The sequence below is a fragment of the Phyllobacterium calauticae genome (assembly GCF_019991125.1).
Taxonomy (GTDB): domain Bacteria; phylum Pseudomonadota; class Alphaproteobacteria; order Rhizobiales; family Rhizobiaceae; genus Phyllobacterium; species Phyllobacterium calauticae.
Map to the genome: position 1 here is coordinate 1064352 of NZ_JAGENB010000002.1, position 54082 is coordinate 1118433.

Annotated in this window: 61 protein-coding genes and 2 tRNA genes (1 of these 63 running past the window's edge); 29 read left to right on the plus strand and 34 right to left on the minus strand. The window is 58.0% G+C overall.

The window, feature by feature from the left end; genetic code table 11:
• Positions 1-454, plus strand: partial view of a LysR family transcriptional regulator gene (locus tag J1W56_RS11140; RefSeq protein ID WP_223613305.1) — the 3' portion only. The gene continues 398 nt to the left of window position 1, outside the view; only the last 454 of its 852 coding nucleotides appear in the window; its start codon lies beyond the left edge, outside the window; it ends in the stop codon at positions 452-454.
• A gap of 35 nt (positions 455-489) precedes the next feature.
• Here J1W56_RS11140 and J1W56_RS11145 read toward each other — a convergent pair whose 3' ends face one another.
• The 4 genes from J1W56_RS11145 to J1W56_RS11160 form a co-directional block, all read right to left on the minus strand.
• A complete protein-coding gene (locus J1W56_RS11145) occupies positions 490-981 on the minus strand; it encodes a histidine kinase (protein ID WP_223613306.1) in 492 nt (163 codons plus the stop codon).
• A 238-nt stretch (positions 982-1219) separates the two neighbouring features.
• Positions 1220-1681, minus strand: coding sequence for a GNAT family N-acetyltransferase (locus tag J1W56_RS11150; protein ID WP_223613307.1), 462 nt, complete (start codon positions 1679-1681; stop codon positions 1220-1222).
• A gap of 180 nt (positions 1682-1861) precedes the next feature.
• Entirely contained in the window at positions 1862-2332 is a 471-nt protein-coding gene (locus J1W56_RS11155) for a hypothetical protein (RefSeq protein WP_223613308.1), read from the minus strand.
• A 147-nt stretch (positions 2333-2479) separates the two neighbouring features.
• A tRNA-Lys gene (locus tag J1W56_RS11160) sits at positions 2480-2555 on the minus strand.
• A 291-nt stretch (positions 2556-2846) separates the two neighbouring features.
• On the opposite strand from J1W56_RS11160, the gene J1W56_RS11165 reads away from it, so the two are divergent.
• The 3 genes from J1W56_RS11165 to glmS all read left to right on the plus strand — a co-directional run bounded on the left by J1W56_RS11165 (position 2847) and on the right by glmS (position 6981).
• Entirely contained in the window at positions 2847-3593 is a 747-nt protein-coding gene (locus tag J1W56_RS11165) for a cytochrome c biogenesis CcdA family protein (protein ID WP_105732738.1), read from the plus strand.
• 93 nt (positions 3594-3686) lie between these two features.
• Positions 3687-5051, plus strand: coding sequence for a bifunctional UDP-N-acetylglucosamine diphosphorylase/glucosamine-1-phosphate N-acetyltransferase GlmU (glmU, locus tag J1W56_RS11170; RefSeq protein WP_223613309.1), 1365 nt, complete (start codon positions 3687-3689; stop codon positions 5049-5051).
• A gap of 106 nt (positions 5052-5157) precedes the next feature.
• Entirely contained in the window at positions 5158-6981 is a 1824-nt protein-coding gene (gene glmS / locus J1W56_RS11175) for a glutamine--fructose-6-phosphate transaminase (isomerizing) (protein WP_223613310.1), read from the plus strand.
• Position 6982: 1 nt separating this feature from the next.
• On the opposite strand, the gene recG is transcribed toward glmS, so the two are convergent.
• Positions 6983-9091, minus strand: coding sequence for an ATP-dependent DNA helicase RecG (recG, locus tag J1W56_RS11180; RefSeq protein ID WP_223613311.1), 2109 nt, complete (start codon positions 9089-9091; stop codon positions 6983-6985).
• Positions 9092-9221: 130 nt separating this feature from the next.
• Between recG and J1W56_RS11185 the strand changes: the two genes are divergently transcribed.
• Complete coding sequence (locus tag J1W56_RS11185) at positions 9222-9509, plus strand: FAD assembly factor SdhE (RefSeq protein WP_105732742.1); 288 nt, start codon at positions 9222-9224, stop codon at positions 9507-9509.
• Positions 9510-9515: 6 nt separating this feature from the next.
• On the plus strand, positions 9516-13013 hold the full coding sequence (gene mfd, locus J1W56_RS11190) for a transcription-repair coupling factor (RefSeq protein WP_223613312.1): 3498 nt from the start codon (positions 9516-9518) through the stop codon (positions 13011-13013).
• A 26-nt stretch (positions 13014-13039) separates the two neighbouring features.
• Here the strand turns inward: mfd and J1W56_RS11195 are convergent, their stop codons facing one another.
• Together J1W56_RS11195 and J1W56_RS11200 are read right to left on the minus strand one after the other, a co-directional pair.
• Positions 13040-13705, minus strand: a complete 666-nt coding sequence (locus J1W56_RS11195) for a DsbA family oxidoreductase (RefSeq protein ID WP_223613313.1) — start codon at positions 13703-13705, stop codon at positions 13040-13042.
• Between the two features lie 10 nt (positions 13706-13715).
• Positions 13716-15494, minus strand: a complete 1779-nt coding sequence (locus J1W56_RS11200; protein WP_223613497.1) for an extracellular solute-binding protein — start codon at positions 15492-15494, stop codon at positions 13716-13718.
• 686 nt (positions 15495-16180) lie between these two features.
• Here J1W56_RS11200 and J1W56_RS11205 point away from each other — a divergent pair.
• The gene (locus tag J1W56_RS11205) at positions 16181-16801 is read left to right on the plus strand and encodes an invasion associated locus B family protein (protein WP_223613314.1); all 621 of its coding nucleotides are present in this window, start codon (positions 16181-16183) and stop codon (positions 16799-16801) included.
• 58 nt (positions 16802-16859) lie between these two features.
• On the opposite strand, the gene hspQ is transcribed toward J1W56_RS11205, so the two are convergent.
• Positions 16860-17198, minus strand: coding sequence for a heat shock protein HspQ (gene hspQ, locus J1W56_RS11210; RefSeq protein ID WP_165401825.1), 339 nt, complete (start codon positions 17196-17198; stop codon positions 16860-16862).
• 102 nt (positions 17199-17300) lie between these two features.
• Here hspQ and J1W56_RS11215 point away from each other — a divergent pair, with 102 nt between their 5' ends.
• The 3 genes from J1W56_RS11215 to J1W56_RS11225 all read left to right on the plus strand — a co-directional run bounded on the left by J1W56_RS11215 (position 17301) and on the right by J1W56_RS11225 (position 20634).
• Positions 17301-18245: an AEC family transporter gene (locus tag J1W56_RS11215; protein ID WP_223613315.1), complete on the plus strand. Its 945-nt coding sequence runs from the start codon at positions 17301-17303 to the stop codon at positions 18243-18245.
• A gap of 59 nt (positions 18246-18304) precedes the next feature.
• The gene (locus J1W56_RS11220; protein WP_319025538.1) at positions 18305-18946 is read left to right on the plus strand and encodes a class I SAM-dependent methyltransferase; all 642 of its coding nucleotides are present in this window, start codon (positions 18305-18307) and stop codon (positions 18944-18946) included.
• A gap of 341 nt (positions 18947-19287) precedes the next feature.
• A complete protein-coding gene (locus J1W56_RS11225) occupies positions 19288-20634 on the plus strand; it encodes an Nramp family divalent metal transporter (RefSeq protein WP_223613316.1) in 1347 nt (448 codons plus the stop codon).
• Here the strand turns inward: J1W56_RS11225 and J1W56_RS11230 are convergent.
• Positions 20631-21830 (minus strand): UbiH/UbiF family hydroxylase, encoded by a 1200-nt coding sequence (locus J1W56_RS11230; RefSeq protein WP_223613317.1) that lies wholly within the window; start codon positions 21828-21830, stop codon positions 20631-20633. The genes J1W56_RS11225 and J1W56_RS11230 overlap by 4 nt on opposite strands.
• A gap of 162 nt (positions 21831-21992) precedes the next feature.
• Here J1W56_RS11230 and pcsA point away from each other — a divergent pair, with 162 nt between their 5' ends.
• The 6 genes from pcsA (at position 21993) to J1W56_RS11260 (ending at position 28583) form a co-directional block, all read left to right on the plus strand.
• Complete coding sequence (gene pcsA, locus J1W56_RS11235) at positions 21993-22745, plus strand: phosphatidylcholine synthase (protein ID WP_223613318.1); 753 nt, start codon at positions 21993-21995, stop codon at positions 22743-22745.
• A complete protein-coding gene (locus tag J1W56_RS11240) occupies positions 22745-23722 on the plus strand; it encodes a quinone oxidoreductase family protein (RefSeq protein WP_223613499.1) in 978 nt (325 codons plus the stop codon). Before pcsA ends, J1W56_RS11240 begins: the two co-directional genes overlap by 1 nt.
• Positions 23723-23862: 140 nt before the next feature.
• The gene (locus J1W56_RS11245; RefSeq protein WP_223613319.1) at positions 23863-25446 is read left to right on the plus strand and encodes an ABC transporter ATP-binding protein; all 1584 of its coding nucleotides are present in this window, start codon (positions 23863-23865) and stop codon (positions 25444-25446) included.
• Positions 25446-26537 (plus strand): ABC transporter permease, encoded by a 1092-nt coding sequence (locus J1W56_RS11250; RefSeq protein WP_223613320.1) that lies wholly within the window; start codon positions 25446-25448, stop codon positions 26535-26537. Before J1W56_RS11245 ends, J1W56_RS11250 begins: the two co-directional genes overlap by 1 nt.
• Before the next feature lies 1 nt (position 26538).
• A complete protein-coding gene (locus J1W56_RS11255; RefSeq protein WP_223613321.1) occupies positions 26539-27459 on the plus strand; it encodes an ABC transporter permease in 921 nt (306 codons plus the stop codon).
• Between the two features lie 56 nt (positions 27460-27515).
• A complete protein-coding gene (locus J1W56_RS11260) occupies positions 27516-28583 on the plus strand; it encodes a BMP family ABC transporter substrate-binding protein (protein WP_223613322.1) in 1068 nt (355 codons plus the stop codon).
• 66 nt (positions 28584-28649) lie between these two features.
• On the opposite strand, the gene bfr is transcribed toward J1W56_RS11260, so the two are convergent.
• From bfr to J1W56_RS11320, 12 genes are all read right to left on the minus strand, one after another.
• Entirely contained in the window at positions 28650-29135 is a 486-nt protein-coding gene (bfr, locus tag J1W56_RS11265; protein WP_105732751.1) for a bacterioferritin, read from the minus strand.
• Positions 29101-29412: a (2Fe-2S)-binding protein gene (locus J1W56_RS11270; RefSeq protein ID WP_223613323.1), complete on the minus strand. Its 312-nt coding sequence runs from the start codon at positions 29410-29412 to the stop codon at positions 29101-29103. Before J1W56_RS11270 ends, bfr begins: the two co-directional genes overlap by 35 nt.
• 423 nt (positions 29413-29835) lie before the next feature.
• On the minus strand, positions 29836-30150 hold the full coding sequence (locus J1W56_RS11275; protein WP_223613324.1) for an antibiotic biosynthesis monooxygenase family protein: 315 nt from the start codon (positions 30148-30150) through the stop codon (positions 29836-29838).
• A gap of 70 nt (positions 30151-30220) precedes the next feature.
• Positions 30221-30682, minus strand: a complete 462-nt coding sequence (gene rirA / locus J1W56_RS11280) for an iron-responsive transcriptional regulator RirA (RefSeq protein ID WP_223613325.1) — start codon at positions 30680-30682, stop codon at positions 30221-30223.
• A 139-nt stretch (positions 30683-30821) separates the two neighbouring features.
• Complete coding sequence (locus J1W56_RS11285; protein ID WP_105732755.1) at positions 30822-31067, minus strand: hypothetical protein; 246 nt, start codon at positions 31065-31067, stop codon at positions 30822-30824.
• Positions 31068-31380: 313 nt separating this feature from the next.
• Positions 31381-31689 carry a hypothetical protein gene (locus J1W56_RS11290; RefSeq protein WP_223613326.1) on the minus strand — a complete coding sequence of 103 codons (309 nt, stop codon included), beginning with the start codon at positions 31687-31689 and terminating at the stop codon, positions 31381-31383.
• Positions 31690-31785: 96 nt separating this feature from the next.
• Positions 31786-32085, minus strand: coding sequence for a hypothetical protein (locus J1W56_RS11295; RefSeq protein ID WP_223613327.1), 300 nt, complete (start codon positions 32083-32085; stop codon positions 31786-31788).
• A 45-nt stretch (positions 32086-32130) separates the two neighbouring features.
• On the minus strand, positions 32131-32493 hold the full coding sequence (locus tag J1W56_RS11300; RefSeq protein WP_223613328.1) for a putative quinol monooxygenase: 363 nt from the start codon (positions 32491-32493) through the stop codon (positions 32131-32133).
• A gap of 133 nt (positions 32494-32626) precedes the next feature.
• The gene (locus J1W56_RS11305) at positions 32627-32809 is read right to left on the minus strand and encodes a hypothetical protein (RefSeq protein ID WP_223613329.1); all 183 of its coding nucleotides are present in this window, start codon (positions 32807-32809) and stop codon (positions 32627-32629) included.
• A 203-nt stretch (positions 32810-33012) separates the two neighbouring features.
• On the minus strand, positions 33013-33171 hold the full coding sequence (locus J1W56_RS11310) for a hypothetical protein (protein WP_223613330.1): 159 nt from the start codon (positions 33169-33171) through the stop codon (positions 33013-33015).
• 191 nt (positions 33172-33362) lie between these two features.
• Positions 33363-34445 (minus strand): alkene reductase, encoded by a 1083-nt coding sequence (locus tag J1W56_RS11315; protein WP_223613331.1) that lies wholly within the window; start codon positions 34443-34445, stop codon positions 33363-33365.
• A 21-nt stretch (positions 34446-34466) separates the two neighbouring features.
• A complete protein-coding gene (locus J1W56_RS11320) occupies positions 34467-34655 on the minus strand; it encodes a hypothetical protein (RefSeq protein ID WP_223613332.1) in 189 nt (62 codons plus the stop codon).
• Positions 34656-35100: 445 nt separating this feature from the next.
• Between J1W56_RS11320 and J1W56_RS11325 the strand changes: the two genes are divergently transcribed.
• Positions 35101-35640, plus strand: coding sequence for a flavin reductase family protein (locus tag J1W56_RS11325; protein WP_223613334.1), 540 nt, complete (start codon positions 35101-35103; stop codon positions 35638-35640).
• A 4-nt stretch (positions 35641-35644) separates the two neighbouring features.
• On the opposite strand, the gene J1W56_RS11330 is transcribed toward J1W56_RS11325, so the two are convergent.
• From J1W56_RS11330 to J1W56_RS11380, 11 genes are all read right to left on the minus strand, one after another.
• Positions 35645-35890 carry a hypothetical protein gene (locus J1W56_RS11330; RefSeq protein WP_223613335.1) on the minus strand — a complete coding sequence of 82 codons (246 nt, stop codon included), beginning with the start codon at positions 35888-35890 and terminating at the stop codon, positions 35645-35647.
• Between the two features lie 96 nt (positions 35891-35986).
• On the minus strand, positions 35987-36403 hold the full coding sequence (locus tag J1W56_RS11335) for an EamA family transporter (RefSeq protein ID WP_223613336.1): 417 nt from the start codon (positions 36401-36403) through the stop codon (positions 35987-35989).
• Positions 36400-37578, minus strand: a complete 1179-nt coding sequence (locus tag J1W56_RS11340) for a GNAT family N-acetyltransferase (protein ID WP_223613337.1) — start codon at positions 37576-37578, stop codon at positions 36400-36402. Before J1W56_RS11340 ends, J1W56_RS11335 begins: the two co-directional genes overlap by 4 nt.
• Positions 37559-38377 carry an alpha/beta hydrolase gene (locus J1W56_RS11345; RefSeq protein WP_223613338.1) on the minus strand — a complete coding sequence of 273 codons (819 nt, stop codon included), beginning with the start codon at positions 38375-38377 and terminating at the stop codon, positions 37559-37561. Before J1W56_RS11345 ends, J1W56_RS11340 begins: the two co-directional genes overlap by 20 nt.
• Positions 38364-39239, minus strand: coding sequence for a fatty acid desaturase family protein (locus tag J1W56_RS11350; RefSeq protein WP_223613339.1), 876 nt, complete (start codon positions 39237-39239; stop codon positions 38364-38366). The genes J1W56_RS11345 and J1W56_RS11350 overlap by 14 nt, the downstream gene beginning before the upstream one ends.
• Positions 39236-39589 (minus strand): DMT family transporter, encoded by a 354-nt coding sequence (locus tag J1W56_RS11355; RefSeq protein WP_223613340.1) that lies wholly within the window; start codon positions 39587-39589, stop codon positions 39236-39238. The genes J1W56_RS11350 and J1W56_RS11355 overlap by 4 nt, the downstream gene beginning before the upstream one ends.
• Positions 39586-40539 carry an arginase family protein gene (locus tag J1W56_RS11360; RefSeq protein ID WP_223613341.1) on the minus strand — a complete coding sequence of 318 codons (954 nt, stop codon included), beginning with the start codon at positions 40537-40539 and terminating at the stop codon, positions 39586-39588. The genes J1W56_RS11355 and J1W56_RS11360 overlap by 4 nt, the downstream gene beginning before the upstream one ends.
• Before the next feature lie 4 nt (positions 40540-40543).
• Positions 40544-41965, minus strand: a complete 1422-nt coding sequence (locus J1W56_RS11365; RefSeq protein ID WP_223613343.1) for an aspartate aminotransferase family protein — start codon at positions 41963-41965, stop codon at positions 40544-40546.
• A gap of 23 nt (positions 41966-41988) precedes the next feature.
• Complete coding sequence (locus tag J1W56_RS11370) at positions 41989-42672, minus strand: MtnX-like HAD-IB family phosphatase (protein WP_223613344.1); 684 nt, start codon at positions 42670-42672, stop codon at positions 41989-41991.
• Between the two features lie 123 nt (positions 42673-42795).
• A complete protein-coding gene (locus J1W56_RS11375; protein WP_223613345.1) occupies positions 42796-44172 on the minus strand; it encodes a sensor histidine kinase in 1377 nt (458 codons plus the stop codon).
• Positions 44169-44825: a response regulator transcription factor gene (locus tag J1W56_RS11380; protein ID WP_223613346.1), complete on the minus strand. Its 657-nt coding sequence runs from the start codon at positions 44823-44825 to the stop codon at positions 44169-44171. Before J1W56_RS11380 ends, J1W56_RS11375 begins: the two co-directional genes overlap by 4 nt.
• Positions 44826-45119: 294 nt before the next feature.
• Between J1W56_RS11380 and J1W56_RS11385 the strand changes: the two genes are divergently transcribed.
• Positions 45120-45494: a COG4315 family predicted lipoprotein gene (locus J1W56_RS11385; RefSeq protein ID WP_223613347.1), complete on the plus strand. Its 375-nt coding sequence runs from the start codon at positions 45120-45122 to the stop codon at positions 45492-45494.
• Between the two features lie 81 nt (positions 45495-45575).
• Here J1W56_RS11385 and J1W56_RS11390 read toward each other — a convergent pair whose 3' ends face one another.
• The gene (locus J1W56_RS11390; RefSeq protein ID WP_223613348.1) at positions 45576-46589 is read right to left on the minus strand and encodes a Tim44 domain-containing protein; all 1014 of its coding nucleotides are present in this window, start codon (positions 46587-46589) and stop codon (positions 45576-45578) included.
• A gap of 221 nt (positions 46590-46810) precedes the next feature.
• Here J1W56_RS11390 and J1W56_RS11395 point away from each other — a divergent pair, with 221 nt between their 5' ends.
• The 7 genes from J1W56_RS11395 to J1W56_RS11425 all read left to right on the plus strand — a co-directional run bounded on the left by J1W56_RS11395 (position 46811) and on the right by J1W56_RS11425 (position 52057).
• Positions 46811-47374, plus strand: coding sequence for a tetratricopeptide repeat protein (locus J1W56_RS11395; protein WP_223613349.1), 564 nt, complete (start codon positions 46811-46813; stop codon positions 47372-47374).
• Positions 47375-47437: 63 nt separating this feature from the next.
• Positions 47438-48049: an RNA polymerase sigma factor gene (locus J1W56_RS11400; protein ID WP_223613350.1), complete on the plus strand. Its 612-nt coding sequence runs from the start codon at positions 47438-47440 to the stop codon at positions 48047-48049.
• Positions 48046-48849: an anti-sigma factor family protein gene (locus tag J1W56_RS11405; RefSeq protein ID WP_223613351.1), complete on the plus strand. Its 804-nt coding sequence runs from the start codon at positions 48046-48048 to the stop codon at positions 48847-48849. Before J1W56_RS11400 ends, J1W56_RS11405 begins: the two co-directional genes overlap by 4 nt.
• Before the next feature lie 138 nt (positions 48850-48987).
• The gene (locus J1W56_RS11410) at positions 48988-50241 is read left to right on the plus strand and encodes an SAM-dependent methyltransferase (RefSeq protein ID WP_223613353.1); all 1254 of its coding nucleotides are present in this window, start codon (positions 48988-48990) and stop codon (positions 50239-50241) included.
• Between the two features lie 142 nt (positions 50242-50383).
• On the plus strand, positions 50384-51361 hold the full coding sequence (locus J1W56_RS11415; protein ID WP_223613355.1) for a GAF domain-containing protein: 978 nt from the start codon (positions 50384-50386) through the stop codon (positions 51359-51361).
• Positions 51362-51514: 153 nt separating this feature from the next.
• Complete coding sequence (locus J1W56_RS11420) at positions 51515-51742, plus strand: hypothetical protein (protein WP_223613356.1); 228 nt, start codon at positions 51515-51517, stop codon at positions 51740-51742.
• A 225-nt stretch (positions 51743-51967) separates the two neighbouring features.
• Positions 51968-52057, plus strand: a tRNA-Ser gene (locus J1W56_RS11425).
• Between the two features lie 256 nt (positions 52058-52313).
• Here the strand turns inward: J1W56_RS11425 and J1W56_RS11430 are convergent.
• Positions 52314-52787, minus strand: a complete 474-nt coding sequence (locus tag J1W56_RS11430; protein ID WP_223613358.1) for an Arc family DNA-binding protein — start codon at positions 52785-52787, stop codon at positions 52314-52316.
• A gap of 120 nt (positions 52788-52907) precedes the next feature.
• Here J1W56_RS11430 and J1W56_RS11435 point away from each other — a divergent pair, with 120 nt between their 5' ends.
• Genes J1W56_RS11435 through J1W56_RS11450 form a run of 4 tightly spaced genes read left to right on the plus strand, consistent with a single transcriptional unit; the run spans position 52908 to position 54026 of the window.
• Positions 52908-53093 (plus strand): DNA-binding protein, encoded by a 186-nt coding sequence (locus J1W56_RS11435; protein ID WP_223613360.1) that lies wholly within the window; start codon positions 52908-52910, stop codon positions 53091-53093.
• Entirely contained in the window at positions 53090-53482 is a 393-nt protein-coding gene (locus J1W56_RS11440) for a hypothetical protein (RefSeq protein WP_223613362.1), read from the plus strand. Before J1W56_RS11435 ends, J1W56_RS11440 begins: the two co-directional genes overlap by 4 nt.
• Complete coding sequence (locus J1W56_RS11445) at positions 53479-53787, plus strand: twin-arginine translocation signal domain-containing protein (RefSeq protein WP_223613364.1); 309 nt, start codon at positions 53479-53481, stop codon at positions 53785-53787. The genes J1W56_RS11440 and J1W56_RS11445 overlap by 4 nt, the downstream gene beginning before the upstream one ends.
• Complete coding sequence (locus tag J1W56_RS11450; protein ID WP_223613365.1) at positions 53784-54026, plus strand: hypothetical protein; 243 nt, start codon at positions 53784-53786, stop codon at positions 54024-54026. The genes J1W56_RS11445 and J1W56_RS11450 overlap by 4 nt, the downstream gene beginning before the upstream one ends.
• The last annotated feature ends 56 nt before the right edge of the window (positions 54027-54082 follow it).

Here is a 54082-nt window from a genome sequence, read left to right on the forward strand (position 1 = left end):
GCTCAGCCAAAGTCTGCAGTCGGGCAAGCTGGATATTGTTGTTGCCGATCCATCGCGCTTTTCGTTTGCGCCGTTTTTTCACTGGTCGCGGCAACTGGTCTGGAGCGGCAGCCGTTTGATCGATGTCGGTGAGGGCGATCCCATCCCCCTCATCGTCTTCGAAGGCTCCTGCACATGGCAGGACAAGACAACAGTGGCGTTCGCCAGCGCCGGGGTCGCATGGTCCGTGGCGTGCCGGGTCTCGAGCTACGGTGCTCTCATCGGCGCCTTGCGTGCCGGGCTTGGCTACAGTCTCATGCTGCCGGAAAGCCTGCCGTCCGACTGCGAAACCATTGACAGCGGCCGCAACCTGCCGGAGGCGCCAAGTGCCGATTTCGGACTGTTTGTCGGCAAGGACCCATCCAACATCGTGCGGGAACTCGGATTGTTCCTGCGGGAAAAGCTTGTGTCCTGACTTCCGCAGTCAGGACACTCCCGTCTTGGGATATGTTATTTCGCGGCTGGCTTGAGCGAACCGATGATTGCCAGGAGTTCGGGGGCGTGTTTTTCCTGTGTGCCCTTGGAACCCCAATAGGTGATGACAAGGAGCTTGTCCGGTGTGGGCGCGGCAAATGACAGTCCGATGTTCACGGCGCCTTCCTTGTCCGTGCCGCTCCAGTCCAGATTGGTCATGTCCATTCCGTTGATCTGGTCCGTTGAGGTCTTCTTGGTGGAGTCATCGATCTTCACGCCGTTTTCCGTCAGAAAATCGATGGCGTCACTGATCACCTTGTCGGATGTTTTGGCATCGGCCACATCGACGGAGAGATAGATCGCCGAATCATCGGATGTGGCGTCGATCCCACCTTCGGTTTCCTTGGGTCCCCAGCTATTCGGTATGGTGATCGACGCAACCGGCGCCTCGCTCGGAAAGGTGAGGGTCGCGGCGGGCGCTGCAGCAGGCGCCAGTGCGATCATCGTCGCCAGCAAAATTTTCTTCATATGAATTCCCCTTGGGTTGTAACGCAGAGCATCACGAATTGCGGACTATTCCCAATTCGCGTTTTTTCTTTCAGGTTTTCTGGGTATATCAGAAGTATATCTGACAACTATTGCACATTTATGAACAATAACAATAGTAATTCCTGGTAATTTTCACCAAGAAGAGAAATTTTTATTTCTGCTCGTGTTAAATATCACCCCTGAGATTGAATATTGATCTTCAGAAGGAGTGACGCGTTCAAAACATCTTTCGATAAACTACAAAGCCGGAATGATCCGCCACTTTGTTGTAGAGTTCCATGGCGGTGTGATTGGTCTCGTGGGTGAGCCAATAAACGCGAGGGGACCCTGCAAGCTGCGCCCGTTCGTAAACGCCGTTGATCAGGGCTCTGCCGACGCCCTTTCCCCGTGCCGCCTCGTTGGTGAACAGGTCTTGCAGATAGCAGTTTGGTGCAATCGAAATGGTGCTGCGGTGGAAGATGTAGTGTGTCAGCCCCAGGAGCTGCCCGCCGCTCTCCGCAACAAGGGCATTGACCGGCTCATAGGCATCGAAGAATCGTTCCCAGGTTGTGCGGGTGATGTCCGCCGCCAGCGCTGTCGGGCCCGACCGTCCGTAAAACGCATTGTAACCATCCCAAAGCGGCAGCCACTGGTCATAATCCTGACGGGTGACGGGGCGAACGAGAAGATCGTTGGTCATGTGTTCATCCTGCATTCTCGGGGAAAGCGTGGGGGCGGGCGGCCGGAAAGAAGCTAAAACACGAAACGGCCCGGGGACAATGGGCATTTCAGATATTTTTGGTGTTGCCGGCGCGCGGGGCAGGCGCGCGTGCCGGCGATGGTTTTATTGATCTTGCGCCACAACAGCCGGCTCTCGCCCTCATATATTCTGACGCCGCTTGATCGTCATCAGGCGTTCGTAGAGTTTCAGACGTTTTGGCCGCCTCCTGCGGATCGACAGGAGGGAGCCGGACAGGAGAGCCGGCTGCAGGCAGACGGAATTGAGATGGATGAGCTTTTCACCACGAATCGTCCAGGTGTGGAGAAAGGGCACCGTCGCATCGCCTTCATGCATCTTGAGATGAACGAGTGCGTGTACTTCGTCATCCTGGCAATTCAGGGTTTCATAGACGACGGATGTCGGTTCGAGATAGAGCGAATACTGGCGCACGCACGTGCTCAGATAGTGTTCCGGGCCGGTGTAAACGCCGCCCCATGGCACGCTGTCGCCGATGCGGGCCACGAAATCACTGTCAAGCAAGGGGGCCATTGATTGCGGCCCGTCGCTGCGTGTTTTTTCGTAGACGAGCCGGATCAGGGCTCTGTTCTTGTCCTTGATGTTTCCGTTCATTTTTTGTTTTGGTCCCCACGGCGCCGCTTATTGACGGTTCCGGCCCAATCTTACTGCGGTCTGATCGACGGGTATAGGCCCACGCCTGTCCCTGTCGGGCGCTTGTGCGGCCGATTGGCGATTGGCAGACGTGAATGGTTGAGCTGATGGTGAGCGCGCGGGGGTTCGAACCCCGGACCTACTGATTAAAAGTCAGTTGCTCTACCGGCTGAGCTACGCGCTCCCAGGCAGGAAAGGCGCTTGCGCTACCCCTTGGGAATTGCGGCGGAACATAGGGATGACATCGGCATTGGTCAACAGCTATTGTGCACAGTTTTTGCAAGATTAAGCCCTGTTTTTGCCCTGTCCACGGTTTTTCCGGGCATTGGAGGCATTTTACGCGGGATTGGCGCTGCCGCTGGCGACAATCACAGCGCATCCGTGTGCCGAACTGGCGAAAAGGTGATTGGAATTTGTGGGGGATTCGGCCTATGGCAGCTTCCATCAGAATTGAAATGCCAAACGAGGAGCGCATATGGCGCTTGATGTATCCTATCTGACCGCTGCCGGTGCCGGTGCGCTGTCGTTCTTGTCTCCCTGTGTGTTGCCGCTGGTGCCGCCTTATCTCTGCTACATGGCCGGCGTGACCGTGGAGGATTTCCGTTCCGATCAGCCCGCTGCCCGCGTTTCACCGGTGCGGCAGGCGCTGTTGCTTTCATCCTTCTGCTTCGTTCTCGGGTTTTCGACTGTTTTCGTGCTGCTGGGGGCGGGCGCCTCGACGATCGGCGGGCTGCTGCGCATGTGGCAGCAGGAGATCGCGATTGCCGCCGGTGTCGTCATCATCCTGATGGGGCTGAATTTCCTCGGCGTGTTCCGCCTTGCCTTCCTGTCGCGTGAAGCGCGGTTCCAGACCAAGGGCAAGCCGGCAAACCCGCTGGCTGCCTATGTCATGGGACTGGCCTTCGCCTTCGGCTGGACGCCCTGCATCGGGCCGGTTCTCGGGCCGATCCTTGCCCTTGCGGGCGGCCGCGATACGGTTTCCGACGGGGCACTGCTGCTTGCCATCTATTCGCTGGGTCTCGGCATTCCCTTTATCATCGCCGCCCTGTTTTCCGGTTACTTCATGCGGTTCCTCACGCGCTTCCGCATGCATCTCGGCAAGGTGGAAAAGGTGATGGGCGGGCTGCTGGTCATCACCGGCGTGTTGTTCCTGACCGGCGGATTGCAGACATTCTCTTTCTGGCTGCTTGAAACATTTCCCATCCTCGGCCAACTCGGCTAAAGAAGCGGAAACTGTTCATGCATTGGCAACCGGGATTATGCCACGATCGGGCGTAAAACTGTGTCGAGCCAAAACGGATCCGGAATTCTGACAATGACATCACGTACCTGCCTCTCGGTCATTCTTGCCGCCGGTGAGGGCACGCGCATGAAATCAGCGCTGCCGAAAGTGCTTCATCCGATTGCCGGGCTGCCCATCGTAGCGCATGTGGCAAAGGCGGTTCACAGCGCCGGGGGCAGCGATATCGCCCTGGTTGTCGGCCGTGGTGCCGATGCGGTGCGTGACGCGGTGCAATCGGTGGTTTCCCATGTCACGGTGCACGAACAGACTGAGCGGCTCGGCACCGCCCACGCGGTTCTCGCTGCCCGCGATGCAATCGCGCGGGGCTATGACGATATCCTTGTGGTGTTCGGCGATACGCCGCTCGTTGAAACTGCGGCCTTGGATCGGGCACGCGCCAAATTGGCTGGGGGCGCCGATGTGGTCGTCATGGGCTTCCGGCCGGACAACCCGGCGGGTTATGGCCGGCTGGTCGAGAAGGGTGGCAAGCTGATCGCCATCCGCGAAGACAAGGATGCCAGCGAAGACGAGAAAAAAATCGGTTTCTGCAATGGCGGCCTGATGGCCTTGCGCGGTGACAGTGCCCTGCAGCTCCTGGACAAGGTCACCAATGCCAACGCCAAGGGCGAATATTATCTGACTGATGTGGTTGAAATCGGCAATGCACTGGGAAAATCCGTCGTTGCCATCGATATTGCCGTCGACAATGTCATCGGCATCAACACCCGCGTCGAGCTGGCGGAAGCCGAAGCCATCTGGCAGAACCGCAAGCGGCGGGCAATGATGCTCGCTGGCGTGAGCATGCAGGCGCCGGAGACCGTGTTTTTTGCGCATGACACGTTGATTGAAGCGGATGCGGTGCTGGAACCGCATATTGTATTCGGTCTGGGGGTGTCGGTTGCGACAGGCGCCGTCATTCACGCCTTTTCCCATCTGGAACGGGCGAAGGTGGGGCCGGGCGCCAATGTCGGCCCGTTCGCCCGGCTGCGCCCGGGCGCCGATCTTGCTGCCAATGCCAAGGTCGGAAATTTCGTCGAGGTCAAGAACACCAGGATCGGCGTCGGTGCAAAGGTCAGCCATTTGACCTATCTCGGCGATGCCACGGTCGGTGCCGATGCCAATATTGGTGCCGGAACGATCACCTGCAATTATGACGGCTACAACAAGGCTTTGACGGAGATCGGGGTCGGTGCTTTTATCGGCTCCAACACGTCGCTGGTCGCGCCGGTGTCGGTGGGCGACAATGCCTATGTCGCATCGGGCAGCGTGATTACCCAGAACGTCCCGGCGGATGCGCTGGCGTTTGGCCGGGCGCATCAGGTCAACAAGGAAGGCCGGGCGGTTCAACTGCGCGCAGGCTATGCCGCGCAGAAAAAGGCCAAGAAGGCCGCGGAATAACGCATTGGCAGTTCATGCCAGACATTGAAACGGAATTTGACTTCCTGCCTGTACGGATTCGCTTTAGGCAGGTTGAAATCGAGACCCTGAGCCATCGGAGCTTTTTATGTGCGGTATTGTCGGAATTATCGGACGCGAACAGGTTGCGCCTTTGCTGGTGGACGCGTTGAAACGCTTGGAATATCGCGGTTATGATTCCGCCGGTGTTGCAACGCTGGACGAGGGTGTCCTCGACCGGCGGCGCGCCGAAGGCAAGCTCGTCAATCTCGATACGCTGCTGAAAGACCAGCCGCTTTCCGGCACCATCGGCATCGGCCACACCCGCTGGGCCACGCATGGCGCCCCGACGGTGCGCAATGCGCACCCGCATACCACGCCGCGTCTTGCGGTCATTCACAACGGCATCATCGAGAATTTTGCCGAACTGCGCAGCATGCTGGAAAAAGACGGCTACGTCTTCGAGACCGAAACCGATACGGAAACCGTGGCGCACCTGGTGACACGTGCGCTGGATCGCGGTCTTGCGCCCGTTGAAGCCGTTCGCCAGACCTTGCCGCAACTGCGCGGTGCCTTTGCCATTGCCATCATGTTCAAGGGCGAAGACGACCTGCTGATCGCGGCGCGCAACGGTCCGCCGCTTGCGGTCGGTTACGGCGATGGCGAGATGTATCTGGGCTCGGACGCCATTGCGCTTGCCCCGTTCACCGACCGCCTGTCCTATCTGGAAGATGGCGATTGGGCCGTGCTGACGCGCAAGGGTGTGGTGATCTATGACGAGGCCGGTGCAACCGTGCAGCGTCGCATCGAAAAATCAGCAGGTACGGCGTTCCTCGTCAGCAAAGGCAATCACCGGCATTTCATGGAAAAGGAAATCCATGAACAGCCCGAAGTGATTTCTCATACGCTGGCCAATTATCTCGATTTTTCCAAGGGCATTATCCGCAGCGATGCGGCGCCCGTCGATTTTGCCAGGGTCGACCGGATTGCAGCCTCCGCCTGCGGAACGGCCTACTATGCCGGACTGATCGGCAAATACTGGTTCGAGCAGATCGCGCGGCTTCCCGTCGATATCGATGTGGCTTCGGAATTCCGCTATCGTGAAATGCCCTTGTCCAAGGACAGTCTTGCGCTGTTTGTCTCCCAGTCCGGCGAAACCGCCGATACGCTGGCGTCGCTGCGCTACTGCAAGCAGCAGGGATTGACCATCAGTTCTGTGGTCAATGTGCGGGAATCGACCATGGCGCGCGAGTCGGACACTATCTTCCCGACCTTGGCCGGTCCGGAAGTCGGCGTTGCCTCCACCAAGGCGTTCACCTGCCAGTTGTCGGTGCTCGCGTCGCTTGCGGTTATTGCCGGCAAGATGCGCGGGACCATTTCGGAAGAAGACGAGCGCCGTCTGGTGCATGAACTTTCAGAAATTCCGCGCTATGCGACACAGGCCCTGAAGCTCGAGCAGCAGATGGAGGCGATCAGCCGCGATCTCTCGCAGGTGAAGCATGCGCTTTATCTCGGCCGTGGCACGAGTTTCCCGCTGGCGCTGGAAGGCGCGCTGAAGCTGAAGGAAATTTCCTACATTCATGCGGAGGGGTATGCGGCGGGCGAGTTGAAACATGGTCCGATCGCGCTGATCGATGAATCCATGCCGGTCATCGTCATTGCCCCCTATGATCACTGGTTTGAAAAGACCGTATCGAACATGCAGGAAGTGGCGGCGCGCGGCGGCAAGATCATTCTGATCACCGATGAGCGCGGCGCGGCGGCAAGCACGCTGAAAACCATGCACACGGTCATTCTGCCGGATATGCCCGAAATCATCACGCCGATCATTTACGCGCTGCCGATCCAGATGCTGGCCTACTACACGGCGGTGTTCATGGGAACGGACGTGGATCAGCCGCGCAATCTGGCAAAATCGGTCACGGTCGAATGATTCATCCGGCGCGAAGCAGCCGGACGGCTTCATCGCGCTCGAAGAGATAGAGCAGGACGCGCAAGGCTTCGCCTCGCGCGCTCTGCAGCTCCGGATCGCGCCCGAGAATATAGCGCGCATCCTTTCTGGCGATTTCGAGAAGCTCCTGATGTGCCTCGATGCTGGCGAGGCGAAAGCCCGGCGTGCCGGATTGGCGGGTGCCCAGCAATTCGCCTTCACCGCGCAGCTTCAGGTCTTCCTCGGCAATGCGGAAGCCGTCTTCCGTCTCGCGCATGATTTCCAGGCGCGCCCGGGCCACTTCGCCGAGCGGGCCCTTGTAGAGCAGCAGGCAGGTCGATGGCTTGTCGCCGCGCCCGACACGCCCGCGCAGCTGATGCAGCTGGGCAAGACCGAACCGCTCGGCATGTTCGATCACGATGATCGTTGCATCGGGCACATCCACACCGACTTCAATGACCGTGGTTGCAATCAGCAGGCGTGTCTCGCCATTCTTGAAGGCCAGCATGGCGGCGTCTTTTTCCGGCCCGGTCATGCGGCCATGGACAAGGCCGATCTGATTGCCCAGCAAGGGCTGCAGCGACTGGAAACGCTCTTCGGCCGAAACCAGGTCGACCAGCTCCGATTCCTCGACCAGCGGGCAAATCCAGTAGATTTTCTGGCCGTCGGCGATGGCGCGGCGCATGCGGTCGACCAGTTCGCTCAAGCGTTCCATCGGCAGGATGGCGGTGGTGATCGGCCGGCGCCCGGCGGGTTTCTCCGTCAGTTTTGAGACATCCATATCGCCGAAAGCGGTCAGAACCAGCGTGCGCGGAATGGGCGTCGCTGTCATGACCAGCATGTCCGGTGCGGATCCCTTGGACTGAAGCAGCAGCCGTTGATGCACACCGAACCGATGTTGTTCATCAATGATTACAAAGACAAGGTCGTGGTAGTTCACCTTTTCCTGAAAGAGCGCATGCGTCCCGATGACGATGTGGATAGCGCCAGAACGCAGGCCGTCAAGAATGTCTTCGCGCTCGCGGCCTTTTTCCCGGCCAGTCAGCAAGGCTGTCCGCAGGCCCGCCTTGGCCGCAAGCGGCGCAATGGTGGCATAGTGCTGCCGGGCCAGAACTTCCGTGGGCACCATCAGCGCGGATTGTCCGCCGGATTCGGCGGCATGCGCCATGGCCAGCAGGCCGACGATGGTTTTGCCGGATCCCACGTCACCCTGCAGCAGTCTGAGCATCCGTTCCGGCTGGCGCAGGTCAGCGATGATTTCCTTGATCGCCTGCTGCTGGCTGCCCGTCAGATCATAGGGCAAGGCCGCGACGACCCTGGCTTTCAGGCTGCCGTCGCCCTCCAGCTTGCGGCCGGACAGCCGGCGGGTTTTCAGGCGCACGAGCGCGAGAGCCAGCTGACCGGCGAGAAACTCGTCATAGGCAAGCCGCTGGCGCGCGGGATGATCCAGTGCGATATCGGAAGGGTCCTGCGGGCGATGGATCGTTTCAAGCGCCTGCCGATGCGCAGGAAAATCATGTTTTGCCAGCACGGGCGCTTCGATCCACTCGGGCATTTCCGGTGTGCGTGCCAGCGCTTCGTGTATGCCGCGTGCCAGGACCTTGGGCGACAGGCCGGCCGTCAGAGGATAAACCGGTTCGACCAGCGGCAGCGACGCTGCATCGGCAATGCTGGCGATATGGTCAGGGTGAACCATGGTCGGACGGCCGTTGAACCATTCCATGCGGCCGGAGACGATGACGGTTTCACCCACGGGCAGAGCGTTTTCGAGCCATGCCTTTTTGGCGTGAAAGAAGACAAGCCCTATTTCTCCCGTGTCATCATGGGCAAAGACCCGGTGCGGCACGTTGCTTCGCCCGCTTGGTGCCGGCTGATGGCGGTCGACACGCAGTTCCAGCGTGACGATGGCGCCTTCCGGTGCATGGGCGATACCGGGACGATTGCGCCGGTCGATGACACTATTGGGCGGCAGGTAGACCAGATTGCCGACGCGCGGTTCGGTTCCGGGTGGCTGCGTTCCCAGCAGCGTGGCAAGCAGGCCCGTCACCTTCGGCCCGATGCCGGGCAGCGAGCGAACGGAAGCAAAAAGGGGATCGAGCAGTGAAGGACGCATTCCCTAGGTTTAACGTCTTCAAAGCGTGTTGCAAGGCTGACAGCGGCGTCAATGCGCGCTATACCCAGCCGCAATCCTTTGGCTTCCCGCCCATCGAAGCCTTTTCACGATATTTCAAGGGAGACTGTCCATGACCGGAAGCAGTCGTTCAACAGTTGATCTGCCGCCAAGACAGCGCAAAATCCTCTTCCGTTCCTGGCATCGCGGCATGCGCGAGATGGATCTGATTCTCGGGCAGTTTGCCGATGCGCACATCGAAAGCCTGACGGAGGCGGAACTCGATCAGTATGAAGCGCTGATGGAAGCGCTCGACCGCGACCTGCTGAAATGGGTCACCGGGGAAGCTGAAGTGCCCGAAGAATTCAATACGCCGATCTTTCACAGGATTCTGGCTTCCCGCAACGCTATGAAATTCTGATTCGACATGAATGCCTTTTCCAAACTCGGACTGAAACCGGATATCAACGGACACGTCGTCATTGATGGTGTGGTCGACGGATATGAAGCATTTGCGCTTGCCAAGGTGGTCGCCGAGGCGGGAGCGGGCGGTCCTGTGCTGTTCATCGCCAGCGATGGTCAGCGCGTCGCCGACATCGAACAGGTGCTGGGCTTCGTTCAGCCCGATCTGCCGGTGCTGCAGCTGCCCGCCTGGGACTGTCTGCCCTATGACCGCGTGTCGCCCGGTTCGGACACGGCGGCGCGGCGCCTGGCGGCGCTGGCCGGCCTTGCGGCGCTGCGCGACCAGAAACACCCCGGCGTCATCCTTGCGACCGCCAATGCGGTGCTGCAAAAGCTGCCGCCGCGCAAAGTCCTGGCCGAACAGCTCTTTCTCGCGAAGCCCGGCAACAGAATTGACATGAACGCGCTTGTTCAGCGCCTTGAAAACAATGGATTTGAGCGCGTTTCAACTGTGCGGGATGTGGGCGAGTATGCCGTGCGCGGCGGCATTCTCGACCTGTTCGTACCCGGCGCTGAAGAGCCGCTGCGGCTGGATTTCTTCGGGGACACGCTGGAATCCATCCGCACATTCGATGCCGCATCGCAGCGCACATCCAGCCAGAAAACCGAATTCTCCATGCAGCCGATGAGCGAAATCACGCTCTCGCCGGAGACAATCAGCCGGTTCCGCTCGCACTATGTGCAGAAATTCGGGGCGCCGTCGCGTGACGATGCGCTGTATCAGGCGATATCGGAAGGCCGCCGCTTTGCCGGCATGGAGCACTGGCTGCCGCTGTTCTACGAGCGCATGGAAACCGTCTTCGACCATGCGGGCCGCATGCCTGTCATCTTCGATCATCTGGCGCATGAAGCCATGGCTGAGCGCCACAAGATGGTGGTCGATCACTATGAGGCGCGCAAGAAGCAGTCGGATGGCACGGAACCGGGCGAGGCAGTGCCCTACAAGCCCGTCGAGCCGGGCTCGCTCTACCTGACACCGGCGGAGGTGGAAGCCGCGGCGGTGGCCTCGGGCATGCGCGTTGACTTCTCGCCGTTCGATGCGCCGTTCGCGACCGGCCGCTCCGTCATTCACGCCGGCGCCCATCGCGGGCGCACCTTTGTCGAGGAACGCACGGCCAAGGACGCCAATGTGTTTGACAGTGTGGTCAAGCATATTGCCGATGAGCGGGCAGCCGGCAAAAAAGTGCTGCTGGCCGCATGGAGTGAAGGTTCGCGTGACCGGCTCATTCAGGTTCTGAACGAGCACGGGCTGGAAAAGATCGAACTGGTCGAAGACCTGCGCACGGTCAAGGCACTGGCGCGCGACAAGATCACGGCTGGTGTCCTGTCGCTGGAAACCGGTTTTGACGCGGGCGATCTCGTTGTCGTCGCCGAACAGGATATTCTGGGCGACCGGCTCATTCGCCGTTCCAAGCGCCGCAAGCGCGATCAGGATTTCATCAGCGAAGTGGCGGCGCTCAATGCGGGCGATATTGTCGTGCACGTCGATCATGGCATCGGCCGGTTTGTCGGCTTGCGGACGATCACGGCCGCCGGTGCGCCGCATGATTGCCTGGAAATCCACTATGCGGGCGATGACCGCCTGTTCCTGCCCGTTGAAAATATCGAGCTCCTGTCCCGGTTTGGCTCGGAAAGCTCGACAGCTGTCCTCGACAAGCTGGGCGGCGGGGCCTGGCAGGCGCGCAAGGCCAAGCTGAAGAAACGCCTGCTGGAGATTGCCGGCCACCTCATCCGCATTGCCGCCGAACGGCAGATGCGTGGCGCCCCCGTGCTTACGCCGCCCGATGGTCTCTACGGCGAGTTTGCGGCGCGTTTCCCCTATGAGGAGACGGAAGATCAGGACCGGGCCATTGAGGCCGTCATTGACGATCTCTCGCTTGGCAAGCCGATGGACCGGCTGATCTGCGGCGATGTCGGCTTCGGCAAGACGGAAGTGGCCCTGCGTGCCGCCTTCGTCGCGGCGCTCAACGGGGTTCAGGTGGCCGTGGTCGTACCAACCACGCTGTTGTCGCGCCAGCACTACAAGACCTTTTCAACACGGTTTCAGGGATTGCCGGTCAATGTGGCGCAGGCATCCCGGCTGGTGGGCGCCAAGGAACTGGCCGAGAACAAGAAGGGTATTGCCGAAGGACAGGTCGATATTGTCGTCGGCACCCATGCCTTGCTCGGGCAGGGCATCAAGTTCAAGAATCTCGGTCTTCTGATCATCGATGAAGAGCAGCATTTCGGCGTCAAGCACAAGGAACGGTTGAAGGATCTCAAATCGGACGTCCACGTGCTGACCCTGTCGGCAACGCCGATCCCGCGCACATTGCAGCTGGCGCTGACTGGCGTTCGCGAATTGTCGCTCATCACCACGCCACCGGTCGACCGCATGGCCGTGCGCACGTTCGTCTCGCCATTCGATCCGCTGGTTATCCGCGAAACATTGCTGCGCGAGCGCTATCGCGGCGGTCAGAGCTTTTATGTCTGCCCGCGCATTTCGGACCTTGGCGAGATCAAGGACTTTCTGGATTCACAGGTGCCGGAACTGAAAGTCGCCATCGCCCACGGGCAGATGCCGCCCGGCGAACTCGATGACATCATGAATGCCTTCTATGACGGGCAGTATGATGTGCTGTTGTCGACAACCATCGTTGAATCCGGTCTTGATATTCCGACGGCCAACACGCTGATCATCCACCGCGCCGACATGTTCGGCCTTGCCCAGCTCTACCAGTTGCGCGGCCGTGTCGGCCGGTCGAAGCAGCGCGCTTTTGCCCTGTTCACGCTGCCGGCCAACAAGATGCTGACGCAGATGGCCGACCGCCGGCTGAAAGTGCTGCAATCGCTCGATACGCTCGGCGCCGGTTTCCAGCTGGCGAGCCACGACATGGATATTCGCGGTGCGGGCAATCTGCTCGGCGAAGAACAGTCCGGCCATATCAAGGAAGTCGGCTTCGAGCTCTATCAGCAGATGCTGGAAGAGGCGGTCGCGGAGATCAAGGGGACGGGCGAGGTCGAGGACGGTCACTGGTCGCCGCAGATTGCGGTCGGTACGGCGGTGATGATTCCGGAAACCTATGTGCCGGACCTGCAATTGCGGCTGGGGCTGTATCGCCGTCTCGCCGACCTGGAGGAACTGCAGGATATCGACGGCTTTGGCGCCGAGCTGATCGACCGGTTCGGACCTTTGCCTGATGAAGTGCAGCATCTGCTCAAGATCGTCTACATCAAGGCGCTGTGCCGCCGTGCCAATGTCGACAAGCTCGATGCCGGGCCGAAGGGCATCGTCATCCAGTTCCGCAACAAGACGTTCAGCAATCCGGCGGCATTGGTGAAGATGATCGGCGAGCAGGGCTCGATGGCGAAAATCCGCCCGGACCAGAGCATCGTGTTCGTGCGCGATTGGCCAACCGCGGAAAAGCGCCTGAATGGCGCGGCCGTCGTGATGACCCAGCTGGCGAAACTGGCCGCCGCATAGCGGCCAGCCTCCACCGGCGCTTCATATCAGGTCGGGCGGGGTTCGAAACCGTCGGCTGTCTGGCGGATGGCATCGGCCAGCGCATCGGCGGACTGTGCGCCCATGACCGCGTATTTCTGATCCAGGATGAAGCAGGGCACACCGCGCACGCCGATCTGGTTGGCGGTGTCGATTTCCTGGCGCACGCCGACGCTGTCCGCATCGGTCGGCAGCAGGCTCGCGACGATGGCGCTGTCCATGCCACCTTCTTCAGCCGCTTCGATCAGCACCTGATGGTCGCCGATGTTCTTTCCCTGTTCAAAATAATAGGAAAAGAGAATGCCGACGATCTTGTCCTGGATATCGAGACCGGCCTGCGAGGCCCAGCGGATCAGGCGATGCGCATCCAGTGTATTGGGGGCAATCTCGATGGCCTCGAAGTCGAACTCGATGCCTTCTTCCTTGCCGAGCTCGATCAATTGCTGATGCACTTCAAAAATACGGTCCGAGCTGCCGAATTTCTCCGTCATGTAGCGGTTGCGGTCCTTGCCCTGTTTCGGCAGCGTCGGGTCCAGCTGAAACGGACGCCAGTTGACCGTCACGTCCAGATCGGGATTGAGCGCGAGGGCGCTCTCCAGCCGCTTGCGGCCGACAAAGCACCAGGGGCAGACAACATCCGACACAACGTCGATGGTAAATTTCTTTTCGGTCATGATGTTCAACCTATCGTTTGTCAGACCACCACGTCTGAAGCTGGTAGCCGTTGAGAGATGTCTTGTCCGGGTGTTGCAGATGCGCCCAATAGGCAATCCATTGCTCGGGCTGGTAGTAAATTGGCACCATATAATGGCCGGAGATCAGCACTCTGTCGAGGGCGCGCACGATGCTGACAAACTCCGACTGGCCGTGGACGGCAAGCATCTTGTCAATCAACGCGTCGACAACAGGGTCGGCAACGCCGGCATAGTTGAAGCTGCCCTCGATGTCCTTCGATTGGCTGCCCCAGCGGGCATATTGTTCATATCCCGGGGATAGCGACCCGGAATAGGCGCCAAGAATCACATCATAATCAAAGGTTTGCAGGCGTTTCTGATACTGCGCGTCATCGACCGTGCGGATCGTGACCGCGATACCCAGGCGCTCCAGCGTACGTTTGTAGGCGATACCCAGACGCTCCTCGGCCACGGAGCGGGTCAAAATTTCGAAACTCAGCGCATTGCCGTTCGGATCGAGCATCTGCTCGTCCTTGATCGCGTAACCGCGGCTGACGAGCAGATCGTAGGCGCGCTTCATTTCCTTGCGGTCGCGGCCCGAGCCGTCCGTCGTGGCCGGCGTGTAGGTGCCATCCATGACTTCGGGAAGAACTGCGTCGGGGTACGGGGCAAGAATGGCGCGTTCGGCTGCATCGGCGGGCTTTCCGAGCGCCGACAATTCCGAGCCCTGCCAATAGCTGGCCAGGCGCTGATAGCGTCCGGCATAGAGGTTGCGGTTGGTCCACTCGAAATCGAACATCAGGGCGAGCGCCTCGCGGACATATCTGTCCTTGAACTCGTCGCGGCGGGTGTTGAAGACAAATCCATAGACATTGGCGGGTGCGTGGGTCTCAAACGTCTTTTTGACGACACGTCCGTCATTGAAGGCGGGAAAGCCGTAGGAGGAGGCCCATTTGTTCGGGTCACCTTCCATGAACACGTCAAAAACCCCCTTCTTGAACGCTTCGAACTGCGCCTGCAGATTGCGGAAATATTCGACAGTGATCACGTCGTAATTGTTGAAGCCGCGCCGGCTCGGCAAATCCGCCGCCCAGTAATTGGGATCGCGCTTGAAGACGATACGCTGCCCCGGCTGCACCTGCGACACCACATAGGGCCCGCTGCCAACCGGGATGGCAAGCGGCGACCGGTCGAAATTGTCAGCATCGATGGCATGCTTCGGCAAAACCGGCATCAGCGCGAGAATGAGGGGGAATTCCCGGTTGGCCTGATCATTGAACGTGATGCGGACGCCGTGCTCCCCGACCTGTTCGATCTTCGAGATCAGTTTCGTCCGCGTGTTGAAGGGCGGGCGCCCTTTCTCCGTCAGGAGATTGAAGGTGAAGATCACGTCGTCCGGCGTGACGGGCTGGCCATCGGACCATTTTGCCTTCGGATTCAGCGTGAATTCAACGAATGTGCGTTCCTCGTTGGTCTCCACCTTTTCCGCCAGCAAGCCATACATGGTGAACGGCTCGTCGGCGCTGCGCTGCATCAGCGTTTCGTAGACCAGATTTCCAAATTCGGCATCGCCGAACATGCCGCGCGCATAGGTGCGCATGCTTTTGATCAGAAAGGGATTGAGACTGTCGAATGTGCCGACGACACCATAGGTTATCGAGCCGCCCTTGGGCGCATCGGGATTCACATAGGGGAAATAGGCGTAATCAGCGGGCAGGGCAGGCTCGCCGCGCATGGCGATTCCATGTTTTGGCTCGGCAAGAACCGCGCTTGTCATCGAACAAGTCATGGTCAGCAGGGCCAGAATCTGGAAACTTTTCTTCAGCATCGTCTCAACCTTATGGTCCCTTTGGCGGGATTTTCCTTTGATTCGCCCACGAGATTACCATCTCATGACGATTCTGCGGCCAAAGGGGTGTAATCATCTTCCTGAAATGACAACAGAGCTAGGGTCAAGACCCATTAATCTGGTCGAAATGGTATGAGGCCATTTGTTCGGTTACAAGGAGCAAAGGCGAAGGCAATGTGGTTCATTGTCAAGCCTTTGCGACGATGAAGCCGGACAAATGGACCATATCCTCCGGACGCCGAAACGGCTGCAAGCTGCTGTGTCGAGCCGCTCGGCCGGGGGAAAGACCCCGCCCTTCGCGTCTCTCAGAGCATGGTCCCGAAAAGTTGTTCGACTTTTCGGGCAAGACCATGCTCCAAATATCGACTTGCGCATGCGTCTTTCGGCCCGGCCTAAGGCCGAACCGGAACATGCGCGGCATCTTCTTGCCGTTTCAGGCGCCATTTCGATCATGTTAATGGGGCTTGACCCTAAAAGTAGTCTGGATTTGCATTAACATGCAGTGTAACACGGCGTTCGAGACGAAGGGTCACTCTGTTGCCTCATTTGGTAACCAATCCAGAGAAAGCAATTCTAAGTGATCAAGTTACACTTCGGATAAGTGCGCTGAAAGGAACCAGTTGACCATGTCCAACCCGAAGACATTCGCTGCAACCGCATCCATCGCGGGTGCAATTGCATTACTCGCCGCCGCGGCAGTACCAGCATCAGCCCAGCAGCAGAGAACGCCGCAGGGTTGGTTCAAGGTTTGCTCCAAGCAGGAAGAAAACGACATCTGCAACACGCAGAACATCGTGACCGCCGATAGCGGCCAGCTTCTGACTGCCGTCAACCTCATCGAAATCAAGGGCAAGGTCAATCGCAAGATTTTCCAGGTTTCCGTGCCGACCGGCCGTCTGATCGGTCCGGGCGTTGGACTGCAGATCAATGGCGGCAAGACCCAGAAGATCGATTTCGCCATCTGCTTCCCGGATCGCTGCATTTCGGAAGTCGCCATGTCGGATGAACTCGTCGCTGCCTTCAAGAAAGGCAATCAGCTGACGCTGACTTCGGTCAACTTCCAGAACAAGCCAAATCCGATCACCGTTGCGCTGACCGGTTTCAGCCAGGCATTTGACGGCCCCGGCCTGCAGCAGTCGGAAATCGAAGATCGCCAGAAGACGCTTCAGGAAGAAGTCCAGAAGCGCCAGAAGGAATTCGAAGACAAGATGAAGGCCGAGCAGGCGAAGGCCAAGGCCGGAAACTGATCGAACCATCGACACGAAAAAGGGACGCTTTGGCGTCCCTTTTTTATTGTGCCGTTACTCAGTTGATATGCGGACTTTTGACCCGGTAGACACCGTTTAGCGGCTTGTCGAACATGTCCTTGATCTGCGGATGCCGCAGGGGAACGCCGGATGTATCGGCGACAAGGTTCTGCTCGGAGACATAGGCCACATACTCGCTGTCGGCGTTCTCGGCAAAGAGATGGTAAAAGGGCTGGTCGCGGCTTGGCCGGATATCTTCGGGAATGGATTGATACCATTCCTCGGTGTTGTTGAATTCAGGATCGACATCGAAAATTACGCCGCGAAAAGCGAATATCCGGTGGCTTACAACCTGCCCGATCTGAAATTTTGCGTGGCGTATTTGTTTCATCATCATCATTCATTATAGATATCAGAGACATACCTGTCTCCATCAAATCGTGCGAGCATCGATGGCGTCCTGCCATTTCCGGTCGCTTCCCAACAGTCAAAGCTCGTCATGCTCAGCGTTTTCAATCTCGTTCTCCCATTTTTCGGCCTGATCTTTCTGGGATTCCTGGTTGCCCGCATCAGTCGTCAGCCGCTGGAGGCGTTGGGATGGATGAACGTTTTCATTGTCTATGTGGCGTTGCCGGCACTGTTTTTCCAGATCCTTTCAAAGACACCTGTCGCTGAGCTGACTCAGTGGGCCTTTATTATTGGCTGCACCGCATCAACACTTTGTGTTTTTCTGGTGATGTTCGGCTTTGCTTTTTTCAGAACGCGCAAAATAGACGAAAGCACCATCCAAGGGCTCGCCGCCGCCTATGGCAATATCGGTTATATGGGGCCGGGATTGGCCATCATGGCTTTCGGCGCGCCCGCTGCCGTACCGGTTGCCCTGATCTTCTGTTTTGACAACACGCTGCATTTTGTCATGGCGCCCCTCATGATGGCGTTGTCCGGCAAAGACAAGCGCCGCCCGCATGAACTGGCGGTCAGTGTGCTCAAGAAGATCGTCCTGCACCCCTTCATCATCGCAACCATTCTGGGCGTCGCGGCTGCTGTCACCGGGTTCGAACCACCTGCATCCATCGACAAGCTCATTGATCTGCTGGCCAAGGCTGCCGCACCCTGTGCACTCTTTGCCATGGGCGTCACCCTTGCCTTGCGCCCCCTGAAGCGGGTGCCGCCGGAACTCTATCTGATTGTCCCGATCAAGCTGGTTTTCCAGCCATTGCTTATCTACGCCATCCTTCACCTTGCCGGCGATTTCCCGCCGGTCTGGGTGTACACCGCCATGCTGCTGGCGGCGCTGCCGACGGCAACCAATGTCTTCGTCATTGCCCAGCAATATGGTGTCTGGGTCGAACGGGCTTCGAGCAGCATCCTGGCAACCACGCTGTTTTCGGTCGTGACCCTGACCCTGTGGCTTTACGTGATGACGCACGGCCTCATTCCCTGATAAGGAACTGCAGGTCACCCGGCGAACGGCCGGGCCGTGGCCGTGTTGCCGGAGCGCTTTTGACCATAGATCGTGCGGAATTCATTCAGGCGCATATGCCTGTCATGGCTGTCCCGGCAGTTCCGGAAATTGTGCTCCACAGCGCCACGCCGGCGAGCGGATTGCGCCGCCTTATCGCCTCCCATGCCAATCCCGATCCCGAACCGCCATACTGGGCCTATCATTGGGCTGGCGGTGCAGTGCTCGCCCGTTATTTTCTCGATCACCCGGAGGTCGTGAAAGGGCAGCGCGTGCTGGATCTTGGATCGGGTTCAGGGATTGTTGGCATAGCGGCGGCAAAGGCAGGTGCGATCCACGTGACCGCCGCTGAAACAGACGGAAATGCCATTGCCGCGCAACAGCTCAATGCCGATCTCAATGGTGTCAGCTTGACAACGATGCATGCGGATCTGACGGCTGGCCCGGCAATGGATGTCGATCTGGTTGCTGTTGGCGATCTGTTTTACGCGCCCGATCTCGCGCAGCGCGTTCTGCTTTTCCTCGATCGCTGTCTTCTGGCGGGCGCCAAGGTCCTTATCGGCGATCCCGGCCGGGCACATCTTCCGCACGACCGGCTCCGGCTCATTGCCGAATATGCGGTGCCGGATTTCGGGCAAGTGACGGACGCAAAAGTGAATGCGGGTGTTTTTGCACTGATCTGAGGTGATGCCTGCAGGTTTTGTCTGTCGCGGCGCCTGTGTTTTCCAGACAATGAAGGCATGACCATTGTGCGTGGTTCGACAAGCTCACCATGAGGGAGGTGGAGGGCTGCACGCTAATCGTGAACCTTGCAGAACATGGCTCCCTGCAATCCTCACTTTCCCTCATGGTGAGCTTGTCGAACCACGCACAAAACGTGCTGCAGGCTTTTCGAACTCTCCCGGACATGCTGGCGTCTTTCCCTCCCGACGTGGGCTGTTTCGTCGCAGGAAGACGGCCCTTGTGGGCAAAGGCTTTCTGTGTACTATTGCGAATGATTTGCAATTGCGATTAGAGGTATTTCATGGATTCCTTGCGGCAGGCAGCCGATACGGACGAAGGCTGGCGGCGCGAACGGGGTGATGCATCGCTTTCGGATGTGCATCGCTCGGTCGCTGTCAGGACAGCGGGACCGGGTTGGCGCAGGGCCGCAGCCTTTGTGGGACCGGGCTATCTGGTTGCCGTGGGCTATATGGATCCGGGAAACTGGGCGACATCGCTGGCCGGCGGTTCGAAGTTCGGCTACACGCTGCTTGTCGTCGCGTTGGTCTCCAACATCATGGCCGTGGTCCTGCAGGCGCTTTGCGCGCGTCTGGCGATCGGATCGGGCAGGGACCTGGCGCAGGCCTGCCGCGATGCCTTTCCAAGGCCGGTTGCCTATACGCTCTGGTTCATGGCGGAGCTTGCCATCATTGCCACGGACATTGCCGAAGTCATCGGCACCGCGATCGGTCTCAGCCTGATTTTCGGCATCCCGCTTGAACTCGGCGTCCTCATCACCGCGCTCGATGTTTTCCTGATCCTCTATCTGCAAAAGCTTGGCTTCCGCTGGGTGGAAGCGCTGATCATCACGCTGCTGGGCGTGATCGCGCTGTGCTTCGGCATCCAGATTTTCCTCGCGGATCCCGATTGGGCCGCCGTGATCAAGGGATTTGCGCCGACAACGGAAATCGTCACCAACCCGGAAATGCTCTATCTCGCGCTTGGCATTCTCGGCGCGACGGTGATGCCGCACAATCTCTATCTGCACTCCGGCATCATCCAGACGCGCGACTATGGCCACACCACGCCGGAAAAACGTCAGGCGCTGAAGTATGCCACGTGGGACTCCACCATTGCGCTGACCTTTGCCCTGGTCATCAATGCGGCGATCCTGATCCTTGCCGCCGCGACCTTCAACAAGACGGGGCGGACCGAAGTGGCGGAACTCGGTGAAGCGCACTCACTGCTCGCGCCGCTCCTCGGCTGGGGTTTCGCCCCGACCCTGTTCGGTATCGCCTTGCTGTGCTGCGGCATCAACTCGACGGTGACGGCGACGCTGGCCGGACAGATCGTGATGGAAGGCTTTTTGAAAATCAGGCTGGCGCCCTGGCTGCGCCGGTTGATCACCCGTGCCATTGCCATTGTTCCAGCGGGGGCGGTGACGGTCTGGTACGGTGACAGCGGAACGGCCAAGCTTTTGATCCTGACGCAGGTCGTGCTCAGTCTTCAGCTGTCCTTTGCCGTATTCCCTCTGGTCATCTTCACCGCCAGCAAGACCAAAATGGGTGTGCTGGTCTCGCCGAAATGGCTCACGGTGCTTGCCATGATCATTGCGGTGGTGATTGCCGTGCTGAACATCAAGCTGCTGATGGACTTTGTTCTCGTTTAGGCGCGCTTTGCTTCCCGGCGTGGCCAGCGAAAGCCGCTGCCGGGGCGCAGACCCTCACGCATGAGAAAACTGCGCAGCGGCGAGAAGGTGCGGAGCAGCTCCAGGCCGCCGCTGCGGACCATCTGCACGGGCAGGAAATCCGACAGCAATGACCGGTTCAGTGCATCGACCGCGCCGGTGCGGGCAATGATATCGGGGCTGCGCCTGCGGTTATAGGCTGAAACAACCGCCGTGGCGCCAAGATCGCCGCCATCGGACGGCAGGGTATCAAGCAGTGTTTCCACGTCCCGGACACCGAGATTGAGTCCCTGCGCCCCGATGGGCGGAAACACATGCGCCGATTCGCCCGCCAGAAACACGCGGTTGCGGGCAAAGGCGTTCGGGACAAGGCCGGACAGCGGCCAGGCCTGTGCTTCGACATCGATGGTGACGGCGCCGAGCATGGACTGCATGCGTTCCTCGACGCGGACCGCCAGCTGTTCCGCATTCAGGTCCAAAAGTTCCGCGGCATGGGCAGGTGTCGTCACCCAGACGAGGCTTGACCGTTTCCCCGCAAGCGGCACCTGCGTGAATGGGCCATGCTCCGTGTGAAATTCCGTTGAAATATCATGATGATCGCGTGTGTGGCTGAAGCTGAGCACCACCGCAGTCTGGTTGTACTGCCAGGTGCGCGCCGAGATACCGGCGGCTTCCCGGGCCAGGGACGAGCGGCCATCGGCGGCAATAACGATGTTGGCGGTGAACACCGAACCATCACTGGCTTCGACTGCCATGGCATTGTCCACCGGATGATAGTGGGTTGCCGACGCGGCGACATGGCGGACCGGCGATTGCTTCAGCGCATCGCTGAGCGTTTTGGTGAGCGCAGCATTGGGGATGTTGTAGCCAAAGGCGTCTTCGTCGATCTCGGCGGCTTCGAATGTCACCACAGGGCTTCTGACCAGCCGGTTCGTGCCATCGAGAATGCGCATGGATCCGATGGGCGCAGCATGTGGCGCAATGCTGTCCCAGAGACCGATACGCTGGAGAAAACGGATGGCGGGCATCATCAGAGCCGTCGTGCGCTTGTCCGTGCCGGTGGGGACAACACCGAGACTGACGACGTTTTCAAGGCGCTGACCAAGGGCAATGGCGGCAATCAGGCCGACATGACCGGTTCCTGCAACAACAATGGGATCCGTTCGGGTGCTGGTCATCATCTGTCTCCGCTTCCAAGCCGTTTTGGCTTTCAACAGTTTATATCAGGAACATTGCTTGCGCTTTGGGTCGTTTTCAAGAAAAGCTGCTCGCAAATCGTTTGTCCTTGGTAACATATAGCGACAAGCGGATCAGTATCATGCAGCAGATTGGCGCGGACCGTGAAAAAACCAACTTTGCCCCGGGGTGTTAAACCCAAAAAAGTGACGGCACCACAAGCCAAGGCCTTCTCGGTGCATTTGTTGACCGCCTCCGGTTCCTTCCTGGCGTTCCTCTCGGTGGTCGCGGCCAGCGAAGGAAGCTGGACGGCCATGTTCTGGTGGCTGGGGCTGGCGTTGTTCGTCGACGGCATCGATGGGCCGATCGCCCGCAAGCTCGAAGTCAAATATGTGCTGCCCAACTGGTCGGGCGAGCTGCTCGACAACATCATCGACTACATGACCTATGTGCTCATCCCGGCCTTCGCGCTGTATCAGCGCGGCTTCATGGGCGAGGGCCTGTCCTTTCTGGCGGCGGCGATCATCGTCGTATCCAGTGCGATCTACTATGCCGATACGGGCATGAAGACGAAGGAAAACTTCTTCAAGGGCTTTCCGGTCGTCTGGAACATGCTGGTGTTCACCCTGTTCATCGTCAAGCCCGGCGAATGGGTGGCATTTGCCATTGTCCTCGGTGCCGCCATCGTTTCATTCCTGCCGATCTATTTCCTGCACCCGGTGCGCGTGCAGCGCCTGCGGCCGCTGAATCTCACGATTTTCTTCCTGTGGTGCGCTTTCGGCGTACTTTCGCTGTACCAGCATCTGGATTCGCCCCTCTGGGTGCGGGTCGGTATTTCGGTCACAGGCATCTACCTGTTCCTCATCGGGGCGGTGATGCAGGCATTTCCCAATCTTGGACGGACGGAGAAGGCATGATGGTCAAGGCAATTCGTATTCATCAGACGGGTGGTCCTGAAGCGCTGGTCTATGAAGATGTTACCGTCGGTGAGCCAGGCCCCGGCGAAGTGCGTATGCGCAATGAGGCCATCGGCCTGAATTTCATCGATGTCTATTTCCGCACCGGCCTCTATCCGTCGCCCGGCGGTCTGCCGCTCATTCCGGGCAATGAGGGCGCGGGCGTCGTGCTCAGCGTCGGTCCCGGTGTTACCGATGTGAAACCGGGCGATCGCGTCGCCTATGTCAATCCGATCGGCGCCTATGCGGAGGAACGCATCATGCCGGCGGACCGCCTGGTCAAGGTCCCGGACTCCATTTCCTTCCAGCAGGCCGGTTCGATGATGCTGAAGGGCATGACGGCCTATTATCTCCTGCGGGAAACCTTTCCGGTCAAGCAGGGCGACACGATCCTGTTTCACGCGGCCGCCGGCGGTGTCGGGCTCATAGCCGGCCAATGGGCCAAGCATCTCGGCGCGACCGTCATCGGCACCGCCGGTTCGGACGAGAAGGTGAAGCTGGCGCTCGAGAACGGTTTCGACCATGTCATCAACTATCGCACCGAGAACTTTGTCGAACGGGTGAAGGAAATTACCGGCGGCAGGGGTGTCGACGTGGTCTACGATTCCGTCGGCAAGGATACATTCGACGGGTCTCTGGACTGCCTGCGTCCGCGCGGCATGCTCGTCTGCTTTGGCCAGTCATCCGGTCCGGTTGCGCCATTCGATCTTGGCATCCTGTCGCGCAAGGGCTCCCTCTACCTGACGCGGCCGACATTGTTCGTCTATGTCGCGGCGCGGGCTGCGCTTGAAAATGCGGCGCGTGCGCTTTTTGACCAGGTGGAAAGCGGTGTGGTGCGCATCGATATCGGTCAGACCTATGCCCTCAAGGACGCGGCGACGGCGCATCGCGATCTTGAAGCGCGCAAAACGACCGGAACAACAGTGCTCATTCCTTAAGCCGCTGAAAAAGATGCTTGAATAGTGTGCGCAAAAGGCCGCAACCTCTGGTTTTGCACTTCCCAAATCGATGCTGCCCGACATAGGATCGGAAATGGTTAGGGGCACTTCAGAATAATCGTCCTGGGCCGTGGGGAACTATGACAAGCATAAGCGATGAAAACGGGGCTGGGCATCCACTTCTGGAAGCAACCGGGCTCACCAAAATTTTCGGCTCTCTGAAAGCCTGCGACGGGATCGACCTGACAATCGGCACCGGAGAAATTCATGCCCTTCTGGGGGAAAACGGCGCTGGTAAATCCACGCTGGTCAAAATGCTGTTCGGCGCGCTGCAGCCGACTTCGGGTGAGATCGGCTGGAAGGGCAAAGCGGTTGCCGTCGCCAATCCGGCGATGGCAAGATCGCTCGGTATCGGCATGGTTTTCCAGCATTTTTCGCTTTTCGATGCCCTGACGGCCGCCGAGAACATCGCGCTATCGCTCGATGAGAAAACCGACCTCAACACGATCGCCGCAAAGGCGCGGGACATCGGCCGGACCTATGGTCTGCCGGTTGATCCTGATGCCCTCGTCGGCGATCTTTCCGTGGGCGAACGCCAGCGTATCGAGATTATCCGCTGCCTGCTGCAAAATCCCGACCTGATCATTCTCGACGAACCGACATCGGTGCTGACGCCGCAGGAAGCCGACCTGTTGTTTGTCACGCTGGAGCGATTGAAGTCGGAGGGAAAATCGATCCTCTATATCAGCCACAGGCTGGAAGAGGTGCGGCGGCTGTGCGACCGGGCCACGGTGCTGCGCCACGGCAAGGTCGTCGGCCAGTGCGATCCGCGCCAGGAAACCGCAGGTTCTCTGGCGCGCATGATGGTTGGCAGCGACATCCATGTCATCGAGCGCCGTCCGAACGCGGCGCCAGCAACCCAATCGGCACTGATTGAAGTCAACGGCCTGTCACAGAAGCCGCGCGGCCCGTTTTCCGTGTCGCTGCATGATATCCGGCTGGCGGTCAATCCGGGTGAAATTCTTGGCATCGCCGGTGTCGCCGGCAACGGACAGGGCGAACTGTTCGAAGCCATATCCGGCGAAGTGCTGCAGGAACGGCCGGATATTGTCCGTATTCGCGGCCGGGACACCGGACGATCCGGCATCTCCGCGCGGCGCAGGCTGGGCGCTGCCTTTGTGCCGGAAGAACGTTTGGGGCATGGTGCGGTTCCCAATATGTCGCTGACCGACAATCTGCTGTTGTCGCGCTACGCCACCGATGGAAAAGTCTTCCTCGGCGGCGGCCTGTTGCGGCTGCTCCAGCAATCCAGCCTTGCCCTTGCAGCAAAGCGGATCGTCGCACAGATGGACGTTCGTAAAAGTGCGGAAAACCCAGATGCATCAGCGCTTTCCGGCGGAAACCTCCAGAAGTTTCTGATCGGGCGCGAACTGGACCGCAATCCAGCCGTTCTGGTGGTCAACCAGCCGACCTGGGGCGTCGACGCCGGTGCTGCCGCCCATATCCGGCAGGCGCTTGTCGATCTTGCGCGCAGCGGTTCCGCCGTGATCGTGATCAGCCAGGATCTCGATGAACTCTTTGAAATCTCCGACCGGATTGCCGCCATGGTGCATGGGCGCCTGTCGCAATCGGTCCCGATTGAAGCGATGAACATGGAACGTGTCGGTTTGATGATGGGCGGTGCCGATACCGCGTCGGCCCATGCAAGTACAGGGGCGGCCTGATGCGTGTCGAATTGGTCAGACGTCAGCAACATTCGGCGCTGTTCAGTGCGCTGTCGCCGTTCATCGCCCTGTTCCTCACGCTGATTGCCGGCGCCATCCTGTTTGCGCTGCTTGGCAAGAACCCGGTTTCCGCGCTCTATTCCTATTTCGTCGAGCCGCTGACCGAGATCTGGTCGTGGCACGAACTGCTGGTGAAGGCAGCGCCGCTGATCCTGATCGCCGTGGGGCTGTCCGTCTGCTTCCTCTCCAACAACTGGAATATCGGCGCGGAGGGGCAATTGATCATGGGCGGGATCGCCGGATCGATCCTGCCGGTGGTTTTTCCGGATTTTCAGGGCTGGTATGTCCTGCCGATGATGCTGCTGCTGGGCATGGCAGGCGGGATGGCCTATGCGACCATCCCGGCGTTCCTCAAGGTGCGGTTCAACACCAACGAGATTCTGACGAGCCTGATGCTGGTCTACGTGGCACAGCTGTTCCTCGACTGGATCGTGCGCGGCCCGTGGCGCAACCCGCAGGGTTTCAACTTCCCCGAAACGGTGCAGTTCAATTCCAGTGCCATCCTTCCCGAGATATGGGCTTCATCGGGGCGGGCGCATTGGGGTTTTGTTCTGGCGATTGTCGCCGCACTCCTTGTCTGGTTCATGCTGTCGCGCACGCTGAACGGCTTTGAAATCAAGGTGCTGGGACGCAGCGCGCGGGCAGGGCGTTTTGCCGGTTTCAGCGCCGGGCGCCTGACATTCTTCGCGTTCCTCGTCTCCGGGGCGCTGGCCGGGCTGGCCGGAATTGCCGAGGTTTCCGGTGCTGTCGGGCAATTGCGCACGACGATCTCGCCCGGCTATGGCTTCACCGCCATCATCGTTGCCTTCCTTGGCCGCCTCAATCCGCTTGGCATTGTCGCCGCAGGGCTGGTTCTGGCGCTGTCCTATCTGGGCGGCGAAGCTGCACAGGTTTCGCTCGGCATTTCCGAGAAATCGGCGCGTATCTTCCAGGGCATCATCCTGTTCTTCGTGCTGGCGAGCGACACGCTCATCTATTACCGCATCCGCTTCGTCACCCGGCATAGCGACGCCGCAGCAAAGGGGGCATGACATGGGCATGTTCGAAGCCATTCTCCTGACGGTTGCCACAGCCGCAACGCCCTTGCTGATCGCTGCCATGGGCGAACTTGTCGTGGAACGCTCCGGCGTGCTCAATCTCGGCGTCGAAGGCATGATGATCATGGGTGCTGTTGCCGGCTTCGGCGTTGCGCAGCTCACCGGATCGGCATGGCTCGGCATGTTCGCAGCCATTCTGGCCGGGGCTGCCTTTTCGCTGCTGTTCGGTTTCCTGACGCTGACGCTGGTGACCAATCAGGTGGCAACGGGCCTGGCTTTGACGCTGCTCGGGCTTGGCGCTTCCGCCATGATCGGCGAGAGTTTTGTCGGGCTGCCCGGCGTGCGGATGCAGTCCCTGAATATTCCGGTGCTGACGGATTTGCCGGTCGTCGGGAAATTCCTGTTCGGACAGGATCCGATTTTCTATATGTCGATCCTTCTGACCATCGGCGTCACATGGTTCCTGTTCCGCACCCGTGCCGGACTGACATTGCGCGCTGTCGGTGACAATCATACCTCGGCGCATGCGCTTGGCGTGCGGGTCATTCGGGTGCGTTATCTCGCCGTGATGTTCGGGGGCGCTTGCGCCGGGCTCGCCGGTGCGCAACTATCGCTCGTCTATGTGCCGCAATGGGTGGAAAACATGACGTCGGGCCGGGGATGGATCGCGCTTGCACTGGTGGTGTTCGCCTCGTGGCGGCCATGGCGGATTCTGGCGGGCGCCTACCTCTTCGGCGCGGTCACCATCGGCCAGCTGCACGCCCAGGCGCTTGGCATCGGCATACCCTCGCAGTTCATGTCGTCGCTGCCTTATCTGGCAACGATTATCGTGCTTGTTCTGATTTCGCGGAACAAGCGGCTGACCCTGATGAATACGCCGACATCCCTCGGCAAACCCTTCGTGCCCGACCGCTGAGCAGCCGGGCGAGAATAAAAGACAAGGCTTTTGGTTTAACAGAGAGGTGAACACGAATGAAAAAACTGCTTATGGCGCTGTCCATGGCTGCCAGCTTTGCCGTTGCGGGCGCGGCCCATGCCGAAGACAAACTGAAGGTCGGCTTCATCTATATCGGACCGCCCGGTGATTTCGGCTGGACCTACCAGCACGATCAGGGCCGCAAGGAGATGGAAAGGGCGCTTGGCGACAAGGTCGAGACAACCTTCCTCGAAAGCGTGCCTGAAGGGGCGGATGCGGAGCGTTCGATCGAGCGTCTGGCGCGTGCCGGCAACAAGCTGATCTTCACGACCTCGTTCGGCTACATGGATGCGACGATCAAGGTTGCGCAGAAGTTCCCGAATGTGAAGTTCGAACACGCGACCGGCTACAAGACGGCCGACAATGTCGCCGTGTACAATTCGCGCTTCTATGAAGGCCGCTACGTACAGGGCGTGATTGCCGCCAAGCTGTCCAAGGTTGGCGTTGCCGGTTATATCGGTTCATTCCCGATCCCCGAAGTGGTGCAGGGCATCAACTCCTTCATGCTGGGTGCGCAGTCGGTCAACCCGAACTTCAAGGTCAAGGTGATCTGGGCCAATGCCTGGTTCGATCCGGGCAAGGAAGCGGATGCCGCCAAGGCTCTGGTCGACCAGGGCGTCGATATCATCACCCAGCACACGGATTCGACAGCGCCGATGCAGGTTGCGGCGGAACGCAAGATCAAGGCATTCGGCCAGGCTTCCGACATGATCAAGTTCGGCCCGGAAACCCAGTTGACCGCCATCGTCGACAATTGGGGCCCTTACTACATCGAACGGGCCAAGGCCGTGATCGATGGCACATGGAAGACGCACAATGTTTTCCACGGCATGCATGAAAACCTCGTGGTCATGGCGCCCTACACCAACATGCCTGACGATGTGAAGAAGCTGGCCGAGGAAACCCAGGCCAAGATCACATCCGGTGCGCTGAAGCCCTTCACCGGTCCGGTCAAGAAGCAGGACGGCTCCGAATGGCTGAAGGCTGGTGAAACCGCCGACGACAAGACCATTCTCGGCATGAACTTCTACGTTGCCGGCGTGGACGACAAGCTGCCGAAATAAGGTTTGGCCGCGATATAAAAGAAAAGGGCGCCCATGGGCGCCCTTTTTGTGAATGCGATGGGCCGCTTATTCAGCGGCGTCGGCTGGCGCCGCATTGAGTTGACCATAATTCTCGACGCCGATGCGCTTGAGAAGGTCGAGCTGGGTCTCGAGGAAATCGATGTGGCCTTCCTCGTCCTTCAGAAGCTCGTCAAAGAGTTCCTTGGTGACGTAGTCGCCCACTTCCGCGCAGATCTCACGCGACTTCTTGTACGACTTCACAGCGTCATATTCGCCGGCCAGATCGGCTTCCAGAACTTCCTTGATGTTCTGGCCGATGCGCAGGGCGCCGATGGACTGCAGGTTTGGATGGCCTTCGAGGAAGATGATGCGCTCGATGATCTTGTCAGCGTGCTGCATTTCCTCGATGGATTCGGCGCGCTCCTTCTTGGCGAGCAGCTTGTAACCCCAATCGTCCAGCAGGCGATAATGCAACCAATACTGGTTGACCGCTCCCAATTCGAGGAAAAGTGCCTCGTTAAGCCGCTCGATGACCTTTTTGTCGCCTTTCATGCCGTGAACTCCCGTATTCGTGACGCAATGCCCGCACACGATCGATAAACGAGACAGCATCAGAATCGTTTGAACCGTGGCGGAGGTGATATTCTTCCGTCACCTTTATGATGGTTTCAACGACGTTTGGGAAGCAGCCACAGCAGCGGCCGCGCTTCTGCATGGCATGGTAGACTTTTGCCGGGACAATCAGTTGCCACGGGTCAGCATCGAGAAGTTCAGTGATAGTATTCTCGATTTCTTTCTGCGTGATGATATTGCAATGACATACAAGCATGTTGTCTAAGCGCCATATTCATAAGAATAAATACCCGTAAATCCCGACAGTTTTACAATGTCAGAACCTCTCCTGGTGACAGGACGGGTGGCGCTTTGCAGAAATTGGCCCGGAAACATTGTTCCGCAACCTGGAAATACTTTCGAACCAGACAAGGGTTCCTCCAATCGCAAGGGTTCAAGGCCCTAACATTAAAGGTCATGCGTTATTCGCAATACTGATCCTATAAGACTGGTTTGTCCGAATTCTGTCAAATGCCGGCCGCTGAATATGCCGTGATATCAATAGCTTGGAATAATTCTAAACTGGGAAAATAACATAACCAATTCAATCATATTTCGTCGATTTTGCCGCCCTGACCGGCAAAATGCATCGCCGGCTACGCATGTGTCAAAACGTCTCATTTGTCGCAAAAAGACTAAATCAGGCGCCCTCGACCACGGAGAACCCTTCGAATTGCGGGTGTCCGATGTAACTCGGCTTGGTATCGCCCGCATTGCGATGCGCTGCGCGGAAATGTTCGGACTGAGTCCATGCGGTGAAATCCGCCTGGGTCCGCCACACGGTGTGCGATGCATAGAGGGTGTAATTCTCTTCCTCGTTCCGGGCACCGCGCAGCAGGTGGAATTCGACAAAGCCGGGCACCGAGGACAGCCGGGAGTCGCGTGACTTCCACACGGTTTCAAACGCGCCTTCGGAGCCCGACTGAACCTTGAAACGATTCATGGCGATGTACATGGCGCAACTCCATTCATGTGGATTGTGGTTGGGGACCGATCCCGGGGCCGGTCACTCCAAGAGAATTCTGTCAGCTCGCCGTGGCGAGGCGGGGTGCCAGATTGTCGATGCCGAGGAGGGCGCGCACGTCTCTCGTCTTGACGATATCATCGATGGAATACTGGGCGAGGACCTCGAAGAAGGCATTCAATGCCTTGCGCAAGGCGGCATTCAGGCCGCAGCTGTCAATCAAAGGGCATTCCGCGGCATCGTTCTCAAAGCACTCTGCCATGGCAAAGTTTTCTTCGGTCACGCGCACCACGTCGAAAAGGGTGATGTCCTTGGCAGGCTTGCCGAGTTTCACGCCGCCATTGCGACCGCGTACGGTTTCAATGAAACCGTTTTCAACGAGCGGCTGCAGGATTTTAAACAGGAAAAGCTCCGAGACTGTGTAGGCGTGCGCAATTTCGGCGATCCGGCTCAGATTGCCATCATTGGCGGCGCAATACATCAGAATACGAATGGCATAATTGGTCTGTCTGGTCAGTCGCATGGGAATATCTCTCTCAACCCGAATTCAGGTCATGCTGGGGTTAGGAGCTACTTTAGAATTATTCTTGATAAAGTAAATAATAATATGAACCTAAGTTTCATATTTTCCGAGGGAAAACAGGGAGTCGGGCCAGGCGTGATCAGCGAACCAGAACGACGATCGATGCCGTAATGAAAGCAGCAGCCACAAGCAGCAGGAAACCATAGACACGCGGCTTGTCAAACAGAACCGCAAATCCGGCGGCCCAGACAACGATGGCAGCGGCCAATGCGTAGAGAAATCCGGCTTTATGGACCCATGCGATATGGACGGCCATCAGGCCGCCAATGATAAGGGCACCGAATACGACCATCAAAGCCAGTGCGTATTTCTCGAAATTGTCCATTCAGGCAGCTCGCTCTCAACACCCCATCCTGGAATCGAAGGGGCTCAGTCTCAATGTAAAACCTCATCCAACCCGATCAAGGCTGTATTCCTGTCTTTCATAGATGTTCCGTCCCACGGGTGCAACAGATGACGCGCTAAAGTCTCGCCATAAGGACGCGGCTGATGCAAAAAGACAATAAAAAAGGCCGGGAATTCCCGACCTTTCCGAATTCGGCTCGACACCAGTGCCAGTACATCCGTGGTCAAAGACGGAGCCGAATTTCTGCAGCTGATGTAGGTGGCCGCATTGCCCATTTCAAGGGCAGGGGCGTTTACCGGCGATAAGCGCTCAAACCGGCGAGCAGACCGATCCCGGCAATTGCTGAGATAACTGCAACCGTGATCAGGGGATTTTCCTTGGCCTTGTCTGCCACGACCTGTGCTTCATCACCGACGAACCGCGCGGCCTTGCGGCCATGCCGCCTGACCGAACGATAAGTCGCGTTCGCCTGGTCGAGCAGATCATAACCCTGGTCGGACAGGGATTGGGTTATCCCTGAAAGCTCCTTGCGCAATGCGGCGATCTGGCTTTCCATATCCTCTTCGGCTGCGTCACGGGCTTTGGATATATTCGTTGCCATTCCGGAATTCCTTTCATCGATACAGGGGAATAACGGTGGCGCCGGCATTTGGTTCCAGAAAGCCCGCTCGGCAGACAGACAGACAGGCGAGGCCTGTCAGTTCCAGCAGCCGTGCGATTGTCCATTGAGATTATGGGAATCGATGTCTATTCCGGCCGAGAAATCATTGCGGGCGAGGTAGACGGCCGTTTCCGGCTTGATACGGATCTTGTTCCAGCCGGCACAACTGGTTGGGCCGGACGCTTTCGAGGTCTCATCCATCCAGCGCATGGCACCGCAATTGCTGATGGTCAAAAGACAGGGCAAAAGCATGGCCAGTGCCAGTTTGTTTTTCACAGGAAACCTTCTTATTGCCGCAGCAGGGACAGAGAATGAAAAAGTGCTGGAATTGTTCATCGCATATTTCGATGCCCGACGACATTCGACGTTAGGCATAGCTCCTCAATCATCATTGCTGGCATTCAGTTCCATGGTGGTCATGCCGTCGGCCGGCTTGGGGCTCAGCGACTTGGCCAGGATCAGCCGGCTGGATTTGAGCAATGGTGCATTGGCGGCACGCACTTTCGCAATGCGCGGATTGTTTTCGTGGGCGGTAACCGCCGCTTCATTGGCATAGAGTTCGTTGACCATGACCTTGTTGGCAATGGGGGTGCCGTCCCGCGCAATGGGTTTGATGACCTCGAACCGCAGGCAGCCCGGTTCCTCATCCAGTGTTTTGCGCGCATGCTCGCGAATGAGCGTGATGAATTCCTCTTCGCGACCCTCATGGGTCTCGAATTCTACGATAATTGTCAGTTCGGTCATGAAACTCGCCTCCCGCGTTCATTCTGCCGTTCTAGCAGCGGCCTCCTGACAAATCCAGACAGAAGCATAGCCAAGGCATTGTAAAGTCTGGATTTGGACGGGATGGATGGGCGGTATGGCGGAAGGCCGCTTGCTATCGCCGCACGGTGGCGAAGACCAGGAGAATGGCACCGATCACGATTGTGACGAGACCAATATACAGCCAGCGCGTCTGGCCGACCATAAAACTGCCGCCGAGGATGCTCAGGCCCTGCAACGCCCAGACGGTGCCCATGATGATCAGAAGCAACGCGACAATCGTCAGAACGATTTTCATAGCGGTCATCCTTACAAGCAAAACCCCTGCCTAAACGGAAGGGGTTTCACGGGTTGAGGCTTGATTTGGCTCTAACAAACTGGACTCTGGATAAAAATATCACGCATCGTTTCAGTGCGGCGCAGGCTCAAGGTACCGCTACACTCAACTTGGCGAAAGTTTAACATAGCCAGCTTTCATTTCAAAGAAAGAATGGCCGGAGCTCAGTTCACTTTTGCTTTCAGGCTGGCGATCTCTTCCTCCATTTGCCGGATCCGCTCCTCCAAGGCATTGATTGCCTTGAAGACGGCAATCCCCATGCTCTTGAAATCACCGCGATGGATTGCAGTCTCGATGGCTTGCTTGGCGCTATCAATGGACATTGCTTCCTCCGTTTCGATTGTGTGAACCGCAATGCTAAAGAAAAAAGCCCAATCCTCAAGGGGTATGAGGATTGGGCTGTGTTGGCTTGTGGGGGAAAGCCAAGACTGGTTGGGGTTACCAGTACCCACACAATGCTTCAGCGAAGGATTGGTTCCACACGGAGTGAAAATATTCTGGTTCCTGCCGGCGTTCAATCGTCAACAAGTTCAAGGCTCGGATAATCCGTATAGCCCTTGGCGTCGGTGGTATAGAATGTCGATTTGTCGGCCGCATTGAGCGTGGCATCGGTACGCCAGCGCTGCGGAAGATCCGGATTGGCGATGTAGGCTTCACCAATGGCAACCAGATCCGCGCCGCCATTGGCCAGCACGGCTTCCGCGTGTTCGCGCCTGTAGCCGCCTGCAACGATCAGCGGACCATGAAATGCTGCCCGGATGGCAGGCGCAACATCGGCTTGTCCATCGGGCACAACGGCCGGTGCCACGATGTGCAGATAAGCAAGGCCAAGAGGCTGGAGCAGGGCGGCGATCGCGGCAAAATGCGCAACGGGATCGCTGTCGCTCATGCCCTGAAAGGGATTGGTCGGCGAAAGTCGAACGCCGATGCGGCCCGCTGGCCAAAAGGCCTTCGCCGCCTCGATGACTTCACGCAGGAAGCGGAAGCGGTTTTCCACCGAACCGCCATAGCCGTCGGTGCGGACATTGCTGCCATCGCGCAGAAACTGATCGACGAGATAGCCGTTGGCACCGTGAATTTCGATGCCGTCAAACCCGGCATTTTTTGCACGCGCCGCAGCATCGGCGAATTCACCGACAATCCCGGCGATGTCATCGAGAGAGAGCGCCTGCGGCTCGACATAGGGTTCGGGGCCATTCGCCGTATAGATTTTTCCGGCAGCCGCCAGGGCCGAAGGACCGACAGGCCAACGGCCATCCCGCAATTGCGCGGGAAGGGCGGCTCTGCCCATATGCGACAGCTGGACAAAAATCCGCCCGCCCGCTGCGTGCACGGCGTCTGTTACCAGGCGCCAGCCGGCTTGCTGCGCGTCGTTGTAAAGGCCCGGGCGGGTTGGCACATCGACGCTGCTGTGCGGATCGATTTCCGTCGACTCCGTAATGACAAGCCCGGCGCTGGCGCGTTGCGCATAATAGAGAGCATTGAGGCTGCCGGGTATTTTCCCGTGCAGCGCGCGGTGGCGCGTCATCGGGGCCATGACGATCCGGCTTGGCAGCGTGAGATCACCGATTGTCAGCAAAGAGAACAGGGAAGCCATGGGATCGTCCGCTCATCTGGATCATGCGGGCAGGAGATTAAACAACGCGGCAAGATGGAATGCAAAGGCAATGGTGAAAATCACCGCGACAGTCATGCGGTCTCTGTTTTTGAAGAGACGCCGGAATGCCTGAGCTGGTGCAACGCGGGTGGTCGTGTAGTCAGTGGACGCCATCAGATTCGTTCTCTCCATGCTGGTGGTGCCAATCATCGGGCATTCAATAGACGATTAACACGATAGAGATTACTATTTTGATGGCCTCCTGGGTATGATTTTGTCTCAAAATGCCAATGACTGGAAATAAGTTCTCCTCTCCGTCTGTTTTCGTCATTCGCGGACAAAATGGCATTGCTGCCTGCGCGGTGGCTTGGCGCCGATTCCGGGGACTCACGACTGAGCCATTCCGGCGCGCATAGCACCATCAATCCCCAGCGCTCCGGTCGTTATTGCAGACATTTTAGATTTGGTTTCTCGAAATAGCCAAAAAACGCAAAACAAAATTGCCGAATGGTCGCAGGTTGAGCAAAGCACAATCTGGTTTGTCGCTATACCTATGTGCTGCAATGCAGGGGTGAGTGGCCGTCCGATCGAACGACCCGCCTGCCAGAGTGATCCCCAGGGTGATCCCCAAGATGATCCAATGAATGAGGAAAAAATGTCCGTCTTTCAGACCGGGGCGCGTGCCGCCCAGCATGAATTGACCGTGGAAGCTGACTTGTTCAAGGATTCCATGCGCCACCTTGCGGGCGCCGTGAGCGTTGTCACCGTCGGACGCGGCAACGACCGCACGGGGTTTACCGCCACGTCTGTTTCATCCCTGGCCATTGACCCGCCCTCGGTGATTGTCAGTCTCAACCGGGATTCGTCATCCTGGCCGGTCCTGCAGCGCCATGGCAGTTTCTGCGTGAATGTTCTGGCGCATGACCAGCGGCATGTGGCTGACAGCTTTGCGGGGCGTGGCGGGCGCAAGGGGATAGACCGTTATCTGGACGCGGAATGGCAGGAGCTGGCCACGGGAACCCTGGCGCTGAAGAATGCCCTGACAGTGCTTGACTGCGAACTCGACGATGCCATCGAGCGGCATTCGCACGGCATTCTCATCGGTCGGGTGCGCGCTGTCACGTTACGCCGGAATGCTGAACCGCTGCTCTACTGGCACGGCGCATACCGGCACATCACGCAGCCGGTCGAGTGATCAGTCAGGTGACAATGGCGGCAATCGAGCAGCCCACGAGGACAATCGTGGCCAGGAGAATCAAGCCATACAGTTTGGGCTGATTGAAAACGACGGCAAAGCCCAGAAAAAACCCGGTGCAGGACGCACCGAGTGCAAACAAAAATGCCGGCTGGTCATTGCTTGTGATCGAAAACGCCATCAATCCGGCAAGAACCAGCACGCCAAATGCAATGAAGATCCAGGTGGCAAAAGTTTCGTAGCGATCCATAGGTCCTGACCTTCGCGGTGCATGCGGTCTTGTCATGGCAGATTACATCGAAATATGGACACGCAGTCAAACATCATTGGCAGCTCTATCATCCGCCTAACGCAATTTATGGGGTATAGCGCCGGAGAGTGACGGTCCCGTGTCCTTTCGCTCCCCCGACGCTGTTCCAATCAGCCAGACCCCGATCAGAATCAGTGTGCTGCCGATAATCTGCAGCGGCGTGATGTCCTCATGGAAGATCAGCCAGCTGGTCGCCAGGATCATCACATAGCTGATACCGGTCAGGGGAAATGCCTTGCTCAGGTCGAGCTGTGCGAGCGCTTGCAGCCAGAAAACAAAGCAGATGACTTCGGCGGCAATGGCTGCGAGCATCCAGGGCGACGTGGCGGCGTGGATCAGCCAGGCCATATTAAAGCCAAGCCCGGTCATCTGTTCCGCTGCAAGCTTGATGAAAACCTGAAACAGCGTATTGAAGAGAGGAATGGCAAACCAGACGAGATTGATCGGCTTCATGCGCTGTCCTTCAGCGTTTCATCAGCAGCGAAGAGCGGCGAAGCCAGCCGCAATGCCCATTGAACGACCGGATTGCGGTGCTTGAAATACATGGTGTTGCGCGTGAGCCGGCTGCCGAGACGAATCTTGTTCTCGTAATAGGCCTGTCCGCTCTGATACCGGGTCATCCCATGTTCCAGGCAATGGCGCAGATTGGTGAACCAGCTCAGGTAATACAGGTTGTAGGCACGGCCTTCGGCGCTGTTCATGCAGAAGAACTTGTCGATCAGCGTGTTGCCGTCATGCACGAGCAGATTGGCGGCCAGCAGTTGGTCGCCGGCGTAGTAGAAGGTGCAGAACGACCGTCCCTGCATGCGGCGCAGGACGCCGTCGAAATAATCTGCGGTCAGTTCTTCAAACTGCCATTCACTGCGGTTGCGGGTGTCGTGGTAGAGCGCCATGACCTGCGGCAGCATCGTTCCGAAGTCGGATCGGTTTTCAATCCGGATCTTTTCGAATGACTTCATCTTCCGGCGCATATCCTTGCGGGTGCCGGAGGAAAGACGCGACATGTAGGTTTCGATGGAGTCGAAATTGATGTCGAGCCAGGCCGTCGGCAACCCCGGAATGCCCGCGAAGGCACGATCAGAAAAAACCGACGCAAAGGCCACCGTGGTTGGCTCCGGTACGTCCTTGATACCGATCAGCGAACAGCCATTCGCCTTGGCGTATTGCTCAAATCCAGACAAAACCAGCGAAAACAGCTCGGCCTTGCGCTGGTCCGGCAGATCGGGATGAAAGCCCGTGACGCCGTTCTCGGTACATGGAGAGCCCAGACAGGCGAGCTTCAGCGTCAGGAAGCGCGAATAGGTCTGCCGTATGCGGCGCAGAAACTGGCGCAGGCGGCCCTCTTCCAATGTCGTATCCAGCTGATAATCGGTCAGGAACGCCGGCATGGCCGCCAGCAGCCGCCCGTTCTCGACGACCGCGACATAGCGGAAGGCAAAACCGGCGATGCCGGCTTCCTCGATGGCGAGCAGGCAGTCATAATCCTCGACTTCCCCGGCAAAGCACATGTTCCATGCTTCGTGGCCGATATCGCGGATGGAATCGAACACGCGCGTCTGCGCCACCGCCGGGATTGCCGGCGATGCGGCCGTCTGAGGCAGGAACTGATCATGCATAGGCTGGTGCATTGTTTGCCTCGAAGAATTCCGCCGTGTAGTCACCGACCTTTTGACGCTGCCGGTCCACGTGGATCATATGGTAGCTGTCTTCGATCCATTTCAACTGATGCGGCCCGCCAATATGGCGGCTGATGTAGCGCGCATGTTTCGGGCTGCTCAGATCGTCTTCCGTCGCATGCAGGATCAGTGTGGGCGTTTGCATCTGCGGCAGGTTCTTCTTCAGCTCCTTGCCGAGACGATACATCTCGACGATGCCCTTGCCGGGGAATTTGTCGATGACGCCTTCCGCTTCCATACTTTCCATCATGCGGCGGATGCGTTCATCCTTGATACCCAGCGCCGATGTTTCGCTGAAATTCAGCCGGGCAACGGAGGGGATGTACGACAGGAGTTCGATGAACGGCGACAGCAGCCAGTAATAGTGCGGCACGTTCCAGCCGTCATAATGGAAGCAGGGCGAATAGATCGCCACAGCCTTGATGCTGTTCGGTTTGCGGTGTGCCGCCATCATCGACAATTTGCCGCCGATGCAGATGCCGGCCGCAAATGTTTCATTGTTGTAGGGTGCGAATTTTTCCGTCGCTTCCTCGACGCTGTGCAGCCAATCCTGCCAGCGCGTTTGCGTCAATGTCGCCATATCAACGCCATGCCCCGCCAGAAGCGGAGCATAGACGCTGTATCCCTTGCGATTCAGCTGTCGCGCCAGCATTTTCATTTCTGCCGGGGCACCCGTCAGTCCATGAACAAGCAATACACCTTTGCCATTCGAGCCTTCGAGGAAATAGCTCAATCCATCAGACATCTGCATCGATCATATCCGGGTTTCTGTTTTCCTTGGCCATGAAGCCCAGCGCATGGCAGGTGCTGATGACGTGGACGCCAGCCTTGTCCTGGTCTTCCTTGATCTTCTCGTGGAAGGTGCGCAGTTCGGTCCAATGGGTCTTCGGACGATAGTGGTGCTCGGCATGGTAGCCGTTGCCGAACCACAGCCAGTTGTAGAAGCGGTTATGGCTGCTGACGCCCCAGGCGATGGGTTCTTCCGGATCGCCGTTGAGGTGCTCGTAATAGCCGTTGAGCGAGGAGAGGCAATTCCCCAGATAGTAGAAGGGAACGAAGAACAGCATCGCCTTCCAGTCATAGAGGAAGCCGATCGCTGCCAGACCCAGGAAGGCATAGAGTTCGAAACGGCCCCATTTGGCGTCAAACGGGCGGTTCTTGGCGATGGCCTTGTGAATATCGCCGAGGCTGTCACGGAAGAAACTCAGGAACGTATAGCTCCATACATTTTCCGGCTCGCCATTCTTGCCATGGCGGTAGATCGACAGCCAGTCGATGGTTTCACCCTTTTCGTTCGGGCGATCGCTGTTGCCCGAGTGATGGCGCATGTGGATCCATTGATAATAGGTCTGCGAGAAGCCGATCGTGATCGATTCGAGCAGGCTGAAGGCATAGTTCATCGCACGCGGCTTGAAGTAGGGCGTGTGGATGAAGTTGTGCGAAATGCTGTTGATGTTCCACGAGATCGATACCGCATAGAACCCGCCCAGAACGAGCGACAGCCACAGAGGGCGGCTTTCGAAGCCGACAACCAGATAGATATTGAAGAGAAGGTGAGCGATGGCTGCCAGAACAGGCGCGATATCCCACCTTGTATGAGCGAAGAGTTTCATAATCCTGTTGCTCCTACACAAGCCACACCGGCTGTGATGAACAGCACACCGGCTGCGTGGCGAAGGTTGATTTGTTCTTTGAATATCCATGCTCCGGCGAGCACGATGACGACATAGCTCAAGGCCATGAGCGGAAAGGCAATCGACAGCGGCACGTGTTCGAGCACGATCGTCCAGCCGATGAGTTCGAGAGCCCAGAAAAAGACGCCGAGCCAGGTCATGGGTTTGACCAGGGCCGCGGACAGCGTTTCGTTATCGGCGGAATGTTTGAAGCAGACTTCCCGTGCGGTCTCCGTCAGCACACAGAACGCGATCAGGGCCAGCATGGCAGGGGTGAGGGTGCCGGTCATCCCATGGCCTCCGACAGGACTTCCAGCAATGCATGGTTCGCAGCACTGTTGATATTGGTTGTAAGCACCGGGTCGGGCGTCGTGTGCGGCTGGTCGATGAAGATTTCCGCACGCTTGGTGAAGCGCGTCCACAAGTTGCCGGCATAGGACGGCGTCGAATAGTCACCGGTCACATCAGCACCGATAATCCGGTGACGCTTGCTGATCTCGGTGATGAGAGACAGCACATAGGGCAGACGCATGTGTCCCTGGTCCCAATTGGTGATGGCATCATCGTGCACCAGCACATCCTTGTCGATGGTGAGGTACACGGCCTCGGTCTTGATGCGCGACAACAGCTGACCGATGAAATTGTCTTCACCGATCTCCGAGATCGTCTTCCAGCTCAAGACACCGTTTTTCTGCTCGTAGCTGGCACCACTGCCGTACTCCTTGCGGACCCGGCTTGGTGCATGGCTATAGGGATAAAGTTCCAGTTGTCCCTGCTGCAGCAAGGACAGGTTGGCACCCTTGCGTTCGGGATTGGTCAGATCGTCGCTGCAGACGCCGATTGTCACAATCTTTTCAAGGCCGGGATGCTGCAGGGCGCGGTTGATCCACGAGCCGCAATGCATGCCATTGCCGAAATGCACCCAGTCCGGATGATTGTCGAAGTGAATGAGCGTTGCCGGGCCCGGATTGTTTTCAAGGGCGGCCGCGACCAGAAGGGCACTGACATGGTGGAAATCGCCGGATCCCATGAAACACAGATGCGGCTTCTTCTGATCGCCAACCATTTGCCGGGAAAGACAGCCGTCGAGGGCATCGATGGCTGTCTGGTGGCCCCACAGACGAACCATCAGGCCGTGGTCTTCCGCGTGGATCTGGCGCGCGCCGGTTCGCATACAGGCGCGCACGAAGTCGGGTTGCAACTCCAGCGCATCATCAAGGTGAAGAAGGAGGAGTTGCATCCGATTATCTCTTGGCGGCGCGCGTGAAAAGCTGATCGAGCAGGGTCAGCGCCAGGTCGATTTCCTCACGGGTAATCAGCAGGTTTGGTGCCAAGGTGATGACGTTCTTGTAGTAGCCGCCAACATCGAGCACGAGACCGTACTTCTTGTTGCCGACGACCAGATCGCCCTTCATGCCTTCATCGGCCATCCAGTCGAGCGTTGCCTTGTCGGGCGTGAAGCCGTCTTCCTTGCAGATTTCGACACGCAGCGCGAGGCCGAGGCCGTCCACGTCGCCGATGGTGGGATGACGCTTCTGCAGCTCTTTCAGACCATCGAGGAAATAGGCACCCTTTTCCATGACGGCTGCGCCGAAGTCTTCTTCTTCGAGCATTTTCATGGTTTCGAGGGCAACAGCGGTACCCATCGGGTTGCTGGCGAAGGTCGAATGGGTGGAGCCGGGCGGGAAAATGCCGGGATTGATCAATTCTTCCTTGGCCCAGACGCCGGACAGTGGGTTGAGGCCGTTGGTGATTGCCTTGCCGAACACGAGTGCATCGGGTGTCACGCCGAAATGTTCGATCGACCACAGCTTGCCTGTGCGGTAGACGCCCATCTGGATTTCGTCGACCACGAGCAGAATGCCATGATCATCGAGGACCTTCTTGAGTTCCTTGAAGAAGTTCATCGGCGGAATGACATAGCCGCCGGTGCCCTGGATCGGTTCGACATAGAATGCGGCGTATTCGGCCTTGCCGGTCTTCGGGTCCCACACGCCGTTATATTCGCTTTCGAACAGGCGGGCGAACTTCTGAACGCAGTAATGACCGTACTCTTCCTTGCTCATGCCCTTGGGGCCGCGGAAGTGGTAGGGGAATTCGATGAACTGGGCGCGGTCGCCGAAATGACCGTAGCGGCGGCGATAGCGATAGCTCGAGGTGATCGCGGATGCACCGAGCGTGCGGCCGTGGTAACCACCCTCGAAGGCGAACATCAGGCTCTTGCCGCCGGTATAGTTGCGAACCAGCTTGAGCGAGTCTTCAACGGCCTGCGAACCGCCGACGTTGAAATGAACACGGCCCTTGGCACCGAACTTGCGCTCGGCATCCTTGGCGATCATGGCGGCCAGTTCAACCTTTTCGCGATGCAGGTACTGCGAGGCAACCTGAGGAAGCGTATCCAGCTGGCGATGCGCCGCGGCGTTCAGGCGCGGATTGCGGTAGCCGAAATTGACCGCCGAATACCACATCTGCAGGTCGAGGAACGGGGTGTCCGTGGCGTCGTAGACGTAGGAGCCTTCGCACCGGTCGAAGAACATCGGATGATCGGTATAGTGAACCGTATCGCCATGCGAGCAATATTCCTGCTCAAGGGCGCGAAGTTCGGCTTCGGAGATCTGCTTGGGGGCAGCATTGTCATTCTGCTCGATGGCAAGGTTGGTTTTCATGAAGATTCTCTTCTGTTGCATTTTTACGCCGTGGCGTAACGGGGAGCGCTCTCGTGATGGCGATTGAAGCCGGGGAGCGCATTCTTCAGGCTCTGGGTAAGATCGGAAAAGTTCTCGTAGCCGACGAACGGAATGGCTTGTTCCGTGCAGAACTCGGCCAGCTTGTCCTTGGCGAAGACCAGTTCCGGCTTGTCGGAGACGCAGAAATCGGAGCGGCCGTCGCCAATATAGACCCGCGTATCGAAGGCCTCGACGGAACGGCATTTGCAGACACCGGCGGCCGACGAACAATCGATATCGCTGTACGGTGAACTGAGTTCATAGCGGGTGTGACCATTCACGCCGGAGATCGTCAGCTTGTTGGCGATGACCGGGAGATAATCGAGCTTGTGCCGGGCAAGGATGCGCTTGATGAAATAATCGACACCGTCGCTGATGATCGTGACCGGAATGCCCTGTGCCCAGCAGAAGTCGATAAAGGCAGGGAAGGTTGGATCTATGGCGATGTCATCAAGCGCGCTGTCCAGTTCCTGATGCGTTGCTTCGATCAGGGCGATCTGGCGTGCCATGCATTCAGCGGAACCAATGAGGCCCTGCTTCCATTGCTGTTCGATATCTTCCCAGGCAGGGCTGGCTAATCGTTCAAGAATGAAATCGGTAGCGTCCTCAAGCGAAATGGTCCCGTCAAAATCACAAAATACATGCATGCAGACACTCCTCGTGCGAACGTGAGGAGCTTCTAGCATCGATGGATGATCGCTAAATTATGCGAAGATGATGCCAAACTGAAATCGATGGAGGGCAGACAGAGCCGTCGTGTGGAAGCGAAATTATGCTTTTGGTAGAAGCACTTCTACGAGAAGACCCTTTCCGGAAGCTGGGGATTTCAATGCAATCGTGCCGGACAGGCGCTTGACGATATCGGCAACGATCGTCAGGCCCAGCCCGGTTCCCTCGATCTGCGGCGTATCAATACGATAGAATCGCTGGAATACGGCCTCCCGGTGATGTTCGGCGATACCGGGCCCGCTGTCTGAAATGGACAGGCGCCAGTAATTGTTGGCCGCCGTGATCGCCACGCGTATCTTGCCGGCACCGGGCGTATATTTCACCGCATTTTCGATGAGATTGCTGATCATGAGACGAAGCAGGGGCTCATCGGCCCGCACCAGCGCCTTCTCGTCACCGTCGAGCGACATGTCCAGCTGCTTTGCCGTTATCAGATTTCCCATTTCGGCAACGACGGATGCCACGCTGCTGTACAGCGGTACGTCCTGCAATTGCATGGGCTGATGACCGACGCGGGCGGCACGCAGCAATTGCTCGATCAGATAGGTGGCCCTTTCATTGCTGATGATAAGGTCGGCGATGATAGCCTGCCGCTCCTTCTCGTTGTCAGCCTGGGCCAGCATTTGCAGCAGAAGCTTCAATGCCGCCTGCGGCGTGCGCAACTGATGGGCGGCATGATCGGCAAAGCGCCGTTCCGCCTTGAGCGAATCATCGAGATCCTCGAGCAACTGGTTGATCGAGCGGCCGAGGGGAGACAGATCCCTTGGCAGCGTATCGACCGGAATGGCTGAAAGGTCGTCCGGAGAGCGGCTGCGGATCTGCTGCACCAGCATGCGGATGGTGCTGAGGCCGCTGTTGATGCCAAACCATATCAGCAGTGCGATCAACGGGATGAGGATCAGCAGGGGGAAGATAAGGTTGAGCAGGATGTTCGACACCAGCGTCTGGCGCATGGCGACCTTTTCCGCCACCTCGATCACAACATGCGTTTCGGGGATCGGCAGGGAGTAAATCCGCCAAAGTTCGCTGTCATAGGGAACATTGGTGAAGCCGGCGCGCTGCAAGGGGATTTCAGCCGGAAATGTCGACCCGGAGAAAAGGACGATCTTGTTGTCCTTCCATGCCCGGAACATATGTGCGTCGGCATAGTCATCCGCGTCCTCGTTCAGCGCGAGCTGGTTGCCCATGTTGAAATCGATATCGGCGATCTGCTTGGGCGGGGCGTCTCCCGTTTCATCAAACTGATTGTGAAGAAGCATCCACAGGACATTGGCATCATTGATTAATTGTGCGTCGTAGACATTGTTGATTTCACGCGTGGCGCTGTTGAATGCAAAACCGCCGATGATGGCCATGGTGATGAGGATCGTCGGCGTAACGCGAAAGAACAGATTGCGGGTAAGGGTAGGCCTGCTCATGCGTCCACCATATAGCCCACGCCCCGGATGGACTTGATGAAATCGCTGCCGAGTTTCTTGCGCAGATTATAGATCGTGACTTCGGTCGTATTGCTCTCGACCGCACTCTCGGCGCTGTACAGCGCATACTCGATATCGCTTTTTGTGACGTATTTGCCGGCGCGTTCCATCAGGAGCTTCAGCAGCTGGAACTCCTTGGCGGTCATCATCACCTGATTTGAAGCCTTGCGCACGACCTTGGCTGCGGGATCGACTTCGACATCGGCGCATCTCAGGATCGTGTCGACACGGCCCTCGCTGCGGCGAACCAGGGCGCGCAAGCGGGCGAGCAGTTCATCGAGATCGAAAGGCTTCACCAGATAATCGTCGGCGCCGCTGTCGAGGCCTTCCACTTTGTGCAGCGGGGTATCGCGGGCGGTCAAAAGCAGAATGGGAACAAGATTCTTGTCGCGCCGGGTCGCCCTGAGCACTTCAAGTCCGCTCATCCTGGGCAAGTTGATGTCAAGAACGACAACAGCAAAGCTCGAATCCTGCATGGCTGCGAGCCCGGTTTCACCGTCCTGCATCCAGTCGACGCCATAGGCATGCTTTTCCAGCGCCTTCTTCAACGAGGAGCCGAGCATCGTGTCATCTTCAATAAGCAGCAATCGCATTGTTCAGATCATCGTTTGAATGCTGGAAAACAGCATTTGGGGCAGCAACGGGTGGCGGATAGGCTGGAATCTCGGTTTTTTGCAGGCGACCGGGTTCCAGCCTACACTGGATTGAAACAATCATTACGCTGTTTTCGCTTCGTTACCAATCGTCTCAATTGTTGTTCGCGGGTTCTTCTCTTGTGCCTCAATTCGGATCAGAATGGGTCGCACCGTCATGAACCGCGAAGTACATTCGCGTAAAATGGGTATTGCTGGCGTGTCGCCGGTCAAACCGATGAGGGAGTGAAATCGATGAAAACACTGCTGATAGCAATGAGTCTTCTGGCCGCCACGACCCTGACAGCATTTGCCGCTGAGCCGGCAAAGATGGTTGAAACAAAAGCCGGAAAGGTGCTCGCCACCGAAAAAGGCATGACGCTCTATACGTTCGACAAGGATGCCAAGGGCAAATCCAATTGCGATACGGACTGCCTGAAAAAATGGCCGGCTTTCCACGCCGATGCCAAAGCGAAGGCCGCAGGCAAGTGGTCGCTCGTCAAAGCCGCCGATGGCAAGGATATGTGGGCTTACGATGGAAAGCCGCTCTACACCTTTGCCAAGGATGCAAAGGAAGGCGAGACCGGCGGTGACGGTGTCGGCAGCGTCTGGCACGTCGTAAAGCAGTAAAAGCGGCAACAGTCCGGAATCAACAACGGCGCAGAAGCCTCGCTTCTGCGCCGTTGTTCAGATCAATGGCAGGTGACCGGATCAAGCCGCCTGAATGGCTGACAGCTTCCATTCCGAGCCGTCCTTGCGCACAAAGGTCCACACCTCCGTGGTTTCGGTCGGCCTGGTGTTGTCGCCATCGACAAGACGGCCCGTCGTCCGGTCGAGCATCGCATCGATGCTGGAATAGTGCATTGCCAGCGTGGCGTAATCGGCATTGTTCTCGTGCCACGATTCAGCGATATCGCCCTGGAGCAGCTTGACGTCGGAAACGCTGTTGCGCACGCCCTTGGTTGCATTCTCCCCGAGCTCTTCCGCCAGATAGGACATGGCTTCCGGCGTGGTGAGGGACCGCAGTTCGGCATAATTTTCCGTCCCGTAGGCGGTCTGCACCCTGGTCAGAAGCTGCTCGAACTGATTGAGGTCCGACTGTGTCAGGCCGAGTTCATCGGTCGACGCGGAGGCTTGTGCCGGCCTCGCGTTCTGGGAAGGCTGGGAAGAACCGGAACCCATCGCCGCTCCAACGGTCGGAATACGGAATGAGGGAGATGCGGACGGGTCAGCCTGCCGGCCAAAACCCTGGCCGGATACCGGACCCGAAGCGGCAAGAGGCGACTGTCGGCGCTGGGCGAAAAACCGCATGGCCAGCATGATCGCGCCAATCACCAGGCCGATCTGCAGCAGCATGCCGAGGAAACCGAAGCCGCCGCCGAAACCGTGACCGAGCAGTGTACCGATCAAACCGCCGACCAGCAGGCCGCCCAGCATGGAACCGCCAAAACCGCTGAAGAAACCGGGGCGCGGCGCGGCTGCCTGCGGCTGCATGGCCGAGGGCTGGTTCGTTTGCGGGCGCGGGGTCATTGTCCGTTCAATCGGCGCGGCAGGCGACGGTGCTGTCCGGGTGGCTGCGGGCGCATCGAACGTGCGCGTGCCGCGGCTGCCAAATCCGCCGCTCGCCCGCCTTGCGTCGGCGATATCAAATGCACTCAGCGTGACAGCCAAGGCCAGAACGAGCAACACAACGATGCGAATGATGCGGGAAGCAGTACCAGACATAAATTTCTCCTGTTACGCACCAGCCAATTTTCAGCGCGCCACCCGCATATAGAAAGCGGTGCCGGCAATTTTAAGTGCCGACCAGGATAAAACGGACAATTCTGGGTGGATTTTTTGCTTTCCGACTGTTGGATTTTAAAGAATATTTCCCGGCGTGCCGAATAAAGCGGATATCCCGCGTGTTCTCCCATCGCAGTCCCTTTGCTTCAGGAGAAAACGTGATGTTCAACATAGGAAAATTCCCGTCCGTTGGCCGGATTTATCCGGTCGTCCTGCTCGGCGCATGCCTTGCAGGTGCAGTCATTTCCGGTCCTGTATATGCGGCTGGAGGCGGCGGTGGCGACTCGAACGCGACGCCGACCTGCCCGAAGGGCGAAGTCTGGAGCTCGAAAGCGCAAAAATGCGTCAAGCAGCAGGGCAGCCTGCTTCCGGATTCCGATCTGACGAATTATGCCTTTGCACTGGCAGAGGCCGGCCGTTATGAAGAAGCGCTTGGCGTCCTCGATACGCTGAAGAATCCCAATACCGCCGTCGCCCTGAATTACCGTGGTTATGCCACCCGCAAGCTGGGCCGCACGGACGAAGGGATCGGCTATTACATGAAATCCGTTGAGCTCGACCCCCAATACGCCAAAGTGCGCGAATATCTCGGCGAGGCCTATGTCATCAAAGGTCATCTTGATCTTGCCAAGGATCAGCTGACCAAGATCAGAGGTATTTGCGGAACCGGTTGCGAGGAATATCGCGATCTGGCGGAAGCCATCGAGAATCCGTCCAAGCTGTAAGGAAGTGAGCGCCGCGAACCAGCGAACCGGCGAGCAATCATGACAATTCAAAGCGGATTCATCATGCCTGTCGCATATCCAACGGTTCCTGCTTATAGTCAGTCAAAGCGTAGCAAGGAGTCATCGGACCGTGTTGCCCGGTCCGATGCGGAGGCGACCATCGCAAACGAGCAGGAAATCCGGACGGGACTTTCCCAACACCTTACGCGGCTTTGGCGCTATGCGGTGGTGTTGTCTCACCAGCGCGATGTGGCCGACGATCTGGTGCAGGCAACCTGTGTGCGCGCGTTGGAGCGGGCAAACCAGTTTGCGCATGGCACGCGGCTTGATCGCTGGCTGTTTTCCATTCTTCATTCCATCTGGCTCAACGAAGTCCGGTCGCGCCGCGTGCGGATGGGGCAGGGCTTTGTCGATGCCGATGAAACCCTGGTTTTCGACGGGGCGAGGGACACCGAGACGCATATCTTTGCCAATCAGGTTCTGCGTCAGGTCCAGGCCTTGCCGGAGGCGCAAAGGACCGTGGTCTTCCTCGCCTATGTCGAGGAGCTTTCCTATCGCGAGGTGGCCGAACTCCTGGATATTCCCATCGGCACGGTCATGAGCCGGCTGGCAGCTGCGCGCGCGAAGCTTGCAGCATCCGCCGGTCAGGGCAGGCAAGAGGGGAGCGCGCAATGACCGACCCCAATCACAACACGATGAAAAATGATGAAATGCTGGTGGCCTATCTCGATGGCGAACTTGATCCGGATACACGCCGGCAGGTTGAAGGTCTGATCGAGAGCGACGAGGCCGTTGCCGGCCGTCTGCATTTTCTCGCCTCGAGCAACTTGCCCTTCAAGAATGCCTTTGATCCGCTGCTTGACAAGGCACCGGCAGAAAAACTGCAATCCATGCTGGCTGGCATTTCGCCGCCCGAGCCGGTCAGATCACAGGTCAACGGCTGGAATCGGCGGAGTTTCCTGGCAGCGGCAATCGGCTTCATTGCCGTCGGTGTGGCGGTCGACCGGACCTTCCTCGGCCTGCGGTCCAGTCTGCACGGCGATCAGGACGGCAGTGACTGGCGCGCGGTCGTCGCGCAATACATGTCGCTCTATACCCGGGAGACATTGGGCAATGGGCCCGTGGACGTTGCGGTACAGTCGGCGCAATTGCGGGATGTCGGGTCGCAACTTGGCCTTTCGCTGACGCCTGATCGCGTGCAGCTGCCGGGCGCCGTATTGAAGCGGGCTCAGATTCTGGCCTATGAGGGCAGGGCCCTGGGGCAGATTACCTATCTGGATGCGGCACAGGCGCCGATGGCACTGTGTATTGTCCAGTCCTCCAAGGGACCAAGGGCCGCAGATACCGAACGGCGCCATGGGATGAATGTCGTGTACTGGTCGAGCGATACCCACGCGTTCATGCTGATCGGGCACGAATCACTGGATGCCATCAAGACAATGAGCGACAGGCTGCATCAAAGCCTGCCCGTATAGTGCCGCTCCCCCTGTGACAGCGCGTTCCGGAGGCGGCACTGAAACCGTTTCCATTTCATTTTGGCTTCAGGTTCGCGTAATCCTGCGATCATCGGCACATGCTACGAGCCGAAAACCTTTCGCCTCAGGAGTGTCTGAATGCCTCTTTCGCCCGTGGACCGGATTCTTCGCTTCGCTTTCTCCCGCATCGTCACCCAGGGTTCATTGACAATCCTGACAGCAAGCGGCGCCCGCCTGATCTTCGGCGACGGCAGCGGCGATCCGGTGATTGTGCGTTTTACCGACAAGCGCGCCCAATGGGCCTTTCTCATGGACGCCGATATGCAGCTGGGCGAGCTGTTCATGGACGAACGCTTTATCGTCGAGCAGGGGACGATCTACGATTTTCTCTGCCTGGTGCTGCGCGAGGCGCAAAATGAAACACATCCGCTGCCGACGCGCGTGATCGATGCTTTACGCGCACGCTTCCGGGGCTTCCGTCATCGCAACCTGCCGGCGCGGTCAAAGCGCAATGTTGCCCATCACTATGATTTGGACGGCCGGTTGTATGGCCTGTTTCTGGATGCCGACCGCCAGTATTCCTGTGCCTATTTCGAACATCCGGAGCAAAGCCTGGAAGATGCGCAGCTGGCCAAGAAACGGCATCTGGCGGCCAAGCTTCTGCTGCGGCCCGACAGCCGGGTACTTGATATCGGCTGCGGCTGGGGCGGATTGGCGCTGCATCTGGCCGCTGAAGCGCCCTCGGGCAACGTGCTGGGCGTCACGCTTTCGGAGGAACAGCTCGAATTTGCCAGAAATCGGCCGGGAACAAAGAGCCAGCCCGATCGGGTCAATTTCGCCCTGCAGGATTACCGCAGCCTGAACGGAACATTTGACCGGATTGTTTCGGTGGGCATGTTCGAACATGTCGGCGTCGCATCCTACGGCCAGTTTTTCCGCAAATGCGCAGAGCTTCTGGACGAAAACGGTGTCATGGTGCTGCATACGATCGGTTGTTCGGCCGTGCCGGGATTCACAACGCCGTGGCTCGACAAGTATATTTTCCCCGGCGGCTACATACCGTCCATGTCCGAGATATTGCCCGAAATCGAAAAAGCCGGATTGATGGTCACGGATATTGAAATTCTGCGCCTGCACTATGCGTCGACATTGGCCGCCTGGCGCGAACGGTTCATGGCCCATTGGCAGGATGCCGCGCAGCTCTATGACGAGCGTTTCTGCCGGATGTGGGAGTTCTATCTCGCGGCGGCGGAGTCGGCGTTCCGCTATGAGGACCTGGTGATTTTCCAGTTCCAGCTCGCAAAGAAAAACGACGTCGTTCCCCTGACACGCAACTACATTCGCGAGCACGAGCAAAGCAAAGCCAAAATCCTGCAGGCGGCGAACGCCTGACGGGGCAGGCAGGGGCAGGCACCGTGTCGTTTGCCCGCATTGTTGCTGGAAAGGTCGTTCTGTAATAGGTGACCGCGTGGGCTTGACCGTGGTCGTCACTCAACAATAGTCTGGACCACACTACTCGGCCTCGGAGGGGACCATGGTAACGCTCCAGAGCGGTTTGCATGCTGAATATATTGAATCAGCGCTTTCGTCGGGCAGCGCTGCTGCACAATCGGCACTCATCGCGTCATGGCGGCGGTCCATGCGTCTCTATGGCCTCAATCCTGTCGAAGGAAAGGGGCCGAACGTGTTGACCGAACATGAGCTCAACCAGGCGCGGGAACGGCTCGGCTCCCTCATCATGACGGCCCAGACCAGTCTCGACCGGCTTTATGCCGCCGTCGGCGGTGCAGGGTGCTGCATACTGCTGGCCGACAAGAACAGTATCCCGGTTGACCGGCGCGGCTGTGTGGCAGACGACGAAGCCTTTTACCGGATGGGTCTGTGGACCGGCGCGGTGTGGAGCGAGGAATCCGAGGGAACCAACGGCATCGGTACGGCCATTGCCGAGCAGCGGGCATTGACCATCCATCGCGACCAGCATTTCCGCAGCAGAAACACGGCTTTATCCTGTACGGTTGCCCCCATCTTCGATCATCGCGGCCGTCTGGCCGCCGTTATCGATGTATCCTCCGCGCGCCACGACCTGACGGACGATTTCGTCAAGCTGATATCGATAGCCGTAACTGATGCGGCCAGGCGCGTGGAGGCGGAAAATTTCCGGCTTGCTTTCCCGAAAGCTCGCATTGTCCTGGCGCCGCCCGGTGACAACTGGATGAGCGAACGGGCTTTGAACGCGCTGATCGCCGTCGACGAGGATGATCTGGTGATCGGTGCATCGCGCTCGGCGCGCCAGCTGCTCGGTCTGACCGACGCCTCGCTCGCCGCTCCGTTGCCGGCGGCTGATCTGTTGGGGCAGCACCAGTCGGCGGCGCGCGATTTTGCCATGGCCGAACGCGGTGCGATTCAAAGGGCGCTGGCCCGGAGCGGCGGCAACGTATCCGCTGCCGCGGCCGATATGGGTATCAGCCGGGCGACCCTGCACCGCAAGCTGAAGCGCCTCGGCCTTTCCTGAACGGCAGTTGATTTTTTTGCCTTGATTTGTCGCAAAACTGCGACAGATCGAGTTTGCACATAAGCGGACGGGGCTGACACACTGTAAATATTGAGTAACTCTTCCCGTAACGCCGCAAGAGCCGGTTCGAAACAGGTGGAGAGAAACAACCAGGTGGATTTGAAACGCTGCCTGACCCGATTCCAGGAATGCCTTGGCATAGTCCTGGAACAAAACCCGATCATCGCAACGGGAACACATATTATTCCGTGTCATGCCGTTTCCGGCGAGAATCTGCAACGCGATGCGGGCTTTCAGGTTTTCCGATCTTTTTCGTTGATGGGTCTGGCGGTGCACGGCGATCCGGCAAATAGCAGAATTTCCCCAAAAGCGAGCTCCTGACCAGGGCTTGCTTCGTCGGTGGCGCTGACCTTCATCCAGCGCCGCCGACGGCCTTTCGCAGCAGCGGGCAAAATCACGTGCACCGATATGCGTTGCAATGAAAGTGCAACACTGCCCGGGAGCCGGTTGACGCGGCAATGCGAATGGCTATAAAGGCCTCCGACCAGCTTGAGTACAGGCAGCGGGATAACCGGCCCGCAGCGATGGAATACCGAGTGCGGTTAAGGAGGGGTGGCCGAGCGGTTTAAGGCACCGGTCTTGAAAACCGGCGTAGGTGAGAGCCTACCGTGGGTTCGAATCCCACCCCCTCCGCCATGAATTTGCTATAAGGTATTGATATTACTTGGTAAAAGCGATTTTATAGTACTTCAATCCCACTTTTAATCCCACATTTATTTGCTCCGAATAGGCGCTATTTGCCTTATCGATGTCTTCGCGGGACTCGACGTTGGCCATACAGCGAAGGTGTCAGCCTCGCCTAAACGTCTTCAGTTGGCGCGTGCCCTTGATGTCGATATAATCATGCACCCAGGCGGTTTTCTCTTCGCCCTTGGCATTCGTCCATGTGCGCTTATGAATTGACATCAATGCCCTTCGGCGCTTCCACCTTCCATCCCTTTTTCCGCATCAATCCAGCCAAGCGTACAAAAGCGGCGTCACGAGTTCTTGTAATAATGTCGATCATGGCCTCGAAGTTGGGTTGATCAATTTCAAGCCTTTCTATGTCTCCATCTAATAATCCTGTGGTTCTAGCCACAATTGTGAGATCGTCGTCGGGGACACCTGCCAAGTAGAGGAATACCAATTCCTCCGTGGCGGCTCTACGTGGGTCTGATGGATCCAGTCCCCATGCTGTCAGCATTCGCCACATTAATCCCTTGGCTGAATGAAGCTGCAAAAAATCTCCACCATAAGCAAAGCTGTCCTCAAGCCGCGCTACAATCTCTGCATTCACTGAACGATTGCTGTCGACTGCGGCCTTGGTAACTCGAGCCTTCATATCTTCGGTCAATCGTAATTTTAATTGCGGGTCTTCTCGGGCCATTTTTTACTCTCCGTATTTCCCTGCCTTATGCACCACCGTGGTCTTGACATCAAGTAACCACGGTGGTTAGGTGATCACCGTGGTTACTATTTTTGGTGGCATGGTTAATAAGGATTTACAATGAACAACAAAAATGACGAGCTTGAACTGGTCTGGGGGTTGGAAGCAATCTCGAAGATCATCGGACGTACTGTGCGCCAGACGCACTACATGCTTTCCACCGGCAAAATACCAGCCAGGCAGATAGGTAACCGCTGGGTAGTCGAACGCGGCGTTCTAATCCGCTTCTTCATGGAGGCAGCATGACCCAGACAAACAAAAGGCCCGGCAGAGGCGGCAACCTCTCCGAGCCACGGTTCTCAACTTCCCCAACAAAGGAAAATCCGATGAACACGGCAAAAGATAACACGGGTGCCGAACACACGACAATAGCCGATGGCCGTATCAGTGCACTCCAAGATTTGGAATACGATTTCCATGCGCTTGTGTGCATGGCCCAGATACTCGATGACAAGCTGGAGGACGTGTTTGACGCTAAGAACTATTTGGGCAGTCACGAATACGGTACCAAAATCCATATCAACAGCCTCGACATGGATATCGTAGCTTTCATGCAGTGCGATGTCCTCACAAAGGCCGAAGCACTCAAAGCCAAGTTCATGGCGGCCCTCTATCCGGTCGAGGTGCAGCCATGAGCGCCGAACACCGCATCGCACCTTCTCATGTCTCACGACGTCACTTTCTGCAATTCGCTCCGTTGGCAACGGCAGCGGTTGCAGTGCCGATTGTTACACTCACCATGGCGCCAGAAACGAGTGAACCGGATATTCGGGACTTTCTGGCTAAGGCAACACCCGCTGAACTGGCCTGGTATCACGCCTATCAGTTGGCCGAAGCCATGCAGGCCATTCACGGCGGTGAGTGGAAGGTGATGCTCAATCACAACTCAAAGATAGCCGCCATTGCCCAGTTCCGGAACGATGGAGGCGATCAATCATGAAATCGTTTGGAACAGCACCCATGATCACAGACGCGCAGATCGACGCCGTCTATGATGTGCTTGAGACCCTAGCCATTTCCAGTGTTGTTTTGGCGGATGGAAGGGTGACGGACAGCACAGCCGGCTCCATCGCTTGGCTGCTTGGCAGCATGCAAGACAAGCTCCGCGAAACCATCACCATATTGGAAGAAGTACAGCGCCAACACCGGGATTCTCTGAATGGGATGGTGGGGCCATGAGGTTATTCCATTCCTGGAAATTGTTCGCGCTATTTAAAGGGTCTCATTTCTTGGGG

Bases quoted from the DNA above. Each gene is read 5' to 3' on its own strand.
- J1W56_RS11215 (WP_223613315.1), top strand. From the start codon at position 17,301: ATGCTCAGCGTTTTCAATCTCGTTCTCCCATTTTTCGGCCTGATCTTT.
- glmS (WP_223613310.1), top strand. From the start codon at position 5,158: ATGTGCGGTATTGTCGGAATTATCGGACGCGAACAGGTTGCGCCTTTG.
- rirA (WP_223613325.1), bottom strand. From the start codon at position 30,682: ATGCGACTGACCAGACAGACCAATTATGCCATTCGTATTCTGATGTAT.
- J1W56_RS11145 (WP_223613306.1), bottom strand. From the start codon at position 981: ATGAAGAAAATTTTGCTGGCGACGATGATCGCACTGGCGCCTGCTGCA.
- J1W56_RS11370 (WP_223613344.1), bottom strand. From the start codon at position 42,672: ATGCATGTATTTTGTGATTTTGACGGGACCATTTCGCTTGAGGACGCT.
- J1W56_RS11320 (WP_223613332.1), bottom strand. From the start codon at position 34,655: ATGATTGGCACCACCAGCATGGAGAGAACGAATCTGATGGCGTCCACT.
- J1W56_RS11275 (WP_223613324.1), bottom strand. From the start codon at position 30,150: ATGTACATCGCCATGAATCGTTTCAAGGTTCAGTCGGGCTCCGAAGGC.
- J1W56_RS11305 (WP_223613329.1), bottom strand. From the start codon at position 32,809: ATGAAAATCGTTCTGACGATTGTCGCGTTGCTTCTGATCATCATGGGC.
- J1W56_RS11405 (WP_223613351.1), top strand. From the start codon at position 48,046: ATGACCGACCCCAATCACAACACGATGAAAAATGATGAAATGCTGGTG.
- J1W56_RS11350 (WP_223613339.1), bottom strand. From the start codon at position 39,239: ATGAAACTCTTCGCTCATACAAGGTGGGATATCGCGCCTGTTCTGGCA.
- J1W56_RS11155 (WP_223613308.1), bottom strand. From the start codon at position 2,332: ATGAACGGAAACATCAAGGACAAGAACAGAGCCCTGATCCGGCTCGTC.
- J1W56_RS11410 (WP_223613353.1), top strand. From the start codon at position 48,988: ATGCCTCTTTCGCCCGTGGACCGGATTCTTCGCTTCGCTTTCTCCCGC.
- J1W56_RS11240 (WP_223613499.1), top strand. From the start codon at position 22,745: ATGGTCAAGGCAATTCGTATTCATCAGACGGGTGGTCCTGAAGCGCTG.
- J1W56_RS11380 (WP_223613346.1), bottom strand. From the start codon at position 44,825: ATGCGATTGCTGCTTATTGAAGATGACACGATGCTCGGCTCCTCGTTG.
- J1W56_RS11270 (WP_223613323.1), bottom strand. From the start codon at position 29,412: ATGCTTGTATGTCATTGCAATATCATCACGCAGAAAGAAATCGAGAAT.
- J1W56_RS11290 (WP_223613326.1), bottom strand. From the start codon at position 31,689: ATGGCAACGAATATATCCAAAGCCCGTGACGCAGCCGAAGAGGATATG.
- J1W56_RS11250 (WP_223613320.1), top strand. From the start codon at position 25,446: ATGCGTGTCGAATTGGTCAGACGTCAGCAACATTCGGCGCTGTTCAGT.
- J1W56_RS11245 (WP_223613319.1), top strand. From the start codon at position 23,863: ATGACAAGCATAAGCGATGAAAACGGGGCTGGGCATCCACTTCTGGAA.
- J1W56_RS11395 (WP_223613349.1), top strand. From the start codon at position 46,811: ATGTTCAACATAGGAAAATTCCCGTCCGTTGGCCGGATTTATCCGGTC.
- bfr (WP_105732751.1), bottom strand. From the start codon at position 29,135: ATGAAAGGCGACAAAAAGGTCATCGAGCGGCTTAACGAGGCACTTTTC.
- J1W56_RS11365 (WP_223613343.1), bottom strand. From the start codon at position 41,965: ATGAAAACCAACCTTGCCATCGAGCAGAATGACAATGCTGCCCCCAAG.
- mfd (WP_223613312.1), top strand. From the start codon at position 9,516: ATGAATGCCTTTTCCAAACTCGGACTGAAACCGGATATCAACGGACAC.
- J1W56_RS11230 (WP_223613317.1), bottom strand. From the start codon at position 21,830: ATGACCAGCACCCGAACGGATCCCATTGTTGTTGCAGGAACCGGTCAT.
- J1W56_RS11335 (WP_223613336.1), bottom strand. From the start codon at position 36,403: ATGAAGCCGATCAATCTCGTCTGGTTTGCCATTCCTCTCTTCAATACG.
- J1W56_RS11445 (WP_223613364.1), top strand. From the start codon at position 53,479: ATGAGCGCCGAACACCGCATCGCACCTTCTCATGTCTCACGACGTCAC.
- J1W56_RS11260 (WP_223613322.1), top strand. From the start codon at position 27,516: ATGAAAAAACTGCTTATGGCGCTGTCCATGGCTGCCAGCTTTGCCGTT.
- J1W56_RS11150 (WP_223613307.1), bottom strand. From the start codon at position 1,681: ATGACCAACGATCTTCTCGTTCGCCCCGTCACCCGTCAGGATTATGAC.
- J1W56_RS11310 (WP_223613330.1), bottom strand. From the start codon at position 33,171: ATGTCCATTGATAGCGCCAAGCAAGCCATCGAGACTGCAATCCATCGC.
- J1W56_RS11400 (WP_223613350.1), top strand. From the start codon at position 47,438: ATGCCTGTCGCATATCCAACGGTTCCTGCTTATAGTCAGTCAAAGCGT.
- J1W56_RS11415 (WP_223613355.1), top strand. From the start codon at position 50,384: ATGGTAACGCTCCAGAGCGGTTTGCATGCTGAATATATTGAATCAGCG.
- J1W56_RS11390 (WP_223613348.1), bottom strand. From the start codon at position 46,589: ATGTCTGGTACTGCTTCCCGCATCATTCGCATCGTTGTGTTGCTCGTT.
- hspQ (WP_165401825.1), bottom strand. From the start codon at position 17,198: ATGATGATGAAACAAATACGCCACGCAAAATTTCAGATCGGGCAGGTT.
- J1W56_RS11200 (WP_223613497.1), bottom strand. From the start codon at position 15,494: ATGACTTGTTCGATGACAAGCGCGGTTCTTGCCGAGCCAAAACATGGA.
- J1W56_RS11205 (WP_223613314.1), top strand. From the start codon at position 16,181: ATGTCCAACCCGAAGACATTCGCTGCAACCGCATCCATCGCGGGTGCA.
- J1W56_RS11185 (WP_105732742.1), top strand. From the start codon at position 9,222: ATGACCGGAAGCAGTCGTTCAACAGTTGATCTGCCGCCAAGACAGCGC.
- J1W56_RS11330 (WP_223613335.1), bottom strand. From the start codon at position 35,890: ATGGATCGCTACGAAACTTTTGCCACCTGGATCTTCATTGCATTTGGC.
- J1W56_RS11285 (WP_105732755.1), bottom strand. From the start codon at position 31,067: ATGGACAATTTCGAGAAATACGCACTGGCTTTGATGGTCGTATTCGGT.
- J1W56_RS11440 (WP_223613362.1), top strand. From the start codon at position 53,090: ATGACCCAGACAAACAAAAGGCCCGGCAGAGGCGGCAACCTCTCCGAG.
- J1W56_RS11325 (WP_223613334.1), top strand. From the start codon at position 35,101: ATGTCCGTCTTTCAGACCGGGGCGCGTGCCGCCCAGCATGAATTGACC.
- J1W56_RS11385 (WP_223613347.1), top strand. From the start codon at position 45,120: ATGAAAACACTGCTGATAGCAATGAGTCTTCTGGCCGCCACGACCCTG.
- J1W56_RS11300 (WP_223613328.1), bottom strand. From the start codon at position 32,493: ATGACCGAACTGACAATTATCGTAGAATTCGAGACCCATGAGGGTCGC.
- recG (WP_223613311.1), bottom strand. From the start codon at position 9,091: ATGCGTCCTTCACTGCTCGATCCCCTTTTTGCTTCCGTTCGCTCGCTG.
- J1W56_RS11430 (WP_223613358.1), bottom strand. From the start codon at position 52,787: ATGGCCCGAGAAGACCCGCAATTAAAATTACGATTGACCGAAGATATG.
- J1W56_RS11435 (WP_223613360.1), top strand. From the start codon at position 52,908: ATGAACAACAAAAATGACGAGCTTGAACTGGTCTGGGGGTTGGAAGCA.
- J1W56_RS11295 (WP_223613327.1), bottom strand. From the start codon at position 32,085: ATGAACAATTCCAGCACTTTTTCATTCTCTGTCCCTGCTGCGGCAATA.
- J1W56_RS11195 (WP_223613313.1), bottom strand. From the start codon at position 13,705: ATGACCGAAAAGAAATTTACCATCGACGTTGTGTCGGATGTTGTCTGC.
- J1W56_RS11360 (WP_223613341.1), bottom strand. From the start codon at position 40,539: ATGCAACTCCTCCTTCTTCACCTTGATGATGCGCTGGAGTTGCAACCC.
- J1W56_RS11375 (WP_223613345.1), bottom strand. From the start codon at position 44,172: ATGAGCAGGCCTACCCTTACCCGCAATCTGTTCTTTCGCGTTACGCCG.
- glmU (WP_223613309.1), top strand. From the start codon at position 3,687: ATGACATCACGTACCTGCCTCTCGGTCATTCTTGCCGCCGGTGAGGGC.
- J1W56_RS11255 (WP_223613321.1), top strand. From the start codon at position 26,539: ATGGGCATGTTCGAAGCCATTCTCCTGACGGTTGCCACAGCCGCAACG.
- J1W56_RS11225 (WP_223613316.1), top strand. From the start codon at position 19,288: ATGGATTCCTTGCGGCAGGCAGCCGATACGGACGAAGGCTGGCGGCGC.
- J1W56_RS11165 (WP_105732738.1), top strand. From the start codon at position 2,847: ATGGCGCTTGATGTATCCTATCTGACCGCTGCCGGTGCCGGTGCGCTG.
- J1W56_RS11450 (WP_223613365.1), top strand. From the start codon at position 53,784: ATGAAATCGTTTGGAACAGCACCCATGATCACAGACGCGCAGATCGAC.
- J1W56_RS11340 (WP_223613337.1), bottom strand. From the start codon at position 37,578: ATGCACCAGCCTATGCATGATCAGTTCCTGCCTCAGACGGCCGCATCG.
- J1W56_RS11315 (WP_223613331.1), bottom strand. From the start codon at position 34,445: ATGGCTTCCCTGTTCTCTTTGCTGACAATCGGTGATCTCACGCTGCCA.
- J1W56_RS11345 (WP_223613338.1), bottom strand. From the start codon at position 38,377: ATGCAGATGTCTGATGGATTGAGCTATTTCCTCGAAGGCTCGAATGGC.
- J1W56_RS11355 (WP_223613340.1), bottom strand. From the start codon at position 39,589: ATGACCGGCACCCTCACCCCTGCCATGCTGGCCCTGATCGCGTTCTGT.